We start from the raw sequence: 53,448 nt of genomic DNA, 5'->3' as shown, positions 1-53,448 counted from the left end.
GCCGGCTCGACATAGCGCATGTCGATCTGGCCCTCGGCATGGGGCGCGGTGGTGTTGACCGACTGGCCGCCCGAGACGAGACCGACATTCAGGGTGATGCCCTTCTGCAGGTCGGTCAGCGCATGGATCTGAACGATCTTGTGAGCAATCTCTCCGATCGCGCTGATGCCGCTTGAGAAATTTCCTCCGGAATGCGCCGCCTTGCCATAGACGTCGAAGCGCATGAAGACCCCGCCCTTGCGTTCCGTCGTGACATTGCCCGTCGGCCGTCCGGGTTCCGAATTGTAGACGGCGCGCGCCGTCCGGCCCTCCCGCTCGATGATCGGCCGGGAGGACGGCGAGGCAATCTCCTCATCGGAGGTGATCAATACGCGGATCGGGCAGGGTGCCCCGCCGAGCGCCTTGAAGGCTGCCGCGACGAAGACATTCATGACCAGGCCCGCCTTCATGTCGGCGACGCCGGGCCCGTAGGCGCGCTTGCCCTCGATGGTGAAGGGGCGGCGGGCCACCTCGCCCTTGGGGAAGACCGTGTCGCGATGGCCCATCAGCAGGACCGGCTTGCGGTTGTCGCCGGGTTCGGTGACGAGGGCATGGACGGCATCGCCATAGACCTCGTTGCGCTCGCGCCAGGCGGAGATGTCGTGCTCCTCGAAGAAGCGCTCGAAACGCTCGCCGACGGCATCCACCCCGGTCTTGTCGTAGGAGCCGGAATCGGTGTCGACCACCTCGCGCAACAGGTCGATCATCGCGTCCCTGCGGTCGGCGATCCAGTCGCAGATCTGGCGTTCGGCGGGCGTGGTCATGGCATTCTCCTCGGCTGGCCCTTTGTCGCGTGGGCGCCGGCGTGGTGCAACCGGACGCGGGCATGGTTCCCTTGCGCGGGCGCGCCGGCTTCGCTAAGCGGATGGTCCCGACCGGCGGAGCCCCATGACGAAACGCATCGCGCTCTATACGGGCTCCTTCGACCCCGTCACCAACGGCCATCTCGACGTCATCCGCCATGCGTGCCGGCTCGCCGACGAACTCGTGGTCGGCATCGGCGTGCATCCCGGCAAGACGCCGATGTTCAGCGCCGGCGAGCGCCAGGCCCTGCTGACCGAGGTCTGCGAGCCGATCGCGCGCGCCGAGAACAGCACCTTCCGGACGGTCACCTTCGACGACCTGGCGGTGTGGGCGGCCCAGCGCGTCGGCGCGACCCTGTTCATCCGCGGCCTGCGCGACGGCACCGATCTCGATTACGAGATGCAGATGGCCGGCATGAATGCGGCCATGGCGCCGGACGTCCAGACCGTCTTTCTGCCGGCTTCGCCCACAGTGCGCCCCATCACCGCCACGCTGGTGCGGCAGATCGCCCTCATGGGCGGCGACGTCACCTCCTTCGTTCCGCCGGCGGTTGCGCGTGCGCTTGCCGGCAAGGTTCAGAAGAAGGCCTGACGCGCCGGACCGTCACTCCTGGAGAGATACCTTGAAGCGCCGCACGTTCCTCGCCGCCACGCTGGCGACCGCCGCCTCCGCCCCCGCCCTCGGCCAGGCGATCCGCATTCCGCCCGGCCTCGACCGGGAGAACGTCCTGGTCATCGAACTCAAGGACGGACCCGTCGTCGTCCGCCTGAGGCCGGACCTTGCGCCCCGCCATGTCGAGCGCATCAAGACGCTGGCCCGCCGGGGCTTCTATGACGGCATCGTGTTCCACCGGGTGATCGAGGGCTTCATGGCCCAGACCGGCGACCCGCAGGGCACGGGCATGGGCGGGTCGGACCTGCCGAACCTGCCGGCGGAATTCTCGCGCGAACCCTTCGTGCGTGGCGTTCTGGGCATGGCCCGCTCGCAGAACCCGAACTCGGCCAATTCGCAGTTCTTCATCATGTTCGCCGAGGGTTCGTTCCTCAACAACCAGTACACCGTGTTCGGCAATGTCGTGTCGGGCATGGACGCCGTCGACCGGATCAAGCGCGGCGATCCCGCCCGCAACGGCACGGTTTCCGGACCGGACCGCATGGTCCGCGTGCGGGTCGCCGCCGACATCCGCTGACGATCCAGACAGTTCACCGCGAGACACTGCAACGAAAGGAGGCCGTCATGGCCCTCGACGCCGAAAACACCATGATCCTGGAAACCACGAAGGGCCGCGTCGTCATCGCCATGCGCCCGGACCTTGCCCCCGGCCATGTCGACCATATCAAGAAGCTCGTCCGAGAGGGCTTCTACGACGGCATCGTGTTCCACCGGGTCATCGACGGCTTCATGGCCCAGACCGGCTGCCCGCACGGCTCCGGCACGGGCGGTTCGAGCTATCCGAACCTGAAGGCCGAGTTCAATGCCGAGCCGCATGTGCGCGGCACCGCCTCGATGGCCCGTGCGCAGAACCCGGATTCGGCCAATTCCCAGTTCTTCATCTGCTTCGACGATGCCGGCTTCCTCGACCGCCAGTACACGGTCTGGGGCAAGGTCGTGGACGGCATGGACAATGTCGACGGCATCAAGCGCGGCGAGCCGGTGCGCGATCCCGACAAGATCGTGGTGGCCAAGATGGCCGCCGACGACATGGCGACCTATGGCGACGTGGTCGCGAAGCTCTGAGCCTTCGTGCTAGGGGACACGGCGCCCGGAGCGATCCGGGCGCCGTTTTCGTTGACGGAAGGCCCCCGTTCGCCCATGCGCGTCGACCTGTTTGATTTCGACCTGCCGCCGGAGCGGATCGCGCTCAGGCCGGCAAGCCCGCGCGATGCGGCACGGATGCTGGTGGTGCGTCCGGGCGAGGCGGTCGCCGACCGGACAGCGCGCGACCTGCCAGATCTGATGCAGCCGGGCGATGCGCTGGTGTTCAACGACACGCGCGTCATTCCCGCCCAGCTCGACGGCATCCGCGAGCGTGACGGCCAGGTGGCCGGCATCTCGGCGACGCTTCACCGTCGGCTCGCAGACAACCGGTGGCTCGCCTTCGTGAAGGGCGCGAAACGGCTGAAGGCAGGCGACCGGGTGCGCTTCGGCGAGACGCCCGAGGCCTGCCTGCTCGGCGCGCTGCACGCGGAGGTGGTCTCCAAGGACGATGACGGCGTCGTTTTCGATTTCGAGTTTTCAGGGCCGCATCTCGACGAGGCGATTGGCCGGGTCGGCCATGTGCCACTGCCGCCCTATATCGCCTCCCGGCGGGCCGAGGACGCGCAGGACCGCACCGACTACCAGACCGTGTACGCCCGTGACGAGGGGTCGGTCGCAGCCCCCACCGCCGGGCTGCACTTCACGCCGGAGCTTTTGGAGCGGCTGAAGGCGCGGGGCATCTCGCTGCATTTCCTGACGCTGCATGTCGGGGCCGGCACGTTCCTGCCGGTCAAGGCGGACGACACCGACGACCACCGGATGCATCCGGAATGGGGGCTGGTGAGCGCCGACATGGCCAAAGCGCTCAACGGCGTGCGGTCCCGCGGCGGCCGGATCGTCGCGGTCGGCACGACCTCGCTGCGGCTTCTGGAAAGCGCGGCATCCGAGGATGGCGCGATCCGGCCCTTTGCCGGCGAGACGCGGATCTTCATCACGCCGGGTTACCGGTTCCGGGCGGTGGACGCACTGATGACCAATTTCCACCTGCCGCGCTCGACCCTGTTCATGCTGGTCTCGGCCTTTGCCGGGATGGAGACCATGAGGGCGGCCTATGGCCATGCGCTGGCCGCCGGCTACCGGTTCTATTCCTACGGCGATGCCAGCCTGCTGTTCCGCGAGGCTGTGCCATGACCGGCTTCTCGTTTGCCATCGCGGCCCGTGACGGCGCCGCGCGGACAGGGACGATCGTCACGCCGCACGGGCCGATCCGCACGCCGGCCTTCATGCCGGTCGGCACGCAGGCCACGGTGAAGGGCATGTACATGGATCAGGTGAAGGCGCTGGGCGCCGACGTGATCCTGGGCAACACCTATCACCTGATGCTGAGGCCGGGCGCCGAGCGGATCGCCGCGCTCGGCGGGCTGCACCGCTTCGGCGGCTGGAGCGGGCCGATCCTGACCGATTCCGGCGGCTTCCAGGTCATGTCACTGGCCAAGCTCCGGAAGCTGACCGAGACCGGTGTCACCTTCGCCAGCCATATCGACGGGTCCCGCTACGAGCTGACCCCCGAGCGGTCGGTCGCGATCCAGGGCCTGCTCGGCGCGGATATCCAGATGCAGCTCGACGAATGCGTGGCGCTGCCGAACGACCGGGCGACCATCGAGAAGGCCATGCAGCTGTCGCTGCGCTGGGCGGAGCGCTCGCAGCGCGCCTTCGCGGCGCAGCCGCCGGGCCGGGCGCTGTTCGGCATCGTGCAGGGCGGCGACCAGCCGGATCTGCGCGTCGACAGCGCGAAGGCGCTCTCGGCCATGGACTTTCCCGGCTATTCCATCGGCGGGCTGGCGGTCGGCGAGCCGCAGGAGGTCATGCTGGCCATGATCGAGGCGGTCATGCCGCATCTGCCGGACGCCAGGCCGCATTACCTCATGGGCGTCGGCACGCCGGACGACCTCCTGGCGGCCATTGCCCGCGGCATCGACATGTTCGACTGCGTCATGCCGACCCGCAACGGCCGCCACGGCCAGGCCTTTTCGCGTTTCGGCCGGGTCAATTTCCGCAATGCCCGCCATGCCGACGATCCGCGGCCGCTCGACGAGACCTCGTCCTGCCCGGCGGCGCGGGATTATTCGCGGGCCTATCTGCACCACCTGGTGCGGACCGAGGAGATGCTGGGCTCCATGCTGATCACATGGATCAACCTCGCCTATTACCAGGACCTGATGGCCGGCGCCCGGGAGGCAATCGCCGCCGGCCGCTTCGCCGACTATGCGGCGGAGGTGCGGGCGAACTGGGACCGGGGAGACATCCAGCCCTGGTCCGCCTGACGATCGCCCATGGCGTGGTTCAGGTCGAAAGTCTTTTTATAGGAAAGATGCCCTTGACAGCGTGACGATGGTCAGGCATGTTTCAGGCATGTTCGAAAGCTGTGTCCGGGGACGGAGGGTCCCTGACGGACCACCTGACCGGCGCAAGGATCCGGACGCACGCTTCCGTCAGTCGATCACGAAATCGGACGGTTTCCACGGCATTTTCGGGTATTTCGGATTCATGGTCTCCAGCGTCTTGCGGACGGTGGCGGCGATGATGCAGTTGCGGGCCCATTTGCGGTCGGCCGGCACCACCACCCAGGGCGCCAGTTCTGACGAACATCGCGAGAGCGCGATCTCATAGGCCTTCTGGTAGTCCGTCCAGAGCTTGCGGTCCTCGAGGTCGCCGGCATTGAACTTCCAGTTCTTCCCCGGCTCGTCGAGGCGTTCCTGCAGCCGTTCGCCCTGTTCCTTGCGGGAGATGTGCAGCATGAATTTGAGGATCACCGTGCCGTTCTCGGCGAGGATCTGCTCGAAGGCGTTGATCTGGCCGTAGCGCTGCTCGATCGCCTCTTTGGGAGCGAGATTGCGCACCCGGCCGACCAGAACGTCCTCGTAATGCGAACGGTTGAAGATGCCGATCGTGCCGCGCCGGGGTGCCGCGGCATGGACACGCCAGAGGAAGTCATGGGCGAGTTCCTCCTCGCTCGGCCGCTTGAACGCCGTGACATGGACACCCAGCGGGCCAGTGGCGTTGAACACGCCGCGGATCGTGCCGTCCTTGCCGGCCGTATCGGTGCCCTGCAGCACCACGAGAAGGGCACGACGGCCCTCCGCATAGAGACGGTCCTGCAGGCGGTCGATCTCGACCACGTCCTCGGCAAGCTGCGCGCGGGCCTCCTCCTCCTCGCCGAGGAAGTCGACCTCGCGCGGATCGATCGTTTCGAGGCTCACCTTCGCGCTGGGCCGGACGACGAGGTGGCTGAGGTGTTTTGGAAACGTGTGCTGCATGTTTCACCGACGCAGAGGGAGCCGACATTGTCGGGGCACGATGCCGGCGAGGCAAGGCCGCTGCATCCAGAGACCGATGGAACCAAAGTCCGCTGCATCCGGGAGCCGGTATGGCGGGTATCGCAGAGGACGCAACCTGATCGAGGAGCCGCGCATGACCCGATCCCGCCTGCCTGCCATTGCAGCCGCCGTGCTGCTCGCGGCCCTTGCCGGCCTCGCCCCGTCCGCCGCACAGACGGAGGATTACGGTTCCTGGCCGCTGCTGACCGATCCGTTCCCCAGCACCGGCGGGGGCGGCATCATGATTGGCGGCTATAATCCGGTCGTGGAGGGGCGCCTCTGCCGCACCGCCTTCACCGCCACGACGCCCAACGGCACCATCTACCGCAACACCGTCGAATTCGATGCGGTGGAGGCCCAGGGCGGGATCCTGTGCACGAACGGACGCTGGCGCGCCGCCGACGGCAGCGCTTCCGGCACCACGCCGTTCCGCATCTTCATCCGCGAAAACGTGAAGCGGATGGCTCCGCCCTGACGGTATCGGCGGACCTGCGGCGCCGGCGTCGCTGGATCGGCGCGATCAGGGCGCGCCCGCCCAGCCAGCCGAGCAGGAAGCCGCCGAAGGCTGCGGCCAGGCCCTCGGCGGTGACCGGCACCGCCGGCTCGAACTGATCGGCGGCGCGGCGCGCGATCTCCGGCTCGTAGCGGCGGGCAAACGTCGCAAGGCGCCAGAAGGGGCCGGCCTGCTCATAGGCACGAAGCTGGTCCTGGAGGCGGGCGGCGCGTTCGGCATCGGCGCGCACCTGTTCGCCGCGCTGGCGGGCGAGGCTGTCCGGATTGCCAGCCAGCCGGTCGATCCCCGCCTCGCGCGACAGGCTGAGCCGGGCGGTCTCGGCGTCGAAATCGGCCAGCATGCGGTTGAGTTCGTCGATATGGCCGCCGAGCCGCTGGCGGTATTGCTGGGCGAATTCGGGTACCTGCGAGCCAACAAGGCCGATGACCAGGGCGAGGAAGAACACGATCCTGCGGAGAATCACGGCATGGCCCCACAGGGGCCGGACCCGACCTTCAAGCTTTGCAGACGGCGCCGGGCGTGGCACCTTCCCGCGAAGCAGGGGCAGATGCAGGAGCATGTCATGTTTTGGGCCGTCCTCGGCGTCATCGCGGTGATCGTCGCCTACGTCATCTTCATCTACAACGGCCTCGTCGGGCTCCGGCAGCGGGTGAACCAAGCCTTCGCCGATATCGACGTGCAATTGAAGCAGCGTCATGACCTGATCCCCAACCTGGTGGAGACGGTCAAGGGCTATGCCTCCCACGAGCGCGAGACGCTGGACGAGGTGGTGCGGGCGCGCAATTCGGCCATGGCGGCAAGCGGCCCTGCGGCCCAGGCCTCCGCCGAGCAGATGCTGTCGGGCGCGGTCGGCCGGCTGCTCGCCCTCGGCGAGGCCTATCCGGACCTGAAGGCCAGCGCCAATTTCCAGCAGCTCCAGGGCCAGCTGGCCGATGTCGAGAACAAGCTGGCCGCCGCCCGCCGGTTCTTCAACAATGCGGTCAGCGAGTTCAACGCCTCGCTGCAGGCTTTCCCCGCCGTGCTGTTCGCCGCCTCGCTCGGCTTTACCCAGCGCGAATTCTTCGACGTCGGGCCGGAGGCGCGCACCCAGCTCGAGGCGCCGCCGACCGTGAAGTTCTGACCGGGCCGGCTGCGTCATGCCGGCGCCGGCCTTCGGGCTCTACGGCCATATCCGCAACAACCGCATCCGCTCGTGGTTTCTCCTCGGCGGACTGTTCCTGCTCGCCTATCTGCTGACCTTCGGCGTTATCCTGATCGGCTACGGGCAGGCGGGCGTGCCCTATGGCGCCAGCCTGTTCGGCGAGAGCTTCTGGGTGTTCCTCACGGCTCTGCCGTTCGTCACGGCGGCAACGGCGCTGTGGGTGTTCATCGGCTACCGGTTCAATGTCGCCATGATCAACGGCATGACCGGCGCCCGGCCGCTTGCCCAGCAGGACAACCCGAAGCTTCACTCCATGCTGGAGACGCTGTGCATCTCGCGCGGCATGACGACGCCGAAGCTTGCCATCCTCGACACCGACGCGCTCAACGCCTTTGCCAGCGGCGTGAACGACAAGCAGTACACGGTGACCGTGACATCGGGCCTTCTGAACAACCTCAACGACGAGGAGGTCGAGGCGGTGCTGGCCCACGAGCTGACTCATATCCGCAATGGCGACGTCAAGCTGATGATCATCGCCGTGGTGATCGCCGGCGTCGTCTCGCTGGTCGGCGAACTGGCTTTCCGGGGGCTGGCGCGCGGGGGCATGCGCTCGTCCTCGTCATCCGACCGCAAGGGCAGCGGCGCCATCGTGCTGCTCGGCCTCGCCATGGTCGCCATCGCCTGGTTTCTGGCCATCGTGGTGCGCCTGTCGCTGTCGCGGGCGCGCGAATATCTGGCCGATGCGGGCGCGGTGGAGCTGACCAAGAACCCCGACGCCATGATCTCGGCGCTGCTGAAGATCTCCGGCCGGGCCGATATCCCGAACGTGGCGTCGGGCGTCATGGATATGTGCTTCGAGAACGATCCGGACGATCTCGGCGACCTGTTCTCGACCCATCCCTCGATCACCAAGCGCGTGCAGGCGCTGGTGGACATGGCCGGCGGCCGGATGCCCGACATGCCGCCGCACCCGCTGGCCATCGACCAGCGGCAGGACCTGCCGACCATGGTGCAGGAGCACAGCCACTGGGGCGCGCGTCGGCCGCGCTGACTAGCGGAAGGCTGTTCAGGCGCCCGCCGTCTCGAACAGGCGGACAAGCAACTGCGTGCGCGGCACGAGGCAGGAGATTTCCAGATATTCGTGGTGGGTGTGCGGTCCGTCGCCGATGACGCCGAGCCCGTCGAGGGTCGGCACGCCCAGCGCGCCGGTGAAATTGCCGTCCGAGCCGCCGCCCGCGACGCGCTCGCCGGCGATGGCGAAGCCGAGTTCGCGGGCAAGGCTTGAGGCGTGGTCGTAGAGCGCCTGGATCGCCGGGGTCTTCACATAGGGCGGGCGGAACAGGCCGGGACGGATGTCGAGGCGGACGTCGGGATCGACCGGCCGGAGCGCCATCAGCGCGGCGCGCACCTCCGCCTCGGCCTCGCCGGTGGGCACCAGCACATAGATGCAGGCCTCGCAGTGGATCGGCACCATGTTCTCGTGGGTGCCGCCGGAAATGGTGCCGACATTGAGCACGATGGTGCGCGAATAGTCGGTCATGGCCTCGATGGCCAGAACCTGCCGGGCCATCTCGCGAATCGCGCTGCGCCCCTTGGCGTGATAGGCGCCGGCATGGGCGGGCAGCCCGGTCGTCGTCATGTGGTAGCGGGCGATGCCGTGGCGGGCGATGGTCAGCTTGCCACCCTCGCCGGAGGGCTCGACCACGAAGACCAGTTGATGGCGGCGTGCCTCGGCCTCGATATGCGCCCGCGAGAACGGGCTGCCGGCCTCCTCGTCGGGGATCATCATGACAGTGACCGGCAGGTGCGGCCGGCGGCCGGTTGCGTGAAGGTGGGCCAGCGCCGACATGGCGATCGCATTGCCGCCCTTCATGTCGTAGATGCCCGGCCCGTAGGCGCGGTCGCCCTCGATGCGAAAGGGCAGCGGGCCGGCCAGCGTGCCGACCGGGTGGACCGTGTCCATGTGGCCGAGCAGGAGGATGCCCGGCCCCTCGCTCTCGCCGGGGATGCGGCCGATCAGGATGTCGCCGAGGCCGTCCTCGCCGGGGATGCGCTCGATGCGCGCGCCGAGGGCGGCAAGCAGGCCCGTGGCGTGATCGGCGACGCGGTTGACGGCGGCGGCGTCCTGCGTCGGGCTCTCGATGAGCACCCAGTCGCGGACGGCGGCGAGAAGGGAATCGGGAGAAAGCTGCTGCATGGCCTGCCATCGGGGTTCGGGGCGGCAAGGCTGGCGGGGCGCGGGGCAGGGGGCAACGGCGCGGAGGGGATGGAAGCCATGCATCGCGCCGGCGGGGTGCTGTTTGCCCGTGGCGGGCGGGTTCACGGCGACCTGCGTTGACTTCCCGGACGCGATCCGCCAAACCCGCGCCCGGATGGGCGGGTAGCTCAGCGGTAGAGCACGTGACTTTTAATCATGTGGTCGTGGGTTCGATCCCCACCCCGCTCACCATCCGCGCTTCCCGGCGCCCCCCTACAGCGAAAATCCGCCATCCACGATGTGGATCGCGCCCGTCGTGTAGGCGGCCTCGTCGGAGGCGAGATAGACCGCAAGCAGCGCCACCTCTTCCGCCGTGCCGAGACGGCCGATGGGCTGGCGGTCGATGAAGGCCTTGCGGGCCGCGGCCTCGCTCTGGCCGGTGGAGGCGGCGAGCGCGCGGATGCGATCGTCGAGCGAGGGCGACTGGATCGTGCCGGGGCAGATGGCATTGGCGCGGATGCCGCGGCGGATGAAGTCGATGGCGACCGACTTGGTCAGGCCGATGACCGCCGCCTTGGAGGCGCCATAGGCGTAGCGGTTCGGCACGCCGCGGATGGAGGAGGCGCCGGAGGCGATGTTGATGATCGAGCCCGCGCCCTTGTCCAGCATGCCCGGCAGGAAGGCGCGGATGGTGCGGTGCATGGACTTGACGTTGAGGTCGAAGGAGCGGTCCCAGTCGGCCTCCGCGGTGTCGAGAACCTGGCCGTGATGGACCCAGCCGGCGGCGTTGACGAGGATGTCGATGGGACCGGTCTTCGCCGCGAGGGCCTCCACCTGGCGGGTCGAGGTGACGTCGAGCTTCAGCTTGCGTGCCCTGGGGATGCCGTCGAGCTTCGCCTTGTCGATATCGGTGGCGATGACCTTCGCGCCCTCGGCCGCGAAGGCCTCGGCAATGGCCCGGCCGATGCCGTTGGCCGCGGCGGTGACCAGCGCCACCTTGCCCTGAAGACGTTTCGCCATCCCTGCTCTCCCTTGCACGGCGGCCGTCGCTGCGGCCGTTCCGATCCCGTCAAATCGGTTGAAGAGGTGGCACGGGCCGGGCCGGCCTGTCCAGCCGCGAGCTATCCGCCGTAGCGCTGGGAGAGTTGCAGATCGAAGCCCTTCAGGTCGGTCAGCACCCGGTCGAGCAGGCCCGGGTCGCGCAGCCTGAGGGCCGTATCGACCACGTCGAGCGCCGCCATGATCGCCTCGACCCGGCGCTGGTAGTCGCCCTCGGCGACCATGTCCTGGGAGGCGAAGGCATCGCAGCGCCGCAGCGCGAAGCGATAGACGGCCGCCCGCGCGATGACCTCGCCGCGCGTCTCGGCGCGGGCGAGATCCGGCGGCGTGCGGCGGACAGTGACGAAGGAGTCGAGGGCGGCAGTTGCCTCGTCCAGGCACTCGACAAGGCCGTAGAGCCCGGCCGCGCGGCGCATGCCGATCCAGTCCTGCCGCAGCGGGCCGAGTTCGTCGAGCGCAGCGTCCGTCCGGCCCTGCGACAGGCCCTCGGCAGCGCGGCTGAGGCGGGCGATCGTACCGTCCAGCGTCTCGGCGAACAGGGCGGTGCGGGTGAAGATGGCCGGTGGGTTGTCGCGAAAGTTGCGGACGGTCTCCTGCCAGTGGACCGACAGCTGCTCCAGCGACCGCACGGCATCATCGGTGCGGCCCTCGCGCAGGTTCGTCACGGTGATGCGGAACAGTGTGCGCGCCTCGGCGACGCGGGCGATGAAGGCTTCCGTTTCCGACGAAAAGGCCACGCGACCGCCGGCACCGGTCAGCCCGGCGAGCGTCAGCAGGACAAGCAGGAGGCGAACGGGCCCGGACACGCGGCGGACACTAGCCGAACCGGAGGTCTTGTGCATCCGTATGCGCTCCGATGGCTCTCATGATCCGGCAAGCAGGGCATCCAGCGCCGCACGGTGCGGCATGCCGGCCCGCCCTCCGAAAACGGTGCATTTCAGAGCGGCCGCGCCATTGGCGAAGCGGACCGCCTGTCGCAGCGGCTGATGCTCGCCCAGCGCCACAGCCAGCGCGCCATGCCATGTGTCGCCGGCTCCCAGCGTATCGACCGCCGCGACCGGAAAGGCCGGTTCGTGCCGCACGCGCCCATCCTCCATGTACCAGGCACCCTTCTCGCCATCCGTGACCAGATACACATTTGCGCGGCTGGTGGATGCGGCCGCGAGTGCCGAGGCAACGTCGTCGATCCCGGTCAGTTCCTTCAGCGCGGGCGCCGAGAACCCGACATGGGTGGCAAGGTCCAGCACCGCCGGATCGCTCGGCCGCCGGTCGGCGTCGAGGACGGAGGGAATGCCGGCGGCGCGCGCCTGAGGCAGGAGCCTGAGGGCTGCGGCGATCCAGCGCGTCTCGGCATAGCAGGCATCGGCACCGGCCAGCAGGGCGTCCGGCAGGTCGGCGGCATCGCCGAGCGTGGCATTGTCGGAATGGCTCACCACCATGCGCTCGCCCGCCGGATCGACGATCACCGACGAGACGGGCGAACGCCCGCCGGGCACGCGCGCGACGGCGCTGCAGTCGATGCCCTCGGCGGCCAGCCCCGCGATGATCGCGTCGCCCGGCAGGTCGTCGCCGAGGCGCGTGACGAGCGAGACGGCGGCACCCAGCCGGGCCGCCGCAACCGCCGCATTGCCGGCGAGCCCGCCGCCGGACATGACGAGATCCTTCGCGCGGTATTTCACCGCTTCCGTGGGCATGGTGTCGACCGCATAGACAAGGTCCAGCGTGGCGATTCCGGCACAGACGATGCGGGGGCGGGTCATGCGTTCGGCCTCGTTCCGACATAGAGCGCGCTCAGGGCGAGGCAGAGGCCCGAGACGGCGATGGCGACCGGCGGCGCGGTCATCCAGACGATCGCCCAGGACAGGGCCATGGAGCCGATGGCAATTGCCTTGATGCGCGGCTCGATGGCGCCGCGCTCGCGCCATTTGCGCACCGGCGGGCCGAAACGGGGATGGTGGATGAGCCACCATTCGAAGCGCGGCGAGGAGCGGGCAAAGCACCAGGCCGCGAGGATAAGGAAGACCGTGCCGGGCAGGCCGGGCAGAATGATGCCGACCACGCCGATGGCGGTGAACAGGCAGCCGGCGAGGAACAGCAGGGCGCGCCAGGGTCGCTGCAGCATGGCTCAGCCCGCCTTGACGAGGCGGATCGCCTCGTCGCGGCCGAACAGGTAGAGCAGGTCGCGCAAGGCCGCGCCGCGCGGGCCGGCCAGCTGCGGGTCGGTCTCGATGAGCAGCCTTGCGTCCTGCCGGGCGATTTCGAGCAGCGGGGCGTGATGTTCCAGCCGCGCCACCTTGAAGCCCGGCATGCCGGACTGCCGGGTGCCAAGCAGGTCGCCCTCGCCGCGCAGCTTCAGGTCCTCCTCCGCGATCCGGAAGCCGTCCTCGGTCTCGCGCAGGATGTCGAGGCGGCGGCGCGCGGTCTCGCCCAGCGGGCCGCGATAGAGCAGGATGCAGGTCGATGCCTCGGCGCCCCTTCCGATGCGTCCGCGCAGCTGGTGAAGCTGCGACAGGCCGAAGCGCTCGGCATGGTCGATGACCATGATCGAGGCCTGCGGAACATCGACGCCGACCTCGATGACGGTGGTGGCGACGAGGATGCGGGTGTCGCCCCGCACGAAGTGCTGCATGGCGGCATCCTTGTCGGCGCCCTTCATGCGGCCGTGAACGAGGCCGACCGCCGCGCCGAAGCGCTGTTCGAGCAGGGCGAAACGCTCCTCGGCCGCGGCCAGGTCAGTCTCCTCGCTCTCGGCGACAAGCGGGCAGACCCAGTAGATCTGACGGCCGGCGGCGAGCGCCCGGCCGATGCCGTCCACCACCTCCTCCAGCCGTTCCAGGGCGACGATGCGGGTATCGACCGGCTTGCGGCCTGCCGGCTTCTCGGTGAGCTGGGAGGAGTCCATGTCGCCAAACCAGGTCAGCACCAGCGTGCGCGGAATGGGGGTTGCGGTCATGACCAGAAGGTCGACTGCCTCGCCCTTGGCGGTCAGCGCCAGGCGCTGGTGGACGCCGAAGCGGTGCTGCTCGTCGATGACGGCAAGGCCGAGGTCGTGGAAGGTCACACCCTCCTGGAACAGGGCGTGGGTGCCAACCACGATGGCGGTCTCGCCCGAGGCGAGGCGGGCCAGGATGGTCTCGCGCTCGCGGCCCTTTTCACGGCCGGTGAGGATGGCGACCTCGAGGCCGGCAGCGGTGCCGAGCTCCCGCAGCACCTTGGCGTGCTGGCGGGCGAGCAATTCGGTCGGGGCCATCAGGGCCGACTGGCGGCCGGCCTCGGCGGCGGCAGCCATGGCCATGAGCGCGACGACCGTCTTGCCGGAGCCGACATCGCCCTGAAGCAGGCGCAGCATGCACGTCCCGGCGCTCATGTCGGCGGTGATCCCGGCGATCGCCTGACGCTGGGAGCCGGTCAGCGCGAAGGGCAGGGCCGCCTCGATGCGTGCGCGCAGCGCGCCATCGCCGGCATTGGCCCGGCCGGCCGGCCGCCTCAGATTGGCACGGACCAGCCCGAGGGCGAGCTGGCCGGCGAGCAGTTCGTCATAGGCCAGTCGCGACCAGACAGGGCTGGCGGGGTCCTGGTCCTCTGGCCCTGCCGGCATGTGAACCTGCCGGAGGGCGGCGGCAAAATCCGGCCAGCTCTGCCGGACGAGGAGCCGGTCATCCTGCCATTCAGGTAGTTTGGGCAGCTTTGCCAGCGCGCCTTCGGCGGCTCGCCGGACGATGCCGGCGGCAAGCCCCTCGGTCAGCGGATAGACCGGCTCGACGAGCGGCATGGTCGCGGCCTGTTCGACCGTCATGACCCGGTCCGGATGGACCATCTGGCGCATGCCGTCGAACAGTTCGATCCGTCCGGAGACGATGCGGGTCTCGCCGACCGGGCACATCGGCTCGATGCGGGCGCGATGGGCGTTGAACCAGACCAGCGTCAGGTCGCCGGTCTCGTCCGACACCAGCACGCGATAGGGCGCGCGTGCCTTGCCGGGCGGGGGCGGGCGGTGCCGCTCGATGTGCACTTCCAGGGTGACGATCGCGCCCGGCACCGCCTCCGCAAGCGTCGGCCGTGCCCGCCGGTCGATGATCCCGGACGGCAGATGAAACAGCAGATCGATCACGCGCGGCGGGCCGTCCGTGCCGAGAAGCCGTCTGAACAGGCCCTCCAGCTTGCCGCCGACGCCCTTCACCGCGGTGAGGGAGGCAAAGAGGGGATCGAGTCGCGCCGGACGCATGGCGGGATTGTATCGCAGATTGCGGCGCTGACAGGTCCCCCGCGCGGTGCTAGGGAAGCGGCCGAACCGGGTGGCGCAAGGCGTCCCCGGCTTTTGCCGTTGTGACCGCGAGGCTTGCCGATGACCGGAACGACCCGTTCCTCCGCCGATCTCGATCCGCGCCGGCGCAAGGTGCTGTTCCGCTCCTGGCACCGCGGCACGCGCGAGATGGATCTGATCATGGGCCGTTTTGCCGATGCCCATATCGGCGGCTTCTCCGAGGCCGAGCTCGACGAGTTCGAGCGTCTGATCGAGGTGCCGGACCGCGACCTGTTCGCCTGGGTCACGGGCAAGGCCGAGACGCCGGGAAGTTATGACAAGCCGGTGTTTCAGGCGCTGAAGGCGTTTCACGGCGAGGGCAGGGGAGCCTGGATCGGCTGATGGCAAAGCGTTCTCCCGCCGATGTCGTGGCCTCCCGCGGGCGGCTGACCCTAGCCGGCGTGCCGCAGGGCTTCGACGCGCTGGTCGTCGCCGATCTGGCGCGCCAGCTCCATGCGAAGGGCAACCAGGCCTCGCCCGAACTGCTGGTGATCTGCCGCGACGGACCGCGCCTGCAGGCGCTGGAGACGGCACTGACCTTCTTCGCCCCCGGCATCGAGGTGCTGAGCCTGCCGGCCTGGGACTGCCAGCCCTATGACCGGGCCTCGCCGAATGCCGCCGTCATGGCGCGGCGCATGCTGACGCTGTCGCGCCTTGCCCGCACCACCGGCCGGGCGACGCCGGCCATCGTGCTGACGACGATCAACGCGGCGCTGCAGCGCGTGCCCGCGCGCGCCGTCATTGCCAAGCAGTCGCTGTCTGCCGCCCCGGGCAATGTCATCGCCATGGCGGGGCTGCAGGCCTGGCTGGAGGTGAACGGCTATCTGCGCACGTCGACGGTGCGCGATATCGGCGAATATGCGGTGCGCGGCGGCATCCTCGATCTTTATCCGCCTGGGCTCGATACGCCGATCCGGCTCGACTTCTTCGGCGACACGCTGGAATCGATCCGCTCCTTCGATCCGGAAAGCCAGCGCACCACCGGCACCCTGCGCCGGCTGGACCTGGTGCCGACCTCGGAGGTGCAGATCACCACCGAGACCATGGTCAAGTTCCGCCTCGCCTATGTGCGCGCCTTCGGCGGCTCCACCAAGGGCGATGCGCTCTACGAGGCGGTGTCGGAAGGGCGGCGCCATCCCGGCGTCGAGCACTGGATGCCGCTGTTCCATGACAGCCTCGACACGGTCTTCGACTACATCCCGGACGCCGGCGTGGTTCTGGACGCGCAGGTGGAGGAGGCGGCCAGGGAGCGGCTGACGACGATCGCCGACTATTACGATGCCCGCAAAAGCGCGCTCGACCACGACAGCGGCGCGTCCCCCTACAAGCCGCTGCCGCCCGACGGTCTCTACCTGACGGCCGCGGACTGGGACGGCCGGCGCGGCGGCGAGGCCGTGGTCAAGCTCACGCCTTTCGCGCTGGCGGGGACGAGCGACGGCGCGATGATCGACCTCGGCGGCCGGCGCGGCCGGTCGTTCGCGGCCGAACGGGCCGACGAGAACGCCAATGTCTTCGATGCGGTGGCATCCCATGTCGCGGCCCTGCGCAAGGACAAGAAGCGGGTCGTCGTGGCGGCCTGGTCGGAGGGGTCGCGCGAGCGCCTGCAGCCGATCCTGGAGGACCACGGGCTGAAGGCGCTGAGACCGGTGGAGAGCTGGGCCTCGGCGCAGGCGCTGCGCGGCGACGAGATCGCGCTCGGCGTGCTCGGCATCGAGGAAGGCTTCGAGACGCCCGACTTCGCGGTCATCGGCGAGCAGGACATTCTCGGCGACCGGCTGGTGCGCGCCCAGAAGAAGCGCAAGCGCGCACAGGACTTCATCGCGGAGGTGACCAGCCTGTCGGCCGGCGACCTCGTCGTCCATGTCGATCACGGCATCGGCCGGTTCATTGGCCTGAAGACGGTGACGGCGGCCGGCGCACCGCATGACTGCGTGGAGATCCACTATGCCGGCGGCGACAAGCTGTTCCTGCCGGTGGAGAATATCGAGCTTCTGTCGCGCTACGGCTCGGAGGATGCCGAGGCGCAGCTCGACCGGCTCGGCGGCGGCGCCTGGCAGGCGCGCAAGGCGCGGCTCAAGAAGCGCATCCTCGAAATGGCCGCCGGCCTCATCAAGATCGCCGCTGCCCGCGCGCTGCGCGAGGCGCCGAAGCTTGTGCCGCCGGACGGCGCCTATGACGAGTTCGCCGCCCGCTTCCCCTATGACGAGACCGACGACCAGGCCCATGCCATCGATGCGGTGCTCGATGACCTTGCGGCCGGCAAGCCGATGGACCGTCTCGTCTGCGGCGATGTCGGCTTCGGCAAGACGGAGGTGGCGCTGCGCGCCGCCTTCGCAGCGGTCATGGGCGGCAAGCAGGTGGCGGTGGTGGTGCCGACCACGCTGCTCGCCCGCCAGCACTTCAAGACCTTCGCCGAACGGTTCAAGGGGCTTCCCGTCAATGTCGCGCAGGCCTCGCGCATGGTCGGCTCGGTGGATCTGGCGGCTGCCAAGAAGGGCCTCACCGACGGAACGGTGGACATCGTGGTCGGCACCCATGCCCTGCTCGGCAAGGCGATCTCCTTCAGGGATCTCGGCCTGGTCATCGTCGACGAGGAGCAGCATTTCGGCGTCGGCCACAAGGAGCGGCTGAAGGAGCTGCGGGCCGAGGTGCATGTGCTCACCCTGACCGCGACGCCGATCCCGCGCACGCTGCAACTGGCCATGACCGGGGTGCGCGACCTCTCCATCATCGCCACGCCGCCGGTGGACCGTCTGGCGGTCCGATCCTTCGTCACCCCGTTCGACCCGCTGGTCATCCGCGAGGCGCTGCTGCGCGAGCGCTATCGGGGCGGGCAGGCCTTCTTCGTCTGCCCGCGCATCGAGGATCTCGGCGAGGCCGAGGCGTTCCTGCGCGAGCATGTGCCGGAGGCAAAGTTCATTGTCGCCCACGGCCAGATGGCGGCCGGCGATCTGGAGGACCGTATCGGCGCCTTCTATGACGGCAAGGTGGACATCCTTCTGTCGACCACCATCGTGGAATCCGGGCTGGATATTCCCTCCGCCAACACGCTGATCGTCTGGCGGGCCGACATGTTCGGCCTCGCCCAGCTCTACCAGCTGCGCGGCCGGGTCGGGCGGGCCAAGACACGCGCCTATGCGCTGTTCACCCTGCCGGAGAACAAGCCGATCACGCCGCAGGCCGAGCGGCGTCTCAAGGTGCTGCAGTCGCTCGATACGCTGGGCGCCGGCTTCCAGCTCGCCTCCCACGATCTCGACATCCGCGGCGCGGGCAACCTGCTCGGCGACGAGCAGTCCGGGCATATCAAGGAGGTCGGCTACGAGCTCTACCAGCAGATGCTGGAAGAGGCGGTCTCGATGATGAAGGCCGGCCTCGTCGACGAGGTGGCGGAGGACAAATGGTCGCCGCAGATCACCGTCGGCACGCCCATCCTCATTCCGGAGACCTATGTGGAGGATCTGTCGCTCCGGCTGTCGCTCTACCGGCGCCTTGGCGATCTCGGCACCGACCAGGAGATCGACGCCTTCGCCGCGGAGATGATCGACCGTTTCGGGCCGCTGCCGGACGAGGTGCAGCATCTGGTCAAGGTGGCGGTGGTCAAGGCCTATTGCCGGCGGGCGAATGTCGACAAGGTCGATGCCGGCCCGCGCGGCATGGTCATCTCGTTCCGCGATCAGAAATATGCCAATCCGGCCGGCCTCGTCGCCTATCTCGGCGAACAGGGCTCGCTCGCCAAGGTCAGGCCCGACCAGAAGGTCGTGTTCATCCGCAACTGGCCGAAGCCGGATGACCGGCTGAAGGGCGCTGCCGTGATCCTGCGCAACCTCGTGAAGATCGCGGAAGCGAAGAAGGCGGCGTGACGCCGGGCCGGCCCGGGGCTGGCACGGAATGCGCGCAGGAGGGCTGGGTGAATCCATCCATCGCGATCGAGGGCCACGCCATCGTCTCGGCCGATGGCATGATCGCCGGACCGGACGGGATCATGCCGGCCGGCCTGATGAACGATGCCGACTGGCGCCTGTTCCAGGCCGCTCTCGACCGTGCGGCGCTGGTCGTGCTCGGCCGTGCCGGCCATGAGCGCCACGCCAATCCCGGCCGGCGCCGGCTGGTGCTGACCCGTGGCGTGACGAGGCTTGAGGCCGATGCAGGCGATCCGCTCGCCATGCGCTGGAATCCCGACGGTCTCGGCTTCGACGCGGTCCTCTCCGAACTGGGCATCCGGAGCGGCACTGTTGCGATTACCGGCGGCACGGCGGTCTTCGATCTCTTCCTCACCCTCGGCTACGACCGCTTCGTCCTGTCGACGGCCAGCCGCGTGAGCCTTACCGGTGGACGCCCCTGTTTCTCGTCGGGTCACCCCGAAGCAGTGCTCGCACGGTCGGGCCTGCGGCCGGGGCCCGTCAACCTCATCGACCCGCAGGCCGGCGTGGCGCGGACGGTCTGGAGCCGTGCCTAGACCTCGTCATCGGGGCTGACGACGACAGGGGCGCCCGTCTCGGTCGCAAGGCTCACTTCCACGTCCGTGCGGCCGCGCGCGCGCAGTTCGCGGGCGAGTGCCGCCGCCAGCCGGCGACCCTCGATCCTGTGGGTCTCGGCTTCGGCGTCGGACCAGAGCCCTGGTCCACCGGGATTGTCCCAGTCGAGCGCGTCCTCGAAGGCGCGGGCCCAGGCGTCGAGACCGGCGACGAGTTCCGGCGACACGCCGAGGGTATCGGGCGCGATCTGTCCGGGATCGTCGTCGTCGAGGGACCAGAGGGGATGGCAGGCATAGTCGGCCATCACCTTGATACGGCGGGCCTGCGACCGCAACCGCTCGGGCGCCATCGGAAATACCGTCCCGGGCGGAGCATAGACGACGCGGGGTTGGCCAAGCGCGGCATTCATGCGGGCGACCAGCGCCGCGCCCTCCGCGGCGAACCGGGCCGCGTCGGCCGGGTCGGCAAAGCCGCCTTCGCGCTTGCGCGGGGGAATGGTGTCGAAATAGTCGTCTTCCCAGTCGCGGATGTCCACCGACAGGGTCTCGCCGAAGGCCTCCACGATGGTGGCATTCGGCACGACCCGCCCGGTGCGGTCATCGGCGACCGGCAGCACGAAGGGCCGGACCATCAGGCGCACCGTTTCGGGCAGCGGCTCGGGAGGGTCAGCCGGCGCGGATGCCTGACCTCCGGACAGTCCGGGGACCGGCAAGGACAGGCTCCGGAACTGCCAGATGCCGAAGGCAAGGCCTGCAGCCAGCGCCCCCGCAAGCGCCAGGGGCTGTTGACCCGGCGCATGCAGGATGCCGGCATGGGCTGCCGCAGCGACAAGCGCAGTCACGGCTCCCTGCAGGGCGACGATCATCCAGTCGCTGCCGGCCTCACCGGGCTCCGGCGGGTCGTCGGGGTCCGCGACCCTTGAGGCAACCCGGCCGACATACCAGGCCTGGCCGGCCAGTGTCGCGACCAGCACGGGCAGTGCGGCGAGGCTCTGTACGAGGGTCAGCGCGCCGCCGGAGAACACGGCGACGGCCAGGCTCATGCGCCAGCGGGCATCGCGCCGCTCGGCGGCCGGCACGGGCTTGAGCGAAAGGGCCGAGATGGCGGCATCCAGAAGCCCGTCCATCCGGACGCGGCGCGCCGCAGCCCAGCCCATCAGCAGGTGCAGCGCACCGACGATGCCAAGCGCCGCCTCGGAAAGCGTCATCGGCGGCGGTTGCCGCAATGGACCCGCCGGAACAGGCCGACGGGGACGACCTCGCGGTCGATGCCGGGCCGGTCGGTCAGGGAGGCGGGGTCGTACCAGAGGCGCTGTGCCACATCGGGAACGAAAACGAATCGCGGCGCCTCGACGCCCTCGCGCGGCGGGCTTTCGAGCGTCCGGAGGCGGCGGTCGAATGTATAGAGGAGCAGCGGCGGCTCTCCCTCCGGCTGCGGCAGGGACCGGTAGCGATAGCCCTCCGTGCGGCCGGGATGGGAGACGGGCTCCAGGCTCATGCGGCCGAACCCCTGGGCCTGGTGGATGAGGAACAGATATTCCCTGTCGGGTGCGGTCCGGATCTGGAAAACGAGATCGGAGGATGGGGTCGATTGCGTGCTGGCGCCCCGGAACAGGGCGGTGACCTGCGGGGCGCCCTGCAGCACGTAATGGGCACCATTGGCGCGGCACTGGGTCCGGCGGGCCTCGGCCGGGGCGGATGCGGTCGCCAGGATTGCCATGGAGAGGGTGAATGCGGCCGCCTGGGCCAACCGCCCGATTCCCGTCATGCAATCCTCGTCCTATCCCGTGTCCGGTCGCGAAACGGTAGCGGCGGTGGCGGCGAAGTCCATTGCAGCGGAGCCCTGCCGGCCATGCATCCGCCGCGGACCGGCGGCTTCGTGAGGGGCTTCGGGGAAAGCACAGGGCGCGGCCTAGCGGCGCACCTCCCCGATGCCTATTTTTACGACTAGCCTAGGAGCACACGTCCCGGCATGATTCTCGCATCGCAAACCAGCACAGGCCCTTTCGGGGCAGCGTCCTGGACCCTGCTTCGATCAGCCCCCCGGGGGGCGAACCGGAGGACCGGCCCGGAAATGACCATGACGAACGACGCATCGCTCCTGGATCAGACGGCCCGGCCAGCCTGCGGGGCGGATCTCGTGCAGGAGGCCGGCCGGTTTCCGTCACTTGCCATGGCCGGCAAGAAGGACGAGCGTGACCAGGACCCGATGGGCCCCGGGACGTCGGTGATCACCAAGACGCGGACGCAGACGAAGCGTCCGAGCCTGTATCGCGTGCTGCTGCTCAACGACGACTACACGCCGATGGAGTTCGTCGTGCACATCCTGCAGAAGTTCTTCAACAAGGATGCCGACGATGCGACCCGCATCATGCTGCATGTCCACCAGCACGGCGTCGGCGAATGTGGTGTCTATACCTACGAGGTGGCCGAGACAAAGGTCACGCAGGTGATGGACTTTGCCCGCAAGCACCAACACCCTCTCCAGTGCGTCATGGAGAAGAAGTGAACGATGACCGCCGGCGGGCCATGGCCCGCGGCCAGACTTTTTGAAGAGGTTCCCTTGCCGTCATTTTCTCGCAGCCTCGAACAGTCGCTCCACCGGGCTCTCGCGCTCGCCAACGAGCGCCGCCACGAATATGCGACGCTCGAGCACCTGCTGCTCGCGCTGATCGACGACCAGGACGCGGCCGCCGTGATGCGCGCCTGCAGCGTCGATCTCGAAAAGCTGAAGAAGAGCCTTGTCGGCTATGTCGACAGCGAGCTCGACAACCTGGTCACCGACGGATCGGAGGATTCCAAGCCCACCGCCGGCTTCCAGCGCGTCATCCAGCGCGCCGTCATCCACGTCCAGTCCTCGGGCCGCGAGGAGGTGACCGGGGCCAATGTTCTGGTCGCCATCTTCGCCGAGCGCGAGAGCCACGCCGCCTATTTCCTGCAGGAGCAGGACATGACGCGGTATGACGCGGTCAATTACATCTCCCACGGCATTGCCAAGCGGGCCGGCCTCAGCGAGGCGCGCTCTCCCAAAGGCTCCGAGGAGCCGGAGGAGGCCAAGGAGAAGTCTCCCGAGGGCGAGAAGAAGAAGGGCGACGCGCTCGATGCCTATTGCGTCAACCTCAACAAGAAGGCCCGCGAGGGCCGGATCGACCCGCTGATCGGCCGTGACGGCGAGATCAGCCGGACGATCCAGGTGCTCTGCCGGCGGCAGAAGAACAATCCGCTGCTGGTCGGCGATCCCGGCGTCGGCAAGACCGCCATCGCCGAGGGTCTTGCCAAGCGGATCGTCGAGAACGATGTGCCGGACGTGCTGAAGGACGCCACGGTGTTCTCGCTCGACATGGGGACGCTGCTCGCGGGAACCCGCTATCGCGGCGATTTCGAGGAGCGGCTGAAGCAGGTCATCAAGGAGGTGGAGGCCCATCCCAAGGCCATCATGTTCATCGACGAGATCCACACCGTCATCGGTGCCGGCGCCACGTCTGGCGGCGCGATGGATGCCTCGAACCTGCTCAAGCCGGCGCTTGCCCAGGGCACGCTGCGCTGCATCGGCTCGACGACCTACAAGGAATACCGGCAATATTTCGAGAAGGACCGCGCGCTCGTCCGCCGCTTCCAGAAGATCGACGTGAACGAACCCTCGGTCGCCGATGCGATCGAGATCCTCAAGGGTCTGAAATCGGCCTTCGAGACCTACCACAAGCTGCGCTACACCAATGATGCCATCAAGGCTGCGGTGGAGCTGTCGGCCCGCTACATCCACGACCGCAAGCTGCCCGACAAGGCGATCGACGTGATCGACGAGAGCGGCGCGGCGCAGATGCTGCTGCCCGAGGCCAAGCGCAAGCGCACCATCGGCCTGAAGGAGATCGAGGCGACGATCGCGACCATGGCGCGCATTCCGCCGAAAACCGTCTCCAAGGACGATGCGGAGGTGCTGAGGAACATCGAGGCGACGCTGAAGCGCGTGGTCTATGGCCAGGACAAGGCCATCGAGGCGTTGTCCGCCTCGATCAAGCTGGCCCGCGCCGGCCTTCGCGAGCCGGAAAAGCCGATCGGCAACTACCTGTTCTCCGGCCCCACGGGCGTCGGCAAGACCGAGGTCGCCAAGCAGCTTGCCAATGTTCTCGGCGTGCAGCTGCTGCGCTTCGACATGTCGGAATATATGGAGCGCCATACGGTCTCGCGGCTGATCGGCGCGCCACCCGGCTATGTCGGCTTCGACCAGGGCGGGCTGCTGACCGACGGAATCGACCAGAATCCCTATTGCGTGCTGCTGCTGGACGAGATCGAGAAGGCCCATCCGGACCTGTTCAACATCCTCCTGCAGATCATGGATCACGGGAAGCTGACCGACCACAACGGCAAGCAGGTCGATTTCCGCAATGTCATTCTGATCATGACGACCAATGCGGGGGCGTCCGACCTGGCCAAACCGGCCATCGGCTTCACACGCACCCGGCGCGAGGGCGACGATACGGAGGCGATCAACCGGCTGTTCGCGCCCGAGTTCCGCAACCGTCTGGATGCCACCATCGCGTTCGGCCACCTGTCGACCGAAGTCATCGGCAATGTCGTCGAGAAGTTCGTGATCCAGCTCGAGGCGCAACTCGCCGACCGGCAGGTGACCATCGAACTTTCGCCCGACGCCAAGGATTGGCTGATCGAGCGTGGCTATGACGAGCAGATGGGTGCCCGGCCGATGGCGCGGGTCATTCAGGAATATATCAAGAAGCCGCTGGCCGAGGACCTGCTGTTCGGGCGCCTCAAGAATGGCGGCCATGTGCGGGTCGTCGTCGAGAAGGACGAGGAGGGCTTCCCCTCGCTCGGTTTCGACTATCCCGCCGGCCCGGTGACGCCGAAGCCCGAGCCGGTGGCGCCCGACGTGCGCCGGATCGCCAAGCGTGCCAGCCCGCGCAAGGCATCGGCGCGGCCGAAGCGCAAGCCCAAGGGCGGCGGGTCCGGTGGTCTCCCCGTTCCCGTCGAGCCGAAGAAGCCGTCCGGATCGGTGCCGAAGGTGCCGCTCAAGGCCGAGTAAGCCGGCAGCCGGCCCGCGCACCTGCGGGCCGGCGTTTCCGGCTGAATGGCGCATATGCAGCAACGCGGCTTGCAAGGCGTGCGCCGAGGGTCGAGTGATCGACCATGACCGCTGCCCCGTCATCCGTTCCCCTGTCGCAGGCCGCCTGGTACCGGCGCGGCCTGCGGGCGGCGGTTGCGCTGCCTGCGGTGATCCTTGGTGCCACCTTCATCGGCATCGGCTCGGTCTGCGCCGATTACGGCATGCCGCTCGCCTGGGCCATGCTGGCCACGCTGCTGATCTGGGCCGGTCCGGCCCATCTCATTCTGGTCGGAGGGCTCGGTTCCGGCGGTTCTTGGATCGCGGTCGGCCTCACCGTCTGGCTCTCCTCTGTCCGCCTGCTGCCGATGGTCGTCTCGCTTCTACCCTATCTCAGGCTGCAGGGGCGTCACCCGGTGACCGCCATCCTGTGCGCCCATTTCGTCGCCATCTCGGCCTGGGTCGAGGGGCTGAGGCTGCTGCCGCAGGTGGACGGGGAGGGGCGCGTGCCCTTCTTCCTCGGCCTCGGCTCCGGGCTGCTGTTGTCGGCGGCTGTCGCGACCGCCATCGGCTATGGCCTCGCGGGAATCATTCCGGCCTTCCTTGCGGCGGGACTTCTGTTCCTGACGCCGATCTTCTTCCTGCTGTCGCTGTTCACCACGGCCCGCGTCGTCTCGGACCGGTTGGCGATCGGCGCCGGCTTTGCCGGCCTGCCGCTGGGCGCGCTGACAGGAGATGGCCTGGAACTGCTCTATGCGGGGCTTGGCGGGGGAACGCTGGCCTATGCCGCCGCACGGCTGCACCGGCGGATGATCGCGCCGTGAGGACCGGCCGATGACACTGATCGGGTCCGATCTCACGCCCTATCTGGCGCTGCTCCTGGTCGGCGTGCTGCCCAGCGAGATGTGGCGCTGGCTCGGCCTCGTCGTCGGGCGCGGGATGGACGAAAACTCCGAACTGCTGGTCTGGGTGCGGGCGGTTGCCACCGCGACGCTCGCGGCTGTGGTCGCCAAGCTCGCCTTCTTTCCGGCCGGCGCCTTGGCAGGTCTGCCGCTCGGCTGGCGCATGGCGGCCCTGGCGGTCGGCATCGCCGCCTATGCGGCGGGACGCCGGTCCGTGCTTCTCGGGGTGCTGGCTTCCGAGGTCGTCGTGGTCTCGGGTGCGTGGTAGGTCGGCCTCAGGTGATCAGCCGCCCGCCTGCATGGCGGTGATGGCGGCCTGGATCGTCTCGGCATGCCGGGCCAGAACCTCCGGCTTTTCCATTGCGCCGGTATGCGGCCTCAGCGCCAGGCCGCTCCAGCGTGGCAGGATATGGACGTGGATATGGAACACGACCTGTCCGCCGGCGCTCTCGTTGAACTGCTGGACCGTCAGACCCTCGGCGCCCATGCCGGCCTTGACGCCGCGCGCGACGATCTGGGTTGCCCGCGCCAGTTCGGCAAGATCGTCGGGATGGATGTCGAGCAGGTTGCGCGCCGGCGTCTTCGGAATCACCAGAACATGGCCGTCGGCGCGGGGCATGATGTCCATGAAGGCCAGGACGCGCTCGGTCTCATAGACCTTCTGGGCCGGCAACTCGCCGCGCAGGATCTTTGCGAAGACGTTGTTCGGATCGTAGGCGGCCTCGGACATGAAAACACCCTCGCGTCTGGAACAGGCGCGAGGGTGTCGCAATCGAAGGCGGCGCCGTCAAGCACCGCAATGGTTCAGGGTCACCAGACGCGGACCCAGCGGCAGACTCGGCCGTAATTGGTCCACCAGCACCGGCGCACCATGCGCGGGCGGCGGTAATAATAGCGGCGCGGGCGGCGGTAATAATAATACTGCATCTCACGCGGCTCACCGGCAAGCGACTGGCGCAGGTCACCGACCGTGCGCGGGGCATCCGAAACTTCGGTCATCGGGGTTGGTGCCGGGGCAGCTTCGGCACGCGAGGCGATCGCGGCAACCGCGAGACCTCCAGCCGCAGCGGCCAGGAACGAACGACGATGAAGCATGACAGAACCTCCAGAATGAATGGGGACAATGCGGGTCACCCGGAAATACTAGGGATTCGAAACCTCACTTCATCCGGGTTTTCCCTTAGGGCATGCCCTAATCCGTCGACATGGTTGCCGACGCCGGTCAGACCGGCGCCGGCAAGGGCGATCGAAATCACCAGTAGTAGCGGCGCCGGACGAAGAAGCGGCGCCGGACGAAGTAGCGGCGGCGGACGAAGTAGCGCCGGCGAACGAAATAGCGCCGACGGTAGTAGTACTGCATCTCGCGCGGAGCTTCCGCGGTGGCGGCTTCCGCAGGAGCGGCCGCGGCCGCTGCATCCGGGCCGGCATCAGCGGCAGGACGGCGCGCCGGGGCGGCCATGGCCCCTCCGGCAGCGCTGACGGCAAGGCCGCCGACGAGGACTGCGAAAAAAGTGCGGCGTTCGATCATAGAGTTCTCCTTCAAGGCGTCGAGGCGGATCGATTCCCACAACGACCCGATCAGGAGCCTGAACCCCGACCACGCCGTTCCGGTCACAGGACAACCGGCTTCTGTTTCAGTCGCGCGCCACCCGGACCCGCCCAGCATGTCACCCGGGCGGCGCGCACGCCATCACTCTCAGCTGCGACGGGCCGCACGACGGCTGGCGCGGCGAACCGAGCGGCGGGCGCGGCGACGGCTGCGGCGGACGACACGGCGGGCGCGGCGGCGGCCGCGCATCTCGACCGGCTCGGCAGCAACCGTGTCCGCTTCGACAGCCGGGGCGGCCTCGGGCGTTGCGAGCGGCCCGCTGAAGGCGTCGATCGCCGGGGTAGCCGCCATGGCGGCACTGGAGGCGAGGACTGCGGCAGCGCCGCCGGCGGCCAGGGTGGCGAAGAAGGAGCGACGGTTCATCATCTTGGGCTCTCCGTTGGCTGAGACCCGGATCAGTCCGGTCCAGTAAGCGGATGCTGCGCGCCGCAAACTGAACGGAATGCGAGCGTTGCGTTTAGCCCGCGTTCAGGATCGCGCCACCGATGACATCGGATAGAAATACCGCGCGGTGAGGGTCAGGTAGCCCTCAAGCCCCGGTCCCTTTCCCAAGGAGCGCAGCCATGTCTGTCAGCCCCCCCGGCCAGCCGGGATCGCAGGACCAACAGCGGCAGGATGATCCGCCGGGCGCAAGTGTCCTGGAGGAGGGCATCGGGGGTGCCATCGAAGCAAGCGGTCTGGTCGACGGAGCGATTGCGGGCATCGGCAATCTCTTCGGATCGATAGGTTCCGCAGCGGGTGATGCTGCGTCGGCGGTGGGCAATGCCGTCGCGGCCCTGATCCCCGACGGAAACGACTCGGACGGCCCGGCCGGCGATGCTGCGGCCGGCCCGGTCAGCGATGCGGCCGTCGACGCTGCAGCCGGCTCGGTCAGCGATGCTGCCGTCGATGCCGCAGGCGCGGTGGGAGGCTCCATCCTCGACCTGTTCAGCTGATCTGCCGATCCTTCAATCCATCTGGGGCGCCACCTTCCGGAACGGCGTCAGCGTATCGAGTTCCTCATTGTTCTCGGTCACGGCCGCACGCTCGCGTCGCAGGAAATCGGCGACCGCCCTGCGCAATCCGGGGTCTGCGATGAAATGGGCCGAGCGGGTGATGACCGGCCGATAGCCGCGGACGAGCTTGTGCTCGCCCTGTGCGCCGGCCTCCACGCGGGCGAGGCCATGGGCGATCGCATGGTCGATGGCCTGGTAGTAGCAGACCTCGAAATGGAGGAAGGGGTGCTCTTCGATGGCGCCCCAGTTGCGGCCGTAGAGGACGTCCCGGCCGATGAAATTGAGGGCGCCGGCAATGCGCCGGCCGCCGCGTTCGGCAACGATCAGCAGGATGCGGTCCGCCAGGCGCTCGCCGATCAGCGAGAAGAAGCGGCGTGTCAGGTAGGGCCGGCCCCATTTGCGCGAGCCGGTGTCGATGTAGAAGGCGAAGAAGTCGTCCCACACGTCCTCGGTCAGGTCGCGGCCCGTCAGATGCCTGATGGTGATGCCGCGTCCTTCCAGCGCCTCGCGCCGCTCGCGGCGGATCACCTTGCGCTTGCGCGAGGACAGGGCTGCGAGGAAGTCCTCGAAGGAGCGGTAGCCGTCATTGACGAAATGAAACTGCGTGTCGGTGCGTTGCAGATAGCCGGCAAGGCCCATGACCTCCCATTCGTCTTCGGGGCAGAAGGTGACATGCAGCGAGGAGACGCCCAGCTGTCGCGCCACCTGTGCCGCCCCCTGGGCAAGGGTCATGCGCGCGGTTCCGGCGTCAGGCCCCGGCCGGACCAGCAGGCGCCGTCCTGTCGCCGGCGTGAAGGGAACGCTGGCCTGGAGCTTGGGATAGTAGCGTCCGCCGGCCCGCTCATAGGCATCGGCCCAGCCCCAGTCGAAGACATATTCGCCCTGCGAATGGCCCTTCAGGTAACAGGGCAGGATGCCGACCAGCGCACCCGCACCATCCTCCAGCACGACGTGGTGGCCCAGCCAGCCGGTCTCGCGAACGGCCGAGCCCGATTCCTCCAGCGACAGGAAGAAGGCGTGGTCGAGAAAGGGGTCGACATGGCCGGCCTCGTCCGCGGCGCAGGCGTTCCAGTCGCTGGCGGCAATGTCGGAGAGGCTGGAGACGACGCGGAGGGTGAAGGGTGTGGCGCTCATCGGCCCCAAGCTTACGGCCTGTAGCCCTCGAACGTCACCTGATCGGCGTGGCGGGCCGCGATCACACGCTCGTCATCGGTCCTAACGGTCCAGCAGATCACCGGGCGTTTCAGCGCATGGCGATAGAGAACCGTGGCGGCGTTCGGCAGGTCGGCGACACGCCAGGACAGGAAGTGCGGATCGGTCTGCGGGAAATGGGCGAGGGCGGCAAGCTCCTGCTTCATGACGGGGTGCATGCGCGACCAGTGCGATCCGGAATAGGTCGATTCGGCCACGATGCCGCGCACCAGGCCGGGGGCTTCCTGCTTCAGCCAGGCGATGGGGCCGGGATCGAAGGACATGATCGCCAGCGGGCCGAGATAGTTGCGCGCCAGCGTCGCGACCCGGCGGGTGAGGTCGAGCCGGCCGTCGAATTCCGACTTGATCTCGACGACGAGCGGCACCCTGCCGGCGACGAGGTCGAACAGTTCGCCCAGCGTGACCATCCGGTCGCCAGTCGCCTTGAACGAGAGGGCCTTCAACTCGGCGGCCGTGCGCGCATCGACCCGGCCGGTTGCCTGGGTCAGGCGGTCGAGCGTTGCATCGTGAAAGACGACCGCCTCGCCGTCCGCCGTGGGCTGGACGTCGCACTCGATGGCGTAATTGCCGTCGATGGCGGCGACGAAGGCCGCCGGACAGTTCTCCAGCACGCCCGCCCCGGCGCTGTGCAGGCCGCGATGGGCAATCGGCCGGGCGGTGAGCCAGCCAGCATCCATCACGCGACCTCGACCAGCGCCTCGACCTCGACCTGGGCATTGGCGGGAAGGGCAGCGACGCCGACGGTCGTGCGGGCGTGCCGCCCCTTGTCGCCGAACACCTCGACCATCAGGTCGGAGGCGCCGTTCATCACCTTCGGGGCGTCGAGATAGTCCGGCGTGCAGTTGATGAACCCGCCGAGCCGCACGATGCGGATGACATTGTCGAGATTGCCGACCGCCGACTGGATCTGGGAGATGACGTGCAGGGCGGCGATGCGCGCCGACGCCTGGCCCTCATCGAGGCTGATGCCGGTGCCAAGCTTGCCGGCGATGACGCCCGCCGGGCCGATGCAAATCTGGCCGGAGATCACCAGCAGGGAGCCCATGCGGACAAAGGGGACATAATTGGCCATGGGCGTTGCCGGAGCCGGCAGTTCGATGCCACGTTCGGCAAGTCGGCGGGCGATGGCGGACATGGCGCGGATCCTCATTCTGCGAAAACGCGCGGACCCTGCCCGAGGCGGCGTGACGAAGCAAGGCGGGGCGCGCGACACATCCATGCCGCGTTGTGGCCTCTGCGCGGCCCCTTTACACTCTGAAACAGGAATCGAACCCCTCCGGAGCCCTGTTCATGTTCCTTGACCGCCTGATCCTGCCTGCCGGCCTCGCCGTGATTCTGTCCGTGGCGCCGGCAGCCGCGCAGGGCGGCGCGGGCGAGCCGGTGATCGCGCCGCACCGGGCGGTCTACGACCTGGTGCTCGACACCCGCAGGCCGGCTCGCGGCGTGGACGGAGCGCAGGGGCGCATCGCCTTCGAGACCAGCGGCAATCTGTGCGAGGGCTTCACCACCACGTTCCGGCAGGTGGTCGAACTGTCGGCCGCCGGCAGCCCGGTGGTCATGGATGTGCGCACGGCCCATTTCGAGGAGGGCGACGGCAGCGGGTTCCGCTTCACCTCGCGCACCACCCAGAACGGCGCCCCGCGTGACGAGACCGACGGCAGCGCGACGCGGATGGACAATGCCCTGAGGATCGCGGTGCGCCGGCCGCGCCCGCTGGAGCGCCAGATCGACGGGCAAGCGATCTTTCCCACCGAGCATCTGCGCCGCATGGTGGCTGCCGCCCGCGACAGCCAGACCATCCTCGAGGTCAAGGTCTATGACGGGGCCGAATCCGGCGAGAAGCTCTACAACGCAACCGCGGTGATCGGCCGGCGCATTGCGCCCGGCACCGGCGAGGTGGAGGAGGCCGCCCGCCACGATGCGCTCGCAGGGCTTGCCCGCTGGCCCGTCACCATCAGCTATTTCGAGATCGGCAAGGACAGCGCCACCCCGGCCTATGCGATTTCCTTCGAACTCTACGAGAACGGCGTGTCGCGGTCGCTCGTGGTCGATTACGGCGAGTTTGCCCTGCGCGGCACGTTGACGGCGTTCGAGCCGCTCGGCGCCAGCGAATGCCGGCGCTGAACTGGCAGGGCAGGGGCGCGGCCGCCCCCTTTTCCTGAAACGGTTCAAAGGTCATGATCCCGGTCAAGACGGCCCGCACGGCCGCGCGCCCGGGAGACGATGCATGACCACCCAGCCCCGCTTCATCCGCCTGGCCACCGATGACAATGTCGTCGTCGCGGTGGACATGATCGATGCCGGCAAGCGTGTCGACGGTGTCACCGCCACGGCGCGGGTGATGCGCGGCCACAAGATGGCGACCCGGCCCATCGCCGAGGGCGAGCCTGTCGTCAAATACGGCCAGATCATCGGCTTTGCCTCGCAGCCGGTCGCTCCCGGCGACTGGGTGCACACCCACAATTGTGCCTTTGCCGCCTTCGAGCGCGACTATGCCTTCGCGCAGGATGCGCGCCCGGAGGACATCCTGCCGCTGGAGGCGCGGGCCACGTTCCAGGGGTTCCGGCGGGCGAAGGGCCGGGCGGGCACCCGCAACTACATCGCCATCCTCACCTCGGTGAACTGTTCGGCCTCGGTCGCCCGTTTCATGGCGGAGGCGGTCAACCGGTCCGGGATGCTGGCCGAGTTTCCCAATGTCGACGGCGTGATACCGCTGGTCCACGGCACCGGCTGCGGCCTTGCCGGCGAGGGCCTGGGATACGAGATGCTGGAGCGGACGATCTGGGGCTATGCGACCAATCCCAACGTGTCCGCCGTCCTGATCGTCGGCCTCGGCTGCGAGGTGTTCCAGATCCCCCGGCTGATGAAGGACTACGGCATCCAGCCGGGCGAACGCTTCCAGTCGATGACCATCCAGGAGACGGGCGGGACGAAGAAGTCCATCGAGGCGGGCATGGCGCGCATCCGCGAGATGCTGCCGCTGGTCAACCAGGCGAGCCGGGAGACGCTGCCGGCATCCGAACTGTGCCTGGCGCTTCAGTGCGGCGGTTCGGACGGCTATTCGGGCATCACCGCCAATCCGGCGCTCGGCAAGGCGGTGGACCTTCTGGTCCGGCACGGCGGGACGGCCTGCCTGTCGGAGACGCCTGAAATCTATGGCGCCGAGCATCTCCTGACCCGCCGGGCCGAGAGCCGCGAGGTCGGGGAGAAGCTGGTCGGGATCATCAAGTGGTGGGAGGACTATACGGCGAAGAACCAGGGCTCGATGGACAACAATCCCTCGCCCGGCAACAAGGCAGGCGGGCTGACCACGATCCTCGAGAAGTCGCTGGGGGCGGCGGCCAAGGGCGGCGCCACGACGCTGCGCGGCGTCTACAACTATGCCGAAACGATCGACCGCAACGGCTTTGTCTACATGGACACGCCCGGCTATGACCCGGTGGCGGCGACCGGGCAGGTGGCCGGCGGCTGCAACGTGCTCACTTTCACCACCGGTCGCGGCTCGGCCTATGGCTGCAAACCGACCCCCTCGATCAAGCTGGCGACGAATTCCGACATCTACACGCGCATGATCGACGACATGGACATAAATTGCGGCGATGTCCTCGACGGCGTGTCGCTGGAGGACAAGGGCCAAGAGATTTTTGAGCTGATCCTGCGGACGGCCTCCGGCGAGAAGACAAAGTCCGAACTGCTCGGCTATGGCGACAACGAGTTCGTGCCCTGGCAGATCGGCGCGACCATGTGAGCCCGGTGCCGACCTGGCCAGAGCGATGGACACGCGCGGCAGGAGATGATTGGCGGGCATCAGCCGGCACTGACCGTCATCGTTGCGGAAATCGTCGATGAGCCCAGGCTCATGGAGATCGAAGCGATCGCGATGGCCTGACGCCGGCGATTTCGTCCAATCGAAATAGTCCGATCTCCAACTGTTTCGCTTTTACAGGGCGCCGGAGTGTGACTATCGTCGCCCCAACAAGGACAGACGCCATCAAGGCGCGCCAACAACATCCCAGGGAACGCTCGACGAGGTTGACCCCATGATTCTCACCCGCCGTCACGCGCTGGCTTTCGCCGGCGCAGCCGTCGCAACACCCGCCGTCATGCGGACCGCCTGGGGCCAGTCGCCGCAGGTGACGCTCCGGCTTCACCACTTCCTGCCGCCCGTCTCCAATGCGCACCAGCGGTTCCTGCTGCCCTGGTCGCGCAATGTCGAGACGGCTTCCGGCGGTCGGATCAAGGTGGATATCTTCCCCTCGATGCAGCTTGGCGGTGCGCCGCCGCAACTCTACGATCAGGCCCGCGACGGTGTCATGGACATCGTCTGGACGCTGCCCGGCAACACGCCCGGACGGTTTCCCGCGACAGAGGCGATGGAACTGCCGTTCATCGCCGGCAAGCGGGCGGTGACCAATTCCAAGGCGATGGCGGATCTGTTTCCCGTGCATTTCGCCAAGGATTATGCCGAGACGCAGATCCTGTGCATCTGGGCGCACGATCACGGCCTCATTCATTCCAGCAAGCAGGTCCGCACGCAGGCTGATCTTTCCGGCCTGAAGCTGCGCTTTCCGACCCGCCAGGCCGGCGAGGCGCTGCGCGCTCTCGGCGCCACCGCCATCGGCATGCCGATCCCGCAGGTGCCGGAGGCGCTGGCACAGGGCGTGATCGACGGCGCGGTGGTGCCCTGGGAGGTGGTTCCGGCGCTCAGGCTCCACGAACTGGTGCGCCATCACACCGAAATCCCCGGCTCGCCGACGCTCTACACCGCGACCTTCGTGCTGGCGATGAACAAGGCGAAGTATAACGGGCTGCCGGCCGACCTGAAGAAGGTGATCGACGACCATTCCGGCATGGTGGCGGCTACCATGGCGGGCGGCATGTGGGACGACCGCGGCCATGTGGTGTCGGAAATGGTCAAGCAACGCCCGCGCAACACGATCACGGTTCTGGCCGAGGACGAGGTCGCCAAGTGGCGGACCGCGACCAAGGGCGTCGAGGAGGCGTGGATCCGTGCCGTGAAGGACCGCGGCCTCGACGGCCAGAAGATCGTCGATGACGTGCGGGCTGCGGTCGCCAAGCACATGGTGGCCTGACGCATGATGCCGGGGGACGAGGCCGGGCGGGCCGCGGAACGGCCCGCCGGCGCCATCGAACGCGCCGCGCGAATTCTCGCGATTGCGGGCGGCGTGGTGATGCTCGCCACGGCGACCATGGTCGTCGTGTCAGTGCTGATGCGCTGGCTCATGCGCTCCGGGCTGCGCGGCGATTTCGAGATCGTGCAGATCGCCACCGCCGTCGCGGTTTTCGCCTTCCTGCCGCTTTGCCAGTGGCGGCGCGGCAACGTTTTCGTCGACACCTTCACGCTGCGCATGCCGGAGCGGGTGAACCGCTGGCTGGATACGCTCTGGGACGTCGTCTATGCCGGCTTTGCCTGGCTGATCGCCTGGCGGCTGATGATCGGGGCGCAGGATGCGATCGCCTCGCAGACCAGTTCCATGGTGCTCGCCATCCCCATCGGCTGGGCGATTGCCGCGACGTCGCTGATGGCGGCGTTCCTCGGCCTCGTCACCGTCATGACGGCCGTCAGGCTGACGAGGACCGGCGCGTGAGCGGCGCCATGGTGGCGGTCCTTGGCTTTGCCGGCATGCTGGTGCTGCTGGGGCTGCGCATGCCGATCGGCCTTGCCATGCTGACGGCCGGCTCGCTCGGCTACATCCACTTCACCAGCGTGCCGATCTTCCTGAACTACATGAAGACCACGCCCTATCACCTGTTCGCCAACTACACCCTGTCGGTGATCCCGCTGTTCATCCTGATGGGGGCGCTGGCCGAGAAGTCTGGGCTTTCAACGGCCCTGTTCCGGGCGGCAGCGGCGTTTCTGGGTCATCTTCGGGGCGGTCTCGGCATGGCGCTGGTGGGGGCCTGCACAGGGTTCGGTGCCATCTGTGGTTCGTCGGTGGCCACCACCGCGACCTTCTCCCGGGCGGCGCTGCCGGAACTGCGCAAGTACAATTACGATCAGGGCTTTGCCACCGGCATGGTGGCCGTCGGCGGCACGCTGGGCATCCTCATTCCGCCCTCGGTGATCCTGGTGGTCTATGCCATTACCACCGAGCAGAACATCGCCAAGCTGTTCATGGCAGCGCTCATTCCGGGTGTCATGGCGGCGCTGTTCTATTGCGCGGTGATCGCCATCGTCGTGCGGGTGAACCCGGCCGCAGGGCCGGCCCTGCCGCGGGTCGGCTGGCCACAGCGCCTTCGGGAGGTTGTCGGCATCTGGCCGGTCATGCTGCTGGCAGGCGTGGTCGTGGGCGGCATCTATGGCGGCGTGTTCACTCCGACCGAGGGCGCTTCCGTCGGCGTCATCGGCATGCTGGCCGTGGGCATGATGCAGCGGACCATCGGCTGGACGCAGGTGAAGGAAGCGCTCGTTCAGACCGCCGAGACATCCGCCATGATCTTCCTGATCCTGTTCGGCGCCGCGGTGTTCAATTCCTTCCTGGCGCTGTCGCAATTGCCCGACATGGCCGCGCAGGCGGTGGCCGGGTCGGGACTGCCCGCCTACGGGATCATCGTGCTGCTGCTGGTGTTCTACATCATCCTCGGCGGGCTGATGGACGAACTGGCGATGATCCTGCTGACCCTGCCGATCTTCTTTCCGATCGTCACCGCCCTCGACCTGGGCATGATGCCTGACGACATCGCCATCTGGTTCGGCATCCTGGTGCTGATCGTCGTGGGCATCGGCCTGACATCGCCGCCCATCGGCCTCAACGTCTTCGTTGTGTCGGGCATTGCCCGCGACGTGCCGATCATGGCGACCTACAAGGGCGTGCTGCCCTTCGTTGCCGCCGACGTCACGCGCCTCGGCATCATCGTGGCCTTTCCAGGCATCACGCTCTGGCTGGTCAACTGGTTGAGCTGAACGTCCTCAGCCCCGCGTCAGCCGGCGGGCATTGGCCCGTACCCTGCGGGCGGCGGGACGCGTTGCCGCGCTGCTGATGGCCACAAGCCCCCTGGCGACATCATCCGGCGAGATGCGCCCCATGGACGCCCGCATCATGAACAGACCCGCTTCCACGGAAGCGGCAAACACCCCCTCGGCAGCGGCTTCCATCTTTTCCGACACCATGCGGGCGGCCTCGGCCCGGCCGGAGGCCGCCGCCAGCAGACTGGGATCGGACAGCAGCGCCATCCGCTGCGTCACGGTGACGGTGGCGGCCATGGCGGTGGCTGCGGAATAGGCTGCCAGATCGGCGCTGGCGCGGGAAAAGCCGGGAAGGAACCAGTAGAACAAGCGGGGAACCTCGTTCGTCCGGACAGCTTGCCGGTTTCCCCTGCAGTCTGCGACCTTTCAACCGTTTTGGATACGGGAATGCTGCATGTCTGCCGAGCCGTCGCGCTTTACCCCCAGGGATCCCGATTTCGAGACGCGTGGCCGCGCCAGCTACGCGCGCCAGACCTTCATGTCCACGCTCGGCGCCGAACTCGGCAGGGTCGAACCCGGCGAAGTCGAGATCGTGATGCCAGTGGCTCCGCACATCTGCCAGCAGCATGGCTTCGTCCATGCCGGCGCCATTTCCGCGATCGTCGACACGGCCTGCGGCTTTGCGGCCATGACTTTGATGGCGAAGGGGGCAGGGGTGCTGACGACCGAGTTCAAGATCAACCTGATGTCGCCCGGACGGGGCGAGCGGCTGATCGCCGTCGGCCGGGTCATCCGCCCCGGGGCGAAACTCATGGTCACGCTCGGCGAGTGCTTCGCCGAGGCCGGCGGCGAGCGCAAGCTCATCGCCATGATGACCGCCACCATGATGGTGATGGACACACTCGGCATCGTCGACTGAGGAGGAGCGCATGACCGATCTCATCGTGGAGAAGGACGGGCCGGTCACGACCTTCATCCGCACCCGTTCCGCCGCACGCAACGCCATGAACCCGGAGGGCGCGCAGGCGCTCTGCGCGGCGCTGCTGGCCTTCGACGCCGATGACAGTGCCAGCGTCGGCGTCCTGTGGGGCGCGGGCGGCGCCTTTTGCGCCGGCTTCGACCTGAAGGTGGCGGCAACCGGCGGCGGCGAGACGGTGGCTGGTGGCGACCTCGACATCCCGGACGGCGATGACGGCTGGCCGCGCGGACCGATGGGCCCGACACGCCTGATGCTGTCGAAGCCCGTGATCGCCGCCATCGCGGGGCCGGCGGTGGCGGGCGGCATGGAGATCGCGCTGTGGTGCGATCTGCGGGTCATGGAGGAGGACGCCTATATGGGCGTCTATTGCCGGCGCTGGGGTGTGCCGCTGATCGACGGGGGAACCGTGCGCCTGCCGCGACTGGTCGGACAGGGCCGTGCGCTCGATCTCATCCTCACCGGCCGCAAGGTCGAGGCGGAGGAATGCTTGCGCATCGGGCTGGCCGACCGGGTCGTTCCGCACGGATCCGCACGGGAGGCGGCCGAGGCGCTCGCGCGCGAGATCGCCCGCTTCCCGCAGGGCTGCCTGAGGGCCGACAGGGCCTCGGCCCAGGCGCAATGGGACTTCGATCTGAAGGGGGCGCTGCGCAACGAGTGGCGCGGCTCCTCGCCGTTCGCGATCTCGGAAGGGGCGGCAGGCGCTGCCCGTTTTGCGGCCGGCAAGGGCCGCAGCGGGGATTTCGGCAGCATCTGACGGCGCCCGAGCGTCGATCATCGGATCAGAACTCGATCCGCTGCCGTTCGCCCGCGTCTCCCGGTCTGAGGGACGGATGGCAACGCTGCGCAGAGCCCTCCGTCCCGGCAGCTGGACGCCTAGCCGATGGGGAAATGAAGCAGGCTTGCGCCTCCGGAGGCATAATTGGCTATGTCGGCTGCCGTTGCCTGTCCTTCCGGCGAAGCCAATGCGCTCATCAGGGCCGCCTCACTCTCGAAATCCGCCGAGAAGATGCAGAAGTAAGACGTCATGCCCGGACCCAGCGTCTTGACGTCGAACGTATAGGTAGCCGCTTTGACGCCGGGTATCTTTGACGCAAGGGGAAGATGATTTTCGACGTAATATGACCGGAAATGTGCCGGATCCTGAGGTTCATTATAAAGTACGAGCAAGCGATGCATGGCTTTCCTCCCGTCCTTGTTGTCGCGGACCTAGCGTAAAGAGAGTTGAAAGCCAAATCGAGCTTCGCCCGTTTGTCAAGAATGACAAAAGCTCTCTACGTCCGATCCCGTGACCGGATGGATTGTCATCAACTGTTCTGTGGACCGTCTGCGCTATCCGGCACGCAGCGCCGCGCCGATGACGTTGTCGCCGATGCCGAGTTCGCGGGCGGTCGCGGCGATCGAATCCCATGCGCCGTCCGAAAGCGGGACACCGTCCTTCAGCTTCTTCGCCTTGGCGCGCGCCTCGGCCTCGCCGGGCACCAGCACCTCGCCGCCTGCGGCAACCGGTTGCGCGCTCTTGTAGTAGGCGACATAGGCGGCAGCTTCGGTCGGGAAGAAGCCATCGGGGTCCAGCACCTTCGGGTTGATGTAGATCGACATCATGCCGTTGCAGAAGCGCTTGTCCGGGCCGGTGGTTCCAGCGCCGGTCAAGGCTCCCCCGAGAATCTCGCACATGAAGGCGAGGCCCGAGCCCTTGTGCTCGCCGAAGGCCCGGATCGCGCCGGGTCCCATCATCGGGTCGCGCGGACCGGGGCCCTCGGGATAGGGCCCGTAGAGCACGGCCGGATCGCCGCTGATGGCGCCATCCGGGCTGATCAGGGCATCGGGCGGCACCGGCTTGCCGCCGAGGGACGCGACCAGCACCTTGCCTTCGGCGACCAGCGAGGTCGCAAAGTCGAGCAAGAGCGGCGGCCGGCCTTCCAGCGGCACGCTGACGCAATAGGGCGCCGTGGACAGGCGCCGGTCGACGCCGCCGAAGGGGGCAACCAGGATCGAGCCGACCACATTGACGAAATGGATGGAGACCAGCCCCTCGGCCGCCGCCATCTCGGCAAAGTCACCGATGCGGCCGAGATGCCCGGCGTGCCTCAGGGCCACCGCGGCGAGGCCGTTCGCCTTGGCCTTGTCGATACCGATCCGGACCGCCTGCGGGCCGACCGTCTGGCCGAAGCCATAGTGACCGTCGAGGACCGTGACCGCCGGCGTGTCGACCACCGCCGTCACTTCCTTGCCGGCCAGCACCCGACCCTCGCGCAGCCAGTCGACATAGCGCGGCACGCGCGCGACGCCGTGGCTGTCGTGGCCGGTCAGATTGGCTTCGGTCAGATAGTGGCCGATGCGCCCGGCTTCGTCGGGCGCGCAGCCCGCCCGCTCGAAAATGGCGGCTACCAGCGCCTCCAGACGTGCGGCATCGACCATGGCCATGTGTTCTCTCCCTGCTGTTTTGCCGACATCATGGCTGGGCGCTGTCGGCGAGAGAAGGTCCGGTCTGCGCATTGGTCTCCGTCGGCATGGCGGCTTCCGCAGGGCGGCGCAGCGCACTAGGCTTCGCCGCCCGACCGCCTTATCCCGAGAGAGCCGTCGCCATGACCCATCCGCTGCCGCATGTCCTGCCTGCCTTCGAGACCGGCCGCCTGACACGGCCGGACGGCGCCGTGCTTCATTTCGAGGTGGCGGGGGAGGGGCCGGCCATAGTCTTCGCCCATGGACTGGGCGGCAATCATCTGAGCTGGTGGCAGTCCGCGCCGGCCTTTGCTGCGAGCCACCGCGTCGTGATCTTTTCCCATCGGGGCTTTGCACCCTCGACGGCGCCTGGCGGCCCGCCCGATCCGACGCTTTATGCGGGCGACATGATCGGACTGCTGGACCATCTGGGCATTCCGCGCGCGGTCATTGTCGGCCAGTCGATGGGCGGCTGGACCTGCGTCGAGACCGCGCTTTCCGCGCCGGACCGTGTCGCCGGCCTGCTGATGGCCTGCACGACCGGTTCCTTCGACTATGATCACTTCAACGACGCGGGCGTGAAAGCCTGGCGCGAGGCTGCCCCCAAGGCCATTGCGGCCCTCGGCGATCGGGGCATCCACCGGGCGGCCGGCGCGCGCATGGCCGAGGAGGCACCGGGCCTGCACGCTCTCTACCAGGCGATCGACCGGCTGTCCTTCGGCCTCGACAAGGTCGAGGTCGGCAACCGCATCCGCTCGATGCGGGTCCGGCGCGAGGCAGATGCGGCGCGGATCGGCTGCCCGGTCCATTTCGTCATCGGCGAGGAGGATCTGCTCATCTGTCCGCGCGGCATCGCGCTGGTCGCCGGCACGTTCCCGAATGCCACGGCGGTCACGGTGCCGAAGTCCGGCCATTCGGTCTATTTCGAGCGCGCGAGCCTGTTCAACGCCGAACTGTCCACGTTCCTCGGACGGATCGGCTGGGCCTGACCCGATCAGTTCAGCAGATTGCGCGGCATGACCGGGGATTCCTTCATCAGAAGGATGGAGACCCGCCTGTTGGCCGCCAGATAGGGATCGTCGGGGAACATGGGCTCGGAATCGGCCTTGCCCGTCACGGCGAAGATGCGGTCGGCGGGCAAGCCGTTTTCCTGGAGGACCGTGCGCACGGCATTGGCCCGGTCTGCGGTCAGGTCCCAGCTGCCATAGCCGGGGCGCGCAAGCACCCGCGTCGCCGAGGTATGGCCGGTGATGGTCAGCCGGTTGGGGAGCTGGCGCAGGGCCGGCGTGAGGGCGGCGAGCAGCTGGCGCGTGCGCTCGTAGGGCTCCCGGCCATCCGGCGGGAACATCGCGCGGCCATCCTGGTCGACGATCTGGATGTCGAGGCCGTCCGGCCGCTCCTCGATGATGACGTGTTTCGACAATTCGGAGATTTCCGGCATGGCCTGCAGGGCCTGCCTGAGGCTCGCGGCGGCAAAGGCAAGCTGCCGGTTGTGCTGGACGGGAATGCCGTCCGGGGCACTTTCCGGACCGGGCGGGCCGGGCCTGTCGGTCGGCGAATCGCTGTGCGGGGACACATGCTGCACGAAGGGCCGGGTGGGCACGCCGTGAAGCTCGACGATGCCCGACATGGAGGTGTTGCTGGTCGTACCGAAGGCCTCGCGGAACGATCCGGTCATGAGGTGCTTCTTGCGCTCGTCCTGGTTGGAGGTTGCCACCAGAACCACGAAGAAGGACATCAGCAGCGCCATCAGGTCGGCAAAGGTCACGTACCAGCCGTGACCGCCCGCGTGACCGCCGCCCTTGCGCTTGGCCATGGCGACCTCAGGCGGCTTCCGCGATCTGATGCCGGTCGTGCGGCGTCAGATAGGCCATGAGCATTTCCTTCACGACCTGCGGGCTCTTCTGGTTCCGGATCTGGATGATGCCGTCGATGATGATCGAGCGCGCAAGATCCTCCTCGGCCATCTTGAGGTGGCATTTGTCGGCGATCGGCAGGCACAGGAAGTTGGACACCACCGCGCCGTAAAGCGTTGCGAGCAGCGCCATGGCCATGATCGGCCCCAGCTTGGACGGATCGGTCATGTTGGCGAACATGTTGACCATGCCGAGGATGGTGCCGACCATGCCGAAGGCCGGGGCACAGTCACCGATGGAGCGATAGACTTTCTGGGCCTCGTCCAGCTGCATGTAGACGTTGTCCTTGTCCGTCTCCATGGCCTGCCGAATGAAGTCGGCGTCGTAGCCGTCGGCGATGTAGCGCACACCCTGTGCGAGGGTCTTGTTCTCGATATTCAGCTGTTCCAGGGCATTGGGACCCTGCTTGCGCGCGACATCGGCGATCTGGGCGATCTGCTCGACCAGTTCGCGCGGATGGGACTGCGGCATGGCAAGCACGGCCTTGAAGCCGGTCGGCAGGCTGTGTGCGATGACGCCGAGCGGAAAGCGCGCCATGGTCGCCACGGCCGAGCCGCCAAAGATGATGATGACGGCATGCTTGTCGAAATACTGCGCGAAATTGCCGCCGTCGATCATGATCAGGCCGACGATCACGCCGACGGCTCCGAGCAGGCCGAGGATTGTTGCGATATCCATCAACGACTCCGCGGAAGACCGCGACTCCTACCTGACGGAACCCTAGGCGAAGGCGCTTAAGAGGCCCTTAAGGTTGAGGGCAGGTTGCCGTTATCGGTGCAACTGGCTGCGGGTCCCGGTCCGGGCCGGTTGCGGCCCGCACCCGATGGCGGCTAAACGCTTGTCTGCTGTCACAGCCCGCGCCTGACCTTTGGAGGCCATCCGCCATGAAGTCTGTTCCGGCCGCCCTCCTTGCCGCCGTCGCCATCTCGTTCCTCGCCGGGTGCGGCACATTCCAGTCGCAGGCGCCTTCGGAACCGCCGCCGCCACCGCCGGCCAACGCGCCGCCGCCGCCGCTGCCGCCGGATCCGGCTCTCGGCCCGCATGGACAGCCGCAGGAGGAGACGTCCCGTCGCGGACGGCGCCCCGCTGAGCCGCAGCGCTCGACCTGGTAGGCTTCGGGGCAGGGCTGGTGCGCCTGTCGGACCGCCTCGATTTTGACAAGAGCGACCGATCCATTGGTTTTTCGTGATCTGACCACGCAGGAGCGCCGCGCTTGGCCGACTACCGCCTTCATTGCTTCGCCCAGTCCGGCAACGCCTACAAGGTTGCCCTGACGCTGTCGCTGGCCGGCCTGGACTGGGAGCCGGTGGCGGTCGACTACTTTTCCGGCGAGACCCGGGGTGCCGACTGGCGGGGCGGGGTCAATGCCATGGGCGAGGTTCCCGTGCTCGAACATGCCGGGCGCCGTCTGACCCAGTCGGGCGCGATCCTGACCTATCTCGCCCGGCGATCGGGGCAGTTCGGCCCGATCGACGAGGACGAGGAGCTGGAAATCCTCCGCTGGATCCTGTTCGACAACCACAAGTTCACCAGCTATTTCGCCACCCACCGCTTCCTGTTCTCGCTGGCGGGCAAGCCGGCCGACCCGGCCGTGCTGTCCTTTCTCAGGGCGAGAACGGACGCAGCGCTCGGGGTGGCCGAGGCCCACCTGGCGGCGCATGACTTCATTGTCGGCGACCGGCCGACCATCGCGGACATCTCGCTGGCGGGCTACATGTTCTATCCCATCGCGGAGACCGGCTACGATCTCGCCGCGTCCCATCCGGCCATCCATGCCTGGCGCGAGCGGATCGCGGCCATGCCCGGCTGGAAACCTCCCTATGACATGATGCCGGTGGCGCAGGCGGCAAACACATGAGTTTTCACGCTATGGTTCCTGCGATGCCGCGCCTCGCCGCCTGTCTCGCGATGGCCCTGACGCTGGGTGCCTGCATGGGCACCGGTCCCACCACCTCGCAAGCGCCGGCAACGGCCGTGCCCGTGCCGGTCGTGACGCAGAGCGCGCTGCCGCCGGCCGGCGCCGCGCAGGGCCCGGCCGTGGCTGCCGCCGGAGAAGTGCCGCTGACCGGGCGCGCCTCCTCCTCGCCCTCCAGTTCCATGGCGCTCGCCCCCGGCGCGCGACAGAGTGTCAGCCTGACCAATGTCTCGCGGACCTCGACCGGCGCCTCGTCGTCCGGCAATGCCCTGGGCGGCACGCTGGTGTCCGGGCAATCGGCGGGCGCCATTCCGACGGTGGTGGACCGGAACCGGGAGCCGCCGCGCTACCGCCACGCCGCGCCGCGCGACACGATGGGGCCGGGAACCGCGCCGCCCATCGTCGCCCCCGAGTTGCGCGACACCACCGGCAATACCCTGCGAAACCGGCAGCGCGTCCAGTTCTGAAACGGCGGAAACGGGACCAGCTGGGGCGCGCCATGGCGGCGCAATGACGCGGGCGCAGAGACGGGGCCATCGAAGCCCCTTGCCGCAGGACCCATCGTGTCACGGACCCGTTTCATCCTTGCCCTTGCCGGCCTGGCCGCGTGCTCGCCACCCGCCGCCGCGTCCTCCATCGTGGCCGGCGTGCCGACCGACATCCAGGCCCCGATCTACTGCTACGTGAAGCGCACGCCCGACGGCTTCGTCGCCCTTCGCGCAGGTCCCTCGGCCAGCCATCGCATGGTGACGCGCATGCGCCCCGGCGAGGAACTGTTCATCGAGGGGACCGTGTCCGGCGAGTGGCGCCGGGTCGACCTGATGCGGCGGACGGGCCGCGACGACGGCTATTTCGGACCCGGCCACCAGGGCTGGATGCATTCGCGCTTCATCGAACGCTGCTACTGAGGTCCCCATGGTGCGTCCGGCCTGCCTCGTTGCCGTCCTCGGGCTGCTGACCGCCGCGGGCCTGCCTGCCACGGTGGCTCTCGCCCAGCCGTCCCTGCCGGCCTGCTCCCTCGGCGAGGCCGACTGGCGCCAGGACAGGACCTTCCTCGAAAGTCGCCATCCGGCGATCCGGCACCAGCCGGTGGCTCCGCTGGCTTGCAGGACCGTCGAGGTCGTCACCGAGCCCGTGGGGACCGATCGCCTGCGGGTTCTCCGCGCCAGGGTGTTCGAGACGCGGGGCGATGGGGAGGGAATCCAGCAGGGCGTGAACCTCATCGTGCTGTCGCGACTGGCCGGCGATGCGGAAAAGGTCCTCGGCCGCTTTCTTGTGCCCTATGACGTCTCCCGCGACGCGCCGGCATTCTTCCCGACGGTCCAGGCGGTGGGCGACGCCATCGTCGTGCATCTGGGCGACTCGGTCGCTACCGCCTACCGGATCGCAGGAGACCGGGTCGTGCCCTTCGATTCGCACGCCTGGGCCGCCAGTGCCTTTCCTGCCGCCGGACCGGGCTGGGTTCCCGGCCGGGTGCGCAAGGTGAATTTTGCCAGCATGGAGGGCTTCGTCTCGCTCTACCGCGCCGGCTCCGACGATCCCGCAACGCCCGGTTCCGCCTATGACGGCGGCGGGCGGGTGGTGCGGGCCGCGCTGGCCTTCGACGGCGACCGGCTGGTTGCGCGGGGGGCGGCAGTTGTCGATCACGGCGTCCTGCAGGATGTGGAAGAGACCGTCGAGATCGTCGAGGCGCAGGAGGCGGCCGATCTGGCGCGCCGGCGGCTGCCTGCCGGCACGGAGCCCTGCATGCTGTCTGCATGGTCGGTCGATCCGGACCCTTCGGGGCTGAACGTGCGGGCCGGACCCTCGCCACGGTCACGGGTCCTCGGCCGCGTGCCGCCCGCCTGGACCACTCCGGGGCGGGACGGCGAGCCGGGAGAGACCTATCGCGCCGAGTTCGAGATCGTCGGCTATCGCGATGGCTGGTTCCTCATTCGCGGCATCAAGGCGCCGGGTGTGGATTATGGCGAACGCTATCCGCGCTCGCGCCCGCAGCCCTATCGTGGCCAGGGCTGGGTCGCGGCACGGCTTGTGGGCGCGGCCCTGGCCAATGGCGGACTTCCGGCCGGCAACCTCTACCAGGCACCCAACCGCCATTCGGCCAGCCGCGAGGTCCGCCGGGCCGATGGGGAGAGGATCTCGACGGGCGACATTGTCCAGGCTCTGCATGCCTGTTCGGGCCGCTGGGGCCTCATCGGGATCGAGGGCGCGCGCGGCTGGTGGAACGGCCTCTGCTCCAACCAGGTGACGAACTGCAGCTGATCCCTACGTTGATCCCTTTGCGCCGGCTCAGTCGTGCGACCACGTGTCGTTGCGCAGGGGCCGGAAGCCGGGCTATAGGGCGGGTCTTCATCGATGACGGGTGCGGCGCGCGTGGCAAACGACAACAAGGGCGGACTGGGCGAAACGGTCCGCGTGGTGATCCACGCGCTGCTGATCGCCCTGGTGATCCGCACATTCCTGTTCCAGCCGTTCAACATTCCGTCGGGGTCCATGAAGGAAACCCTGCTGATCGGCGACCACCTGTTCGTGTCGAAATATGCCTATGGCTATTCGCGCTACTCGATCCCGTTCTCCCCGAACCTGTTCTCGGGGCGCATCTGGGGCGCCGAGCCGAAGCGCGGCGACGTCGTGGTGTTTCGCCTGCCGCGCGAGCCGGACGTCGACTACATCAAGCGGGTGATCGGGCTGCCGGGCGAGCGCATCCAGATGATCGCCGGCCAGGTCCATATCAACGGCGTGCCTGTCGAACGGGAGCGCATCACCGATTTCGCCGATACCGAAGACGGTCGTCAGGTGATCACGCGCCGCTACCGGGAAACCCTTCCCAACGGTGTCAGCTTCACGACGCTCGACCTCTACGAGAACGGCTTCTACGACAACACCCCGGTCTATCAGGTGCCTCCCGGACACATCTTCGTGATGGGCGACAACCGCGACAATTCCACCGACAGCCGCGTTCTCAGCCAGGTCGGGCCGATCCCGATGGATCATCTTGTCGGCCGCGCGGAGGTCCTGTTCTTCTCCGTGGAGGAGGGCGAGCGGGCCTGGGCCTTCTGGCGCTGGCCCTGGGCAGCCCGCTGGTCCCGTATCGGCAGCCTCGTGAGGTAGACGGCCCTTGGCCCCCGGCCGCAAGGCGAAGGCACAACGCGAAGGCCTTGAGGCGATCGAGGCCCGGATCGGTCACGCCTTTGCCGACCGGGAACTGCTCGCGCGGGCCCTGACCCATCCGAGCGCGCTGAACGGGCCGGACAAGCGTGAGAAAAGCTATCAGCGGCTTGAGTTCCTCGGCGACCGGGTTCTTGGCCTCGCCGTCTCGGACATGCTCTTCCAGTCCATGCCGCAGGAGGATGAAGGCGCCCTGTCGCGGCGGCTGTCCGATCTCGTACGCGCCGAGACATGCGCCGACATCGCTGCCCGCCTTGATCTCGGAGCCGGGGTTCGCGTCGGTCCGACCGAGAGCCAGGCGGCTGTCGGCCGGCGGGCCGGCGTTCTCGCCGACCTGTGCGAGGCAGTGATCGGGGCGATCTATCTGGATGCCGGATGGGGCGCCGCCCAGGCCTTCGTGGCGCGCAACTGGCAGGACCGGCTGGCCGCCGGCGCGCCGGTGCAGCGCGACGCCAAGAGCGCCCTGCAGGAATGGGCGCAAGGCCGGGGCCTTGCCACGCCGGTCTATCGCGTGGTCGAACGGTCAGGGCCTGACCATGCGCCAGTTTTCACCATGGCCGTGACCATTCCCGGCCTCCCCGACGGGATGGGGCAGGGCGCAGCCAAGCGTCAGGCGGAAATCGGGGCTGCGACCGCCGTGCTCGTCCGGGAGGGCGTGTGGCCGGCAGCGGAGGAAAAGGCGTGAACGAAACCGGGACCCGTTGCGGGTTCGTCGCCATCATCGGCGCCCCCAATGCCGGCAAGTCGACGCTGGTCAACGCGCTGGTCGGCGCCAAGGTCACGATCGTCTCGCACAAGGTGCAGACGACCCGCGCCCTGATCCGCGGCATTGCCATGGAGGGGGCGTCCCAGATCATCCTGGTCGACACGCCCGGGCTGTTCGCGCCCCGGCGGCGGCTGGACCGCGCCATGGTGACGGCGGCATGGGGCGGGGCGGCCGATGCCGATCAGGTGGTCGTGCTGATCGACGCCAAGAAAGGCATCGACGAGTCGGTCGATGCGATTGTCGACAAGCTCGGCGGCATGCGCCAGCCGAAGGACCTCGTCCTCAACAAGGTGGATCTGGTCGAGCGGCCGAAGCTGCTGGACCTCGCGCGGGACCTGAACGCACGCGTGACGTTCAACAAGACCTTCATGGTCTCGGCCCAGACCGGTTCGGGCGTGGCGGACCTGAAACGCCACTTGGCGGCCACGGTCCCGGCGGGTCCCTGGCACTATCCCGAGGATGAGATTTCCGATCTTCCGGCGCGCATGCTGGCGTCCGAGATCACCCGCGAGAAGCTCTACAACCGCCTCCACGACGAACTGCCCTACGATTCGACGGTGGAGACGGAGAGCTACGAGGAGCGCAAGGACGGCTCCATCCGCATCGAGCAAACCGTCTATGTGGTGCGCGAAGGCCAGCGCAAGATCATGCTCGGCAAGAACGGGGAGACGATCAAGGTCATCTCCAAGTCCGCCCGGGAGGAACTGGAAAAGCTGTTCGAGACGCGCGTGCACCTGTTCCTGTTCGTCAAGGTGCGCGAGAACTGGGGTGACGAGCCCGAGCGCTACGAGCGCATGGGGCTGGATTTTCCGAAAGGCAGGTGAGTGATGCTGTCCGTCCGCGCGAAGAAGACCACCACGCTGTATCGCTATCTGACCGGCCCGGACGATGCGGCCTTCTGCCACCGCGTGTCCGAGGCGATCAACAGGGGCTGGCAGCTCTATGGCCAGCCGACGCTCACCTTCGATGCCGCCAAGGGCCGGGTCATCTGCGGCCAGGCGATCGTGCGGGAGGTCGAGGATGTGGAGTACTCGCCCGACCTGAAGCTCTCCGACTACTGATCCATGCAATGGACCGATGACGGCGTCGTTCTCGGCACCCGCGCCCATGGCGAATCGTCGGTCATCCTGGAACTGTTCACGCGGCGCCACGGGCGTCACCTCGGCCTCGTTCGCGGAGGACGCTCGCGCCGCCAGCAGCCGGTCCTGCAGCCTGGCAACACGGTCCATGCCAGCTGGAATGCGCGGCTTGACGAGCATCTGGGCGCCTATGTCATCGAGGCGGGAACCTCCCGTGCCGCGCGCCTGATGGAAGCGAGGGCAGGGGTTGCCGGCATCACCCTGATCGCGGCCATCGCCCGGCTGATGCCGGAGCGCGAGCCCCATGAGGGGCTGTTCGAGGCGCTTGAACTGATTGCCGACGCGCTGCCCGAGGTGGCGGTTGCGGCTCCCCTGATCGTCCGGCTGGAACTGGAAGTGCTGCAGGACCTCGGGTTCGGCCTCGACCTCGAGGCTTGCGTGGCTACCGGAGCGACCGAGGACCTGATCTATGTCTCGCCGAAATCGTCGCGCGCGGTGTCCCGGCAGGCAGGCGAGCCCTGGAAGGATCGCCTCCTGCCCCTGCCGGCCTTCCTGCGCGGGGGGAGTGGCGCGGATGTCGCGGCGATCCGCGACGGCTTCCGGCTGACGGGCCATTTCCTCTCCCGCCACGTCTACGAGGCGCGCGGACTTGCCATGCCGGATGCCCGCGAGGCCTTCATCCGCCTCATCGCCTGACCGGCCGGCTTGCCATCCCCCGCACCCTCGCTTAAGCCGCTCCGGCGGCCGTCCCTCCCGCCCGAGTCACGCTGGCGGCCGCGCGAGACCGCCATGCACGACATCCGCTGGATCCGAGACAATCCCGATGCCTTCGACGCGGGCCTGCGCGCGCGCGGACGCGAGCCGCTTGCCGCATCGCTGGTCGCGCTCGACGATGCCCGCAAGGCGGCTGTCTCCACCCTCCAGGCCGCGCAGGAGCGGCGCAATTCCGCCTCGAAGGAGATCGGCCAGGCCATGGCCGCCAAGGACATGGCGCGCGCCGACGCACTGAAGGCCGAGGTGACGGGACTCAAGGATCGCATGGCCGAGGCGGAGGCGGCCGAGAAGCAGGCCAGTGCGGATCTGACGGCCGCCCTCGAGGTCATCCCCAACCTGCCGGCCGCCGACGTGCCGCTCGGGGCAGACGAAAGCGCCAATGTCGAGCGCCACCGCTTCGGCGCGCCGCGGCAGATGAACTTTGCCCGCGAGCATTTCGAGCTTGGCGAGGCGCTCGGCTTCATGGACTTCGAGGCCGCTGCCAGGCTCTCCGGTTCGCGGTTCGTGGTGCTCAGGAGCCAGTTGGCGCGCATGGAGCGGGCGCTGGCCCAGTTCATGCTCAACCTGCATACGGACACGCACGGCTATACCGAGGTCAGCCCGCCGGTGCTGGTGCGCGATCACGTCGTTTATGGCACGGGCCAGTTGCCGAAGGCGGCCGACGACATGTTCGTCACGCGCGAGGGCTTCTGGCTGACGCCGACGGCCGAGGTGACGCTGACCAATATGGTGGCGCAGGAGATCGTCGCCGAGGATGTGCTGCCGCTGCGGCTGACCGCTGCCACACCCTGTTTCCGGTCGGAAGCGGGAGCCGCCGGCCGCGATACGCGCGGCATGCTGCGTCAGCACCAGTTTCTCAAGGTGGAGCTTGTCTCCATCACCGCCCCCGAACAGTCGGTCGACGAGCACGAGCGCATGCTTGCCTGCGCCGAGGAGGTGCTCAAGCAGCTCGATCTGGCCTATCGTGTCGTGACGCTGTCGACCGGCGACATGGGCTTCTCCGCCCGCAAGACCTACGACATCGAGGTCTGGCTGCCGGGGCAGAAGGCGTTCCGCGAGATTTCCTCCTGCTCGAACTGCGGCGACTTCCAGGCCCGGCGCATGAACGGCCGGTTCCGGCCGAAGGCGACCGACAACCGTGCCGCGGCGCCGCAATTCGTCCATACGCTGAATGGCTCCGGGGTCGCGGTCGGCCGTGCGCTGATCGCGGTGATGGAGACCTACCAGGACGAGGGCGGTGCCATCGCCATTCCCGACGTCCTCCAGCCCTTCATGGGCGGACTGAAACGGATCGAGAAAAGCTGATGCGCATTCTGGTCACCAATGACGACGGCATCCACGCGCCGGGCCTGGTCACGGCCGAGCGGATCGCCCGGGCGCTTTCCGACGATGTCTGGGTGGTGGCGCCGGAGACCGACCAGTCAGGCGTCTCGCATTCGCTGTCGCTGAACGATCCCTTGCGCCTGCGCGAGATTTCCGAACGGCATTTCGCCGTGAAGGGCACGCCGACCGACTGCGTGATCATGGCGGTGAAGCACATTCTCGCCGGCGAGCCGCCGGACCTTGTGCTGTCCGGGGTCAATCGCGGCCAGAATGTTGCCGAGGACATCACCTATTCCGGCACGATCGCGGGCGCGATCGAGGGCACCATCCTTGGCATCAAGTCGATCGCCCTGTCACAGGCCTATGGTCCCGAGAGCCGCCATATCGTGCCCTACGAGACGGCCGAGGCGCACGGACCGGGGCTCATCCGCACCATTCTCGAGGAAGGGATGCGGGCGGGTTCGCTCATCAACATCAACTTTCCCAACCGAAGCCCCGGCGACGTGCGCGGCGTGCAGGTGACGGCGCAGGGCCGGCGCGATCAGGAGATCCTGACCATCGACCCGCGCCATGACGGGCGCGGCAATCCCTATTACTGGATCGCCTTCGTCCGGAACCGTCAGCGGGTCGAGAACGGCACCGATATCTGGGCGCTGTCCGAGGGCTATATCTCGGTGACGCCGCTGGAGATCAATCTCACCGACGAGCCGATGATGACGCGCCTTGCGGCGGTCTTTGCCGGCGACCGGCCGCCGGGCGGCTGAGCCGAGATGAACGAGGCGCCGGGTCCCGAGCACTTCCGAGCCGCGGCCGAATTCGTCCTCATGCTGCGCCATTCCGGGCTCGCGGGCACGCGCGTGCTGCGCGCCATGGAACAGGTGCCGCGCGTGCCGTTCCTGGACCCGTCGCTGTTCGCGCTGGCCGACGAGGACATCGCGCTGCCCATCGGCTGCGGCCAGACCCTGCTGGCACCCACCCTGACCGCGGCGATGATCGGTGCGCTCGACGTGGAGCCCGGCCATCGGGTGCTGCATGTCGGGACGGGGACCGGCTATGTGGCAGCGATCCTCGGCCGGCTGGCGGCGAGCGTGGTGACGGTGGAGCGGTGGCGCTCGCTGGCGGATGCGGCCCATCTGCGCCTGCGGACGCTCGGATACGCGATGGTGGAGGTGGTGTTCGGCGACGGGCTGGAGGGGTTTCCGCCGCGCGCGCCCTATGATCGCATCCTGCTGACCTGCGCCATCGACGAACTGCCGTCCGGTCTTCTGGCCCAGCTCGCCCGGGACGGCGTGGTCGTCGCGGCCTTCGGCCAGGGCGGCGGTGCCAAGGAGATCGTCCGCCTTGCCCGGGTGCCGCACGGTTTCGACCGGCAGGTGATCACCACCGGGCCGGTCGATCCTGCCGCAAGCGGCACGGCCCGCCGTCTCTGACGGGCCGGTGCCTTGTCAGGCCATGGCCGGGGAGCCCGAGGGCAGCACGATGGCGGTCGCCCCGACCGGCACGCGGTTGAACAGGTCGATGATGTCCTGGTTCAGGAAGCGGATGCAGCCCGAGGACACCTGCGTGCCGATCGTCCAGGGCTCGGTCGTGCCGTGCAGGCGATACAGCGTGTCGCGATTGCCGCGATAGAGATAGAGCGCCCGCGGACCGAGCGGGTTCTCCGGTCCGCCCGGCAGGCCGCCGGCGAAGGGACCGTAGCGCTCCGGCTCGCGGCGGATCATCTCCTGGGTCGGCGTCCAGCGCGGCCAGGCGGCCTTGCGGCCGATGGTGGCAACGCCCGTCAGGTTGAAGCCCTCTTCCTTGCCGACGCCGACGCCGTAGCGCAGGGCGCGGTTGCCCTCCAGCACCAGATAGGCAAAGCGCGAGGTCGGATCGACGACGATCGTGCCCGGATATTCGGGACCCCGATAGGCCACCTCGCGGCGCAGGAACTGCTCCTCCACCTTGGCAAGATCGATGGCGGGAACCGGATGCGGTTCGCCCGGCACCTCCGCATACATGGCGGTGTAATAGGGGTCGAAGCGCGGCGTCTCCAGCGCCAGTTCCTCGCGCCGCGCCGTGCAGGCGCCAAGCACCAGGGGTGCTCCCAGAACGAAGTGGCGGCGATGCAGTGTCATCAGTGTCCTCGACATGTGCCGGCCTCTGCAGACGTGCATTGGCCATGAACCGGAGCGCGGGTCGTTACCACCCACGGAAGGCCGCAAACATGACGAAACCGTGAGCCCGGATACGCGGCGACAACACTGTTGCTGCACTGCATCACCGGGCCATGATCCAGTCAGCTGGTGGCCACAGAGTTGCCGTGGACTGTGCCAGAGGAAGGTTAATGCATGGCGACTGAACGCTTAACGCCGCGACGGGTTCGCCGGTTCCTGCCGGCCGGCTATTTGTTCAAGCGCGTCGTTGCGCGACCGGACCGGCTCGCCGCGCCCCATGTCGGAGGCCGGGCGCTTGGCCGATAGTCAGCCCGGGCCGTTCCGCATCATGGCGGTCTATGTGGTGCCGCCGCCTCAGAGCGCGGCGTAGAGATCGTATTCGCTGGCGCGGTCGATCTTCACGGTGACCAGTTCGCCGACCTGCAGCCGGCGCTTCGTATGGATGAACACCGAGCCGTCGATCTCTGGCGCGTCGCCCTTCGAGCGCGCCTTCACGACGGTCGGCCCGACCTCGTCGATGATGACCTGCTGACGGCTGCCGACCTTCCGCTTCAGGCGGCGGGCCGAGATCTCCGCCTGCTTCTTCATGAACCGGTGCCAGCGCCGTTCCATGACCTCGGGC

General features: G+C 68.1%; 62 protein-coding genes and 1 tRNA gene (2 of these 63 running past the window's edge). 38 read left to right on the top strand and 25 right to left on the bottom strand.

What is annotated here, in order from left to right:
* Positions 1-803, bottom strand: the 5' portion of a protein-coding gene (locus tag ACTIFS_RS15340; RefSeq protein ID WP_439574988.1) for a M20 family metallopeptidase. 364 nt of this gene lie to the left of the window's left edge; the window shows 803 of its 1,167 coding nt (coding positions 1-803); the start codon lies at positions 801-803; its stop codon lies off the left edge, out of view.
* A 124-nt stretch (positions 804-927) separates the two neighbouring features.
* Between ACTIFS_RS15340 and coaD the strand changes: the two genes are divergently transcribed.
* From coaD to tgt, 5 genes are all read left to right on the top strand, one after another.
* Positions 928-1,434 (top strand): pantetheine-phosphate adenylyltransferase, encoded by a 507-nt coding sequence (gene coaD / locus ACTIFS_RS15335; protein ID WP_439574987.1) that lies wholly within the window; start codon positions 928-930, stop codon positions 1,432-1,434.
* A gap of 31 nt (positions 1,435-1,465) precedes the next feature.
* A complete protein-coding gene (locus tag ACTIFS_RS15330) occupies positions 1,466-2,032 on the top strand; it encodes a peptidylprolyl isomerase (protein WP_439574986.1) in 567 nt (188 codons plus the stop codon).
* Positions 2,033-2,079: 47 nt separating this feature from the next.
* On the top strand, positions 2,080-2,580 hold the full coding sequence (locus tag ACTIFS_RS15325) for a peptidylprolyl isomerase (protein ID WP_439574985.1): 501 nt from the start codon (positions 2,080-2,082) through the stop codon (positions 2,578-2,580).
* Between the two features lie 75 nt (positions 2,581-2,655).
* On the top strand, positions 2,656-3,732 hold the full coding sequence (queA, locus tag ACTIFS_RS15320) for a tRNA preQ1(34) S-adenosylmethionine ribosyltransferase-isomerase QueA (RefSeq protein WP_439574984.1): 1,077 nt from the start codon (positions 2,656-2,658) through the stop codon (positions 3,730-3,732).
* The gene (gene tgt, locus ACTIFS_RS15315) at positions 3,729-4,865 is read left to right on the top strand and encodes a tRNA guanosine(34) transglycosylase Tgt (protein WP_439574983.1); all 1,137 of its coding nucleotides are present in this window, start codon (positions 3,729-3,731) and stop codon (positions 4,863-4,865) included. Before queA ends, tgt begins: the two co-directional genes overlap by 4 nt.
* A gap of 168 nt (positions 4,866-5,033) precedes the next feature.
* On the opposite strand, the gene ACTIFS_RS15310 is transcribed toward tgt, so the two are convergent.
* On the bottom strand, positions 5,034-5,858 hold the full coding sequence (locus tag ACTIFS_RS15310; RefSeq protein WP_439574982.1) for a polyphosphate kinase 2 family protein: 825 nt from the start codon (positions 5,856-5,858) through the stop codon (positions 5,034-5,036).
* 154 nt (positions 5,859-6,012) lie between these two features.
* Between ACTIFS_RS15310 and ACTIFS_RS15305 the strand changes: the two genes are divergently transcribed.
* Complete coding sequence (locus ACTIFS_RS15305; protein WP_439574981.1) at positions 6,013-6,393, top strand: hypothetical protein; 381 nt, start codon at positions 6,013-6,015, stop codon at positions 6,391-6,393.
* Here the strand turns inward: ACTIFS_RS15305 and ACTIFS_RS15300 are convergent.
* Positions 6,356-6,895, bottom strand: a complete 540-nt coding sequence (locus ACTIFS_RS15300) for a DUF2937 family protein (RefSeq protein ID WP_439574980.1) — start codon at positions 6,893-6,895, stop codon at positions 6,356-6,358. The genes ACTIFS_RS15305 and ACTIFS_RS15300 overlap by 38 nt on opposite strands.
* Before the next feature lie 99 nt (positions 6,896-6,994).
* Here ACTIFS_RS15300 and ACTIFS_RS15295 point away from each other — a divergent pair, with 99 nt between their 5' ends.
* Positions 6,995-7,552 (top strand): LemA family protein, encoded by a 558-nt coding sequence (locus ACTIFS_RS15295; RefSeq protein WP_439574979.1) that lies wholly within the window; start codon positions 6,995-6,997, stop codon positions 7,550-7,552.
* A gap of 16 nt (positions 7,553-7,568) precedes the next feature.
* A complete protein-coding gene (locus ACTIFS_RS15290; protein ID WP_439574978.1) occupies positions 7,569-8,624 on the top strand; it encodes a M48 family metallopeptidase in 1,056 nt (351 codons plus the stop codon).
* Between the two features lie 15 nt (positions 8,625-8,639).
* Here ACTIFS_RS15290 and ACTIFS_RS15285 read toward each other — a convergent pair whose 3' ends face one another.
* Positions 8,640-9,770: a M20 family metallopeptidase gene (locus ACTIFS_RS15285; RefSeq protein ID WP_439574977.1), complete on the bottom strand. Its 1,131-nt coding sequence runs from the start codon at positions 9,768-9,770 to the stop codon at positions 8,640-8,642.
* Positions 9,771-9,947: 177 nt separating this feature from the next.
* Here ACTIFS_RS15285 and ACTIFS_RS15280 point away from each other — a divergent pair.
* Positions 9,948-10,022, top strand: a tRNA-Lys gene (locus ACTIFS_RS15280).
* 21 nt (positions 10,023-10,043) lie between these two features.
* Here the strand turns inward: ACTIFS_RS15280 and ACTIFS_RS15275 are convergent.
* The 5 genes from ACTIFS_RS15275 to recG form a co-directional block, all read right to left on the bottom strand.
* A complete protein-coding gene (locus tag ACTIFS_RS15275) occupies positions 10,044-10,790 on the bottom strand; it encodes an SDR family oxidoreductase (RefSeq protein WP_439574976.1) in 747 nt (248 codons plus the stop codon).
* A 101-nt stretch (positions 10,791-10,891) separates the two neighbouring features.
* Positions 10,892-11,671 carry a hypothetical protein gene (locus tag ACTIFS_RS15270; RefSeq protein ID WP_439574975.1) on the bottom strand — a complete coding sequence of 260 codons (780 nt, stop codon included), beginning with the start codon at positions 11,669-11,671 and terminating at the stop codon, positions 10,892-10,894.
* 21 nt (positions 11,672-11,692) lie between these two features.
* Positions 11,693-12,589: a PfkB family carbohydrate kinase gene (locus tag ACTIFS_RS15265; protein WP_439574974.1), complete on the bottom strand. Its 897-nt coding sequence runs from the start codon at positions 12,587-12,589 to the stop codon at positions 11,693-11,695.
* Complete coding sequence (locus ACTIFS_RS15260; protein ID WP_439574973.1) at positions 12,586-12,951, bottom strand: YbaN family protein; 366 nt, start codon at positions 12,949-12,951, stop codon at positions 12,586-12,588. Before ACTIFS_RS15260 ends, ACTIFS_RS15265 begins: the two co-directional genes overlap by 4 nt.
* 3 nt (positions 12,952-12,954) lie before the next feature.
* Positions 12,955-15,054, bottom strand: coding sequence for an ATP-dependent DNA helicase RecG (gene recG, locus ACTIFS_RS15255; protein WP_439574972.1), 2,100 nt, complete (start codon positions 15,052-15,054; stop codon positions 12,955-12,957).
* A gap of 120 nt (positions 15,055-15,174) precedes the next feature.
* On the opposite strand from recG, the gene ACTIFS_RS15250 reads away from it, so the two are divergent.
* The 3 genes from ACTIFS_RS15250 to ACTIFS_RS15240 are packed head-to-tail and all read left to right on the top strand — an operon-like array spanning position 15,175 to position 19,588.
* On the top strand, positions 15,175-15,474 hold the full coding sequence (locus ACTIFS_RS15250) for a succinate dehydrogenase assembly factor 2 (protein ID WP_439574971.1): 300 nt from the start codon (positions 15,175-15,177) through the stop codon (positions 15,472-15,474).
* On the top strand, positions 15,474-18,992 hold the full coding sequence (gene mfd / locus ACTIFS_RS15245) for a transcription-repair coupling factor (RefSeq protein WP_439574970.1): 3,519 nt from the start codon (positions 15,474-15,476) through the stop codon (positions 18,990-18,992). The genes ACTIFS_RS15250 and mfd overlap by 1 nt, the downstream gene beginning before the upstream one ends.
* A gap of 47 nt (positions 18,993-19,039) precedes the next feature.
* Positions 19,040-19,588, top strand: coding sequence for a dihydrofolate reductase (locus ACTIFS_RS15240; protein WP_439574969.1), 549 nt, complete (start codon positions 19,040-19,042; stop codon positions 19,586-19,588).
* Here the strand turns inward: ACTIFS_RS15240 and ACTIFS_RS15235 are convergent.
* Positions 19,585-20,814: a hypothetical protein gene (locus ACTIFS_RS15235; RefSeq protein WP_439574968.1), complete on the bottom strand. Its 1,230-nt coding sequence runs from the start codon at positions 20,812-20,814 to the stop codon at positions 19,585-19,587. The genes ACTIFS_RS15240 and ACTIFS_RS15235 overlap by 4 nt on opposite strands.
* Positions 20,811-21,374 (bottom strand): hypothetical protein, encoded by a 564-nt coding sequence (locus tag ACTIFS_RS15230; protein WP_439574967.1) that lies wholly within the window; start codon positions 21,372-21,374, stop codon positions 20,811-20,813. Before ACTIFS_RS15230 ends, ACTIFS_RS15235 begins: the two co-directional genes overlap by 4 nt.
* A gap of 405 nt (positions 21,375-21,779) precedes the next feature.
* Here ACTIFS_RS15230 and clpS point away from each other — a divergent pair, with 405 nt between their 5' ends.
* The 4 genes from clpS to ACTIFS_RS15210 all read left to right on the top strand — a co-directional run bounded on the left by clpS (position 21,780) and on the right by ACTIFS_RS15210 (position 25,832).
* Positions 21,780-22,115 (top strand): ATP-dependent Clp protease adapter ClpS, encoded by a 336-nt coding sequence (gene clpS / locus ACTIFS_RS15225; protein ID WP_439575037.1) that lies wholly within the window; start codon positions 21,780-21,782, stop codon positions 22,113-22,115.
* 54 nt (positions 22,116-22,169) lie between these two features.
* Complete coding sequence (gene clpA / locus ACTIFS_RS15220; RefSeq protein WP_439574966.1) at positions 22,170-24,644, top strand: ATP-dependent Clp protease ATP-binding subunit ClpA; 2,475 nt, start codon at positions 22,170-22,172, stop codon at positions 24,642-24,644.
* Positions 24,645-24,748: 104 nt separating this feature from the next.
* Entirely contained in the window at positions 24,749-25,486 is a 738-nt protein-coding gene (locus ACTIFS_RS15215) for an AzlC family ABC transporter permease (RefSeq protein WP_439574965.1), read from the top strand.
* 10 nt (positions 25,487-25,496) lie between these two features.
* Positions 25,497-25,832: an AzlD domain-containing protein gene (locus ACTIFS_RS15210; protein WP_439574964.1), complete on the top strand. Its 336-nt coding sequence runs from the start codon at positions 25,497-25,499 to the stop codon at positions 25,830-25,832.
* A 15-nt stretch (positions 25,833-25,847) separates the two neighbouring features.
* Here ACTIFS_RS15210 and ACTIFS_RS15205 read toward each other — a convergent pair whose 3' ends face one another.
* From ACTIFS_RS15205 to ACTIFS_RS15190, 4 genes are all read right to left on the bottom strand, one after another.
* Positions 25,848-26,294, bottom strand: coding sequence for an HIT family protein (locus tag ACTIFS_RS15205; protein WP_439574963.1), 447 nt, complete (start codon positions 26,292-26,294; stop codon positions 25,848-25,850).
* Positions 26,295-26,374: 80 nt separating this feature from the next.
* Positions 26,375-26,659: a hypothetical protein gene (locus tag ACTIFS_RS15200; protein ID WP_439574962.1), complete on the bottom strand. Its 285-nt coding sequence runs from the start codon at positions 26,657-26,659 to the stop codon at positions 26,375-26,377.
* A gap of 157 nt (positions 26,660-26,816) precedes the next feature.
* Entirely contained in the window at positions 26,817-27,092 is a 276-nt protein-coding gene (locus tag ACTIFS_RS15195; protein WP_439574961.1) for a hypothetical protein, read from the bottom strand.
* Between the two features lie 168 nt (positions 27,093-27,260).
* Positions 27,261-27,539 (bottom strand): hypothetical protein, encoded by a 279-nt coding sequence (locus ACTIFS_RS15190; protein WP_439574960.1) that lies wholly within the window; start codon positions 27,537-27,539, stop codon positions 27,261-27,263.
* A gap of 197 nt (positions 27,540-27,736) precedes the next feature.
* Between ACTIFS_RS15190 and ACTIFS_RS15185 the strand changes: the two genes are divergently transcribed.
* Positions 27,737-28,108 (top strand): hypothetical protein, encoded by a 372-nt coding sequence (locus tag ACTIFS_RS15185; RefSeq protein WP_439574959.1) that lies wholly within the window; start codon positions 27,737-27,739, stop codon positions 28,106-28,108.
* Positions 28,109-28,120: 12 nt separating this feature from the next.
* On the opposite strand, the gene ACTIFS_RS15180 is transcribed toward ACTIFS_RS15185, so the two are convergent.
* From ACTIFS_RS15180 to ACTIFS_RS15170, 3 genes are read right to left on the bottom strand one after another with little or no spacing between them, the layout of a single operon-like run.
* Positions 28,121-29,302 carry a GNAT family N-acetyltransferase gene (locus ACTIFS_RS15180; RefSeq protein WP_439574958.1) on the bottom strand — a complete coding sequence of 394 codons (1,182 nt, stop codon included), beginning with the start codon at positions 29,300-29,302 and terminating at the stop codon, positions 28,121-28,123.
* Positions 29,303-29,313: 11 nt separating this feature from the next.
* Entirely contained in the window at positions 29,314-30,057 is a 744-nt protein-coding gene (locus ACTIFS_RS15175; RefSeq protein WP_439575036.1) for a glycerophosphodiester phosphodiesterase family protein, read from the bottom strand.
* The gene (locus ACTIFS_RS15170) at positions 30,057-30,515 is read right to left on the bottom strand and encodes a RidA family protein (RefSeq protein ID WP_439574957.1); all 459 of its coding nucleotides are present in this window, start codon (positions 30,513-30,515) and stop codon (positions 30,057-30,059) included. Before ACTIFS_RS15170 ends, ACTIFS_RS15175 begins: the two co-directional genes overlap by 1 nt.
* 155 nt (positions 30,516-30,670) lie before the next feature.
* Here ACTIFS_RS15170 and ACTIFS_RS15165 point away from each other — a divergent pair, with 155 nt between their 5' ends.
* The 5 genes from ACTIFS_RS15165 to ACTIFS_RS15145 all read left to right on the top strand — a co-directional run bounded on the left by ACTIFS_RS15165 (position 30,671) and on the right by ACTIFS_RS15145 (position 36,305).
* Complete coding sequence (locus ACTIFS_RS15165) at positions 30,671-31,504, top strand: cell envelope integrity EipB family protein (RefSeq protein WP_439574956.1); 834 nt, start codon at positions 30,671-30,673, stop codon at positions 31,502-31,504.
* A gap of 103 nt (positions 31,505-31,607) precedes the next feature.
* Positions 31,608-33,128, top strand: a complete 1,521-nt coding sequence (locus tag ACTIFS_RS15160; RefSeq protein WP_439574955.1) for a UxaA family hydrolase — start codon at positions 31,608-31,610, stop codon at positions 33,126-33,128.
* A 292-nt stretch (positions 33,129-33,420) separates the two neighbouring features.
* Positions 33,421-34,473: a TRAP transporter substrate-binding protein gene (locus tag ACTIFS_RS15155; protein ID WP_439574954.1), complete on the top strand. Its 1,053-nt coding sequence runs from the start codon at positions 33,421-33,423 to the stop codon at positions 34,471-34,473.
* Between the two features lie 3 nt (positions 34,474-34,476).
* Complete coding sequence (locus ACTIFS_RS15150; RefSeq protein WP_439574953.1) at positions 34,477-34,989, top strand: TRAP transporter small permease; 513 nt, start codon at positions 34,477-34,479, stop codon at positions 34,987-34,989.
* Positions 34,986-36,305, top strand: coding sequence for a TRAP transporter large permease (locus ACTIFS_RS15145; protein WP_439574952.1), 1,320 nt, complete (start codon positions 34,986-34,988; stop codon positions 36,303-36,305). Before ACTIFS_RS15150 ends, ACTIFS_RS15145 begins: the two co-directional genes overlap by 4 nt.
* 6 nt (positions 36,306-36,311) lie before the next feature.
* Here ACTIFS_RS15145 and ACTIFS_RS15140 read toward each other — a convergent pair whose 3' ends face one another.
* Complete coding sequence (locus ACTIFS_RS15140; protein ID WP_439574951.1) at positions 36,312-36,677, bottom strand: hypothetical protein; 366 nt, start codon at positions 36,675-36,677, stop codon at positions 36,312-36,314.
* 85 nt (positions 36,678-36,762) lie between these two features.
* Here ACTIFS_RS15140 and ACTIFS_RS15135 point away from each other — a divergent pair, with 85 nt between their 5' ends.
* Both ACTIFS_RS15135 and ACTIFS_RS15130 read left to right on the top strand, forming a co-directional pair.
* Positions 36,763-37,227 (top strand): PaaI family thioesterase, encoded by a 465-nt coding sequence (locus ACTIFS_RS15135; protein ID WP_439574950.1) that lies wholly within the window; start codon positions 36,763-36,765, stop codon positions 37,225-37,227.
* A gap of 10 nt (positions 37,228-37,237) precedes the next feature.
* Positions 37,238-38,041, top strand: a complete 804-nt coding sequence (locus ACTIFS_RS15130; protein ID WP_439574949.1) for a crotonase/enoyl-CoA hydratase family protein — start codon at positions 37,238-37,240, stop codon at positions 38,039-38,041.
* A 119-nt stretch (positions 38,042-38,160) separates the two neighbouring features.
* Here ACTIFS_RS15130 and ACTIFS_RS15125 read toward each other — a convergent pair whose 3' ends face one another.
* Together ACTIFS_RS15125 and ACTIFS_RS15120 are read right to left on the bottom strand one after the other, a co-directional pair.
* A complete protein-coding gene (locus tag ACTIFS_RS15125; RefSeq protein ID WP_439574948.1) occupies positions 38,161-38,463 on the bottom strand; it encodes an EthD family reductase in 303 nt (100 codons plus the stop codon).
* 153 nt (positions 38,464-38,616) lie between these two features.
* On the bottom strand, positions 38,617-39,711 hold the full coding sequence (locus ACTIFS_RS15120; protein ID WP_439574947.1) for a malate/lactate/ureidoglycolate dehydrogenase: 1,095 nt from the start codon (positions 39,709-39,711) through the stop codon (positions 38,617-38,619).
* 161 nt (positions 39,712-39,872) lie between these two features.
* Between ACTIFS_RS15120 and ACTIFS_RS15115 the strand changes: the two genes are divergently transcribed.
* Positions 39,873-40,718, top strand: coding sequence for an alpha/beta fold hydrolase (locus tag ACTIFS_RS15115; protein WP_439574946.1), 846 nt, complete (start codon positions 39,873-39,875; stop codon positions 40,716-40,718).
* A gap of 5 nt (positions 40,719-40,723) precedes the next feature.
* Here ACTIFS_RS15115 and ACTIFS_RS15110 read toward each other — a convergent pair whose 3' ends face one another.
* Positions 40,724-41,545 carry an OmpA/MotB family protein gene (locus tag ACTIFS_RS15110; protein WP_439574945.1) on the bottom strand — a complete coding sequence of 274 codons (822 nt, stop codon included), beginning with the start codon at positions 41,543-41,545 and terminating at the stop codon, positions 40,724-40,726.
* Positions 41,546-41,552: 7 nt separating this feature from the next.
* Positions 41,553-42,323: a motility protein A gene (locus ACTIFS_RS15105; protein ID WP_439574944.1), complete on the bottom strand. Its 771-nt coding sequence runs from the start codon at positions 42,321-42,323 to the stop codon at positions 41,553-41,555.
* A 206-nt stretch (positions 42,324-42,529) separates the two neighbouring features.
* On the opposite strand from ACTIFS_RS15105, the gene ACTIFS_RS15100 reads away from it, so the two are divergent.
* The 13 genes from ACTIFS_RS15100 to ACTIFS_RS15040 all read left to right on the top strand — a co-directional run bounded on the left by ACTIFS_RS15100 (position 42,530) and on the right by ACTIFS_RS15040 (position 52,100).
* A complete protein-coding gene (locus tag ACTIFS_RS15100; RefSeq protein ID WP_439574943.1) occupies positions 42,530-42,757 on the top strand; it encodes a hypothetical protein in 228 nt (75 codons plus the stop codon).
* A 101-nt stretch (positions 42,758-42,858) separates the two neighbouring features.
* A complete protein-coding gene (locus ACTIFS_RS15095; RefSeq protein ID WP_439574942.1) occupies positions 42,859-43,503 on the top strand; it encodes a glutathione S-transferase family protein in 645 nt (214 codons plus the stop codon).
* The gene (locus tag ACTIFS_RS15090; protein WP_439574941.1) at positions 43,500-44,027 is read left to right on the top strand and encodes a hypothetical protein; all 528 of its coding nucleotides are present in this window, start codon (positions 43,500-43,502) and stop codon (positions 44,025-44,027) included. The genes ACTIFS_RS15095 and ACTIFS_RS15090 overlap by 4 nt, the downstream gene beginning before the upstream one ends.
* A 96-nt stretch (positions 44,028-44,123) precedes the next feature.
* A complete protein-coding gene (locus ACTIFS_RS15085; RefSeq protein ID WP_439574940.1) occupies positions 44,124-44,468 on the top strand; it encodes an SH3 domain-containing protein in 345 nt (114 codons plus the stop codon).
* Positions 44,469-44,475: 7 nt separating this feature from the next.
* Entirely contained in the window at positions 44,476-45,822 is a 1,347-nt protein-coding gene (locus ACTIFS_RS15080) for a hypothetical protein (protein WP_439574939.1), read from the top strand.
* A gap of 111 nt (positions 45,823-45,933) precedes the next feature.
* Entirely contained in the window at positions 45,934-46,671 is a 738-nt protein-coding gene (gene lepB, locus ACTIFS_RS15075) for a signal peptidase I (protein ID WP_439574938.1), read from the top strand.
* A 7-nt stretch (positions 46,672-46,678) separates the two neighbouring features.
* Entirely contained in the window at positions 46,679-47,413 is a 735-nt protein-coding gene (gene rnc, locus ACTIFS_RS15070) for a ribonuclease III (RefSeq protein WP_439574937.1), read from the top strand.
* Positions 47,386-48,318, top strand: a complete 933-nt coding sequence (era, locus tag ACTIFS_RS15065; RefSeq protein ID WP_439574936.1) for a GTPase Era — start codon at positions 47,386-47,388, stop codon at positions 48,316-48,318. The genes rnc and era overlap by 28 nt, the downstream gene beginning before the upstream one ends.
* Positions 48,319-48,321: 3 nt before the next feature.
* Positions 48,322-48,555 (top strand): DUF1737 domain-containing protein, encoded by a 234-nt coding sequence (locus ACTIFS_RS15060; protein WP_439574935.1) that lies wholly within the window; start codon positions 48,322-48,324, stop codon positions 48,553-48,555.
* Between the two features lie 3 nt (positions 48,556-48,558).
* The gene (gene recO / locus ACTIFS_RS15055) at positions 48,559-49,269 is read left to right on the top strand and encodes a DNA repair protein RecO (protein WP_439574934.1); all 711 of its coding nucleotides are present in this window, start codon (positions 48,559-48,561) and stop codon (positions 49,267-49,269) included.
* Between the two features lie 93 nt (positions 49,270-49,362).
* Complete coding sequence (gene serS, locus ACTIFS_RS15050; protein WP_439574933.1) at positions 49,363-50,652, top strand: serine--tRNA ligase; 1,290 nt, start codon at positions 49,363-49,365, stop codon at positions 50,650-50,652.
* The gene (surE, locus tag ACTIFS_RS15045; protein WP_439574932.1) at positions 50,652-51,434 is read left to right on the top strand and encodes a 5'/3'-nucleotidase SurE; all 783 of its coding nucleotides are present in this window, start codon (positions 50,652-50,654) and stop codon (positions 51,432-51,434) included. The genes serS and surE overlap by 1 nt, the downstream gene beginning before the upstream one ends.
* A 6-nt stretch (positions 51,435-51,440) precedes the next feature.
* Positions 51,441-52,100, top strand: a complete 660-nt coding sequence (locus ACTIFS_RS15040; protein ID WP_439574931.1) for a protein-L-isoaspartate O-methyltransferase family protein — start codon at positions 51,441-51,443, stop codon at positions 52,098-52,100.
* A 15-nt stretch (positions 52,101-52,115) separates the two neighbouring features.
* Here the strand turns inward: ACTIFS_RS15040 and ACTIFS_RS15035 are convergent, their stop codons facing one another.
* Entirely contained in the window at positions 52,116-52,787 is a 672-nt protein-coding gene (locus ACTIFS_RS15035; protein ID WP_439574930.1) for a L,D-transpeptidase, read from the bottom strand.
* A gap of 393 nt (positions 52,788-53,180) precedes the next feature.
* Positions 53,181-53,448 carry the final stretch of a 30S ribosomal protein S12 methylthiotransferase RimO gene (gene rimO, locus ACTIFS_RS15030; RefSeq protein WP_439574929.1) on the bottom strand. It continues 1,064 nt past the right edge of the window, so only the last 268 of its 1,332 coding nucleotides appear in the window; its start codon lies beyond the right edge, outside the window; the stop codon is at positions 53,181-53,183.

Source organism: Phreatobacter sp. (assembly GCF_051860605.1).
Taxonomy (GTDB): domain Bacteria; phylum Pseudomonadota; class Alphaproteobacteria; order Rhizobiales; family Phreatobacteraceae; genus Phreatobacter.
The sequence above is the reverse complement of the archived record's forward strand: the minus strand, read 5'-3'. Positions and strand labels throughout refer to the sequence as shown.

What these genes read in the sequence shown, in the direction of transcription:
- coaD (WP_439574987.1), top strand. Translation starts at nt 928, where the DNA reads ATGACGAAACGCATCGCGCTCTATACGGGCTCCTTCGACCCCGTCACC.
- ACTIFS_RS15325 (WP_439574985.1), top strand. Translation starts at nt 2,080, where the DNA reads ATGGCCCTCGACGCCGAAAACACCATGATCCTGGAAACCACGAAGGGC.
- queA (WP_439574984.1), top strand. Translation starts at nt 2,656, where the DNA reads ATGCGCGTCGACCTGTTTGATTTCGACCTGCCGCCGGAGCGGATCGCG.
- tgt (WP_439574983.1), top strand. Translation starts at nt 3,729, where the DNA reads ATGACCGGCTTCTCGTTTGCCATCGCGGCCCGTGACGGCGCCGCGCGG.
- ACTIFS_RS15310 (WP_439574982.1), bottom strand. Translation starts at nt 5,858, where the DNA reads ATGCAGCACACGTTTCCAAAACACCTCAGCCACCTCGTCGTCCGGCCC.
- ACTIFS_RS15305 (WP_439574981.1), top strand. Translation starts at nt 6,013, where the DNA reads ATGACCCGATCCCGCCTGCCTGCCATTGCAGCCGCCGTGCTGCTCGCG.
- ACTIFS_RS15295 (WP_439574979.1), top strand. Translation starts at nt 6,995, where the DNA reads ATGTTTTGGGCCGTCCTCGGCGTCATCGCGGTGATCGTCGCCTACGTC.
- ACTIFS_RS15290 (WP_439574978.1), top strand. Translation starts at nt 7,569, where the DNA reads ATGCCGGCGCCGGCCTTCGGGCTCTACGGCCATATCCGCAACAACCGC.
- ACTIFS_RS15285 (WP_439574977.1), bottom strand. Translation starts at nt 9,770, where the DNA reads ATGCAGCAGCTTTCTCCCGATTCCCTTCTCGCCGCCGTCCGCGACTGG.
- ACTIFS_RS15275 (WP_439574976.1), bottom strand. Translation starts at nt 10,790, where the DNA reads ATGGCGAAACGTCTTCAGGGCAAGGTGGCGCTGGTCACCGCCGCGGCC.
- ACTIFS_RS15270 (WP_439574975.1), bottom strand. Translation starts at nt 11,671, where the DNA reads ATGCACAAGACCTCCGGTTCGGCTAGTGTCCGCCGCGTGTCCGGGCCC.
- ACTIFS_RS15265 (WP_439574974.1), bottom strand. Translation starts at nt 12,589, where the DNA reads ATGACCCGCCCCCGCATCGTCTGTGCCGGAATCGCCACGCTGGACCTT.
- ACTIFS_RS15260 (WP_439574973.1), bottom strand. Translation starts at nt 12,951, where the DNA reads ATGCTGCAGCGACCCTGGCGCGCCCTGCTGTTCCTCGCCGGCTGCCTG.
- recG (WP_439574972.1), bottom strand. Translation starts at nt 15,054, where the DNA reads ATGCGTCCGGCGCGACTCGATCCCCTCTTTGCCTCCCTCACCGCGGTG.
- ACTIFS_RS15250 (WP_439574971.1), top strand. Translation starts at nt 15,175, where the DNA reads ATGACCGGAACGACCCGTTCCTCCGCCGATCTCGATCCGCGCCGGCGC.
- mfd (WP_439574970.1), top strand. Translation starts at nt 15,474, where the DNA reads ATGGCAAAGCGTTCTCCCGCCGATGTCGTGGCCTCCCGCGGGCGGCTG.
- ACTIFS_RS15235 (WP_439574968.1), bottom strand. Translation starts at nt 20,814, where the DNA reads ATGACGCTTTCCGAGGCGGCGCTTGGCATCGTCGGTGCGCTGCACCTG.
- ACTIFS_RS15230 (WP_439574967.1), bottom strand. Translation starts at nt 21,374, where the DNA reads ATGACGGGAATCGGGCGGTTGGCCCAGGCGGCCGCATTCACCCTCTCC.
- clpS (WP_439575037.1), top strand. Translation starts at nt 21,780, where the DNA reads ATGGCCGGCAAGAAGGACGAGCGTGACCAGGACCCGATGGGCCCCGGG.
- ACTIFS_RS15215 (WP_439574965.1), top strand. Translation starts at nt 24,749, where the DNA reads ATGACCGCTGCCCCGTCATCCGTTCCCCTGTCGCAGGCCGCCTGGTAC.
- ACTIFS_RS15210 (WP_439574964.1), top strand. Translation starts at nt 25,497, where the DNA reads ATGACACTGATCGGGTCCGATCTCACGCCCTATCTGGCGCTGCTCCTG.
- ACTIFS_RS15205 (WP_439574963.1), bottom strand. Translation starts at nt 26,294, where the DNA reads ATGTCCGAGGCCGCCTACGATCCGAACAACGTCTTCGCAAAGATCCTG.
- ACTIFS_RS15200 (WP_439574962.1), bottom strand. Translation starts at nt 26,659, where the DNA reads ATGCTTCATCGTCGTTCGTTCCTGGCCGCTGCGGCTGGAGGTCTCGCG.
- ACTIFS_RS15195 (WP_439574961.1), bottom strand. Translation starts at nt 27,092, where the DNA reads ATGATCGAACGCCGCACTTTTTTCGCAGTCCTCGTCGGCGGCCTTGCC.
- ACTIFS_RS15190 (WP_439574960.1), bottom strand. Translation starts at nt 27,539, where the DNA reads ATGATGAACCGTCGCTCCTTCTTCGCCACCCTGGCCGCCGGCGGCGCT.
- ACTIFS_RS15185 (WP_439574959.1), top strand. Translation starts at nt 27,737, where the DNA reads ATGTCTGTCAGCCCCCCCGGCCAGCCGGGATCGCAGGACCAACAGCGG.
- ACTIFS_RS15180 (WP_439574958.1), bottom strand. Translation starts at nt 29,302, where the DNA reads ATGAGCGCCACACCCTTCACCCTCCGCGTCGTCTCCAGCCTCTCCGAC.
- ACTIFS_RS15175 (WP_439575036.1), bottom strand. Translation starts at nt 30,057, where the DNA reads ATGGATGCTGGCTGGCTCACCGCCCGGCCGATTGCCCATCGCGGCCTG.
- ACTIFS_RS15170 (WP_439574957.1), bottom strand. Translation starts at nt 30,515, where the DNA reads ATGTCCGCCATCGCCCGCCGACTTGCCGAACGTGGCATCGAACTGCCG.
- ACTIFS_RS15165 (WP_439574956.1), top strand. Translation starts at nt 30,671, where the DNA reads ATGTTCCTTGACCGCCTGATCCTGCCTGCCGGCCTCGCCGTGATTCTG.
- ACTIFS_RS15160 (WP_439574955.1), top strand. Translation starts at nt 31,608, where the DNA reads ATGACCACCCAGCCCCGCTTCATCCGCCTGGCCACCGATGACAATGTC.
- ACTIFS_RS15155 (WP_439574954.1), top strand. Translation starts at nt 33,421, where the DNA reads ATGATTCTCACCCGCCGTCACGCGCTGGCTTTCGCCGGCGCAGCCGTC.
- ACTIFS_RS15150 (WP_439574953.1), top strand. Translation starts at nt 34,477, where the DNA reads ATGATGCCGGGGGACGAGGCCGGGCGGGCCGCGGAACGGCCCGCCGGC.
- ACTIFS_RS15135 (WP_439574950.1), top strand. Translation starts at nt 36,763, where the DNA reads ATGTCTGCCGAGCCGTCGCGCTTTACCCCCAGGGATCCCGATTTCGAG.
- ACTIFS_RS15130 (WP_439574949.1), top strand. Translation starts at nt 37,238, where the DNA reads ATGACCGATCTCATCGTGGAGAAGGACGGGCCGGTCACGACCTTCATC.
- ACTIFS_RS15125 (WP_439574948.1), bottom strand. Translation starts at nt 38,463, where the DNA reads ATGCATCGCTTGCTCGTACTTTATAATGAACCTCAGGATCCGGCACAT.
- ACTIFS_RS15120 (WP_439574947.1), bottom strand. Translation starts at nt 39,711, where the DNA reads ATGGCCATGGTCGATGCCGCACGTCTGGAGGCGCTGGTAGCCGCCATT.
- ACTIFS_RS15115 (WP_439574946.1), top strand. Translation starts at nt 39,873, where the DNA reads ATGACCCATCCGCTGCCGCATGTCCTGCCTGCCTTCGAGACCGGCCGC.
- ACTIFS_RS15110 (WP_439574945.1), bottom strand. Translation starts at nt 41,545, where the DNA reads ATGGCCAAGCGCAAGGGCGGCGGTCACGCGGGCGGTCACGGCTGGTAC.
- ACTIFS_RS15105 (WP_439574944.1), bottom strand. Translation starts at nt 42,323, where the DNA reads ATGGATATCGCAACAATCCTCGGCCTGCTCGGAGCCGTCGGCGTGATC.
- ACTIFS_RS15100 (WP_439574943.1), top strand. Translation starts at nt 42,530, where the DNA reads ATGAAGTCTGTTCCGGCCGCCCTCCTTGCCGCCGTCGCCATCTCGTTC.
- ACTIFS_RS15090 (WP_439574941.1), top strand. Translation starts at nt 43,500, where the DNA reads ATGAGTTTTCACGCTATGGTTCCTGCGATGCCGCGCCTCGCCGCCTGT.
- ACTIFS_RS15080 (WP_439574939.1), top strand. Translation starts at nt 44,476, where the DNA reads ATGGTGCGTCCGGCCTGCCTCGTTGCCGTCCTCGGGCTGCTGACCGCC.
- ACTIFS_RS15060 (WP_439574935.1), top strand. Translation starts at nt 48,322, where the DNA reads ATGCTGTCCGTCCGCGCGAAGAAGACCACCACGCTGTATCGCTATCTG.
- recO (WP_439574934.1), top strand. Translation starts at nt 48,559, where the DNA reads ATGCAATGGACCGATGACGGCGTCGTTCTCGGCACCCGCGCCCATGGC.
- serS (WP_439574933.1), top strand. Translation starts at nt 49,363, where the DNA reads ATGCACGACATCCGCTGGATCCGAGACAATCCCGATGCCTTCGACGCG.
- surE (WP_439574932.1), top strand. Translation starts at nt 50,652, where the DNA reads ATGCGCATTCTGGTCACCAATGACGACGGCATCCACGCGCCGGGCCTG.
- ACTIFS_RS15040 (WP_439574931.1), top strand. Translation starts at nt 51,441, where the DNA reads ATGAACGAGGCGCCGGGTCCCGAGCACTTCCGAGCCGCGGCCGAATTC.
- ACTIFS_RS15035 (WP_439574930.1), bottom strand. Translation starts at nt 52,787, where the DNA reads ATGACACTGCATCGCCGCCACTTCGTTCTGGGAGCACCCCTGGTGCTT.